This is a genomic window from Kroppenstedtia guangzhouensis (assembly GCF_014637345.1).
Classification (GTDB): Bacteria; Bacillota; Bacilli; order Thermoactinomycetales; family DSM-45169; genus Kroppenstedtia; species Kroppenstedtia guangzhouensis.
Map to the genome: position 1 here is coordinate 287,159 of NZ_BMEX01000004.1, position 56,817 is coordinate 343,975.

The 56,817-nt window shown below is 53.4% G+C and carries 58 protein-coding genes and 3 pseudogenes (2 of these 61 only partly in view); 47 read left to right on the plus strand and 14 right to left on the minus strand.

Annotated features, from left to right (window positions below):
* The 4 genes from IEV46_RS07965 to IEV46_RS07980 form a co-directional block, all read left to right on the plus strand.
* Positions 1-186, plus strand: the final stretch of a protein-coding gene (locus IEV46_RS07965) for a hypothetical protein (protein WP_188431724.1). It extends 378 nt beyond the left edge of the window; only the last 186 of its 564 coding nucleotides appear in the window; its start codon lies beyond the left edge, outside the window; its stop codon occupies positions 184-186.
* A gap of 276 nt (positions 187-462) precedes the next feature.
* On the plus strand, positions 463-1,191 hold the full coding sequence (locus IEV46_RS07970; protein WP_188431726.1) for a class I SAM-dependent methyltransferase: 729 nt from the start codon (positions 463-465) through the stop codon (positions 1,189-1,191).
* On the plus strand, positions 1,188-1,955 hold the full coding sequence (locus tag IEV46_RS07975; RefSeq protein ID WP_373284584.1) for a TIGR01457 family HAD-type hydrolase: 768 nt from the start codon (positions 1,188-1,190) through the stop codon (positions 1,953-1,955). Before IEV46_RS07970 ends, IEV46_RS07975 begins: the two co-directional genes overlap by 4 nt.
* A gap of 11 nt (positions 1,956-1,966) precedes the next feature.
* Positions 1,967-2,929 (plus strand): MBL fold metallo-hydrolase, encoded by a 963-nt coding sequence (locus IEV46_RS07980; protein WP_188431730.1) that lies wholly within the window; start codon positions 1,967-1,969, stop codon positions 2,927-2,929.
* Positions 2,930-2,959: 30 nt separating this feature from the next.
* Here IEV46_RS07980 and IEV46_RS07985 read toward each other — a convergent pair whose 3' ends face one another.
* Positions 2,960-3,490: a phosphatidylglycerophosphatase A family protein gene (locus IEV46_RS07985; RefSeq protein ID WP_188431732.1), complete on the minus strand. Its 531-nt coding sequence runs from the start codon at positions 3,488-3,490 to the stop codon at positions 2,960-2,962.
* Between the two features lie 124 nt (positions 3,491-3,614).
* On the opposite strand from IEV46_RS07985, the gene IEV46_RS07990 reads away from it, so the two are divergent.
* The 7 genes from IEV46_RS07990 to IEV46_RS08020 all read left to right on the plus strand — a co-directional run bounded on the left by IEV46_RS07990 (position 3,615) and on the right by IEV46_RS08020 (position 12,102).
* Positions 3,615-4,394: an SDR family oxidoreductase gene (locus IEV46_RS07990; RefSeq protein WP_188431734.1), complete on the plus strand. Its 780-nt coding sequence runs from the start codon at positions 3,615-3,617 to the stop codon at positions 4,392-4,394.
* A 75-nt stretch (positions 4,395-4,469) separates the two neighbouring features.
* The gene (locus IEV46_RS07995; RefSeq protein ID WP_188431736.1) at positions 4,470-5,564 is read left to right on the plus strand and encodes a YutH/CotS family kinase-like spore coat protein; all 1,095 of its coding nucleotides are present in this window, start codon (positions 4,470-4,472) and stop codon (positions 5,562-5,564) included.
* 55 nt (positions 5,565-5,619) lie between these two features.
* Positions 5,620-6,663, plus strand: a complete 1,044-nt coding sequence (locus IEV46_RS08000; RefSeq protein ID WP_308420294.1) for a S66 family peptidase — start codon at positions 5,620-5,622, stop codon at positions 6,661-6,663.
* Between the two features lie 232 nt (positions 6,664-6,895).
* Positions 6,896-8,545, plus strand: a complete 1,650-nt coding sequence (locus IEV46_RS08005) for a GAF domain-containing sensor histidine kinase (RefSeq protein WP_188431740.1) — start codon at positions 6,896-6,898, stop codon at positions 8,543-8,545.
* On the plus strand, positions 8,517-9,164 hold the full coding sequence (locus tag IEV46_RS08010) for a response regulator (RefSeq protein ID WP_188431742.1): 648 nt from the start codon (positions 8,517-8,519) through the stop codon (positions 9,162-9,164). Before IEV46_RS08005 ends, IEV46_RS08010 begins: the two co-directional genes overlap by 29 nt.
* 29 nt (positions 9,165-9,193) lie before the next feature.
* The gene (locus tag IEV46_RS08015) at positions 9,194-10,468 is read left to right on the plus strand and encodes a purine/pyrimidine permease (protein ID WP_188431744.1); all 1,275 of its coding nucleotides are present in this window, start codon (positions 9,194-9,196) and stop codon (positions 10,466-10,468) included.
* A gap of 410 nt (positions 10,469-10,878) precedes the next feature.
* Positions 10,879-12,102 (plus strand): MFS transporter, encoded by a 1,224-nt coding sequence (locus IEV46_RS08020; protein ID WP_188431746.1) that lies wholly within the window; start codon positions 10,879-10,881, stop codon positions 12,100-12,102.
* A gap of 105 nt (positions 12,103-12,207) precedes the next feature.
* On the opposite strand, the gene IEV46_RS08025 is transcribed toward IEV46_RS08020, so the two are convergent.
* Positions 12,208-12,912: a Crp/Fnr family transcriptional regulator gene (locus IEV46_RS08025; protein WP_188431748.1), complete on the minus strand. Its 705-nt coding sequence runs from the start codon at positions 12,910-12,912 to the stop codon at positions 12,208-12,210.
* 739 nt (positions 12,913-13,651) lie between these two features.
* Here IEV46_RS08025 and IEV46_RS18045 point away from each other — a divergent pair.
* From IEV46_RS18045 to IEV46_RS08045, 5 genes are all read left to right on the plus strand, one after another.
* On the plus strand, positions 13,652-13,813 hold the full coding sequence (locus IEV46_RS18045) for a hypothetical protein (RefSeq protein ID WP_229735978.1): 162 nt from the start codon (positions 13,652-13,654) through the stop codon (positions 13,811-13,813).
* A gap of 86 nt (positions 13,814-13,899) precedes the next feature.
* Positions 13,900-14,118, plus strand: coding sequence for a tripartite tricarboxylate transporter permease (locus tag IEV46_RS18050; RefSeq protein ID WP_229735996.1), 219 nt, complete (start codon positions 13,900-13,902; stop codon positions 14,116-14,118).
* 232 nt (positions 14,119-14,350) lie between these two features.
* Positions 14,351-14,605: a spore coat associated protein CotJA gene (locus tag IEV46_RS08035; RefSeq protein ID WP_188431750.1), complete on the plus strand. Its 255-nt coding sequence runs from the start codon at positions 14,351-14,353 to the stop codon at positions 14,603-14,605.
* On the plus strand, positions 14,580-14,858 hold the full coding sequence (locus IEV46_RS08040; protein ID WP_188431752.1) for a spore coat protein CotJB: 279 nt from the start codon (positions 14,580-14,582) through the stop codon (positions 14,856-14,858). Before IEV46_RS08035 ends, IEV46_RS08040 begins: the two co-directional genes overlap by 26 nt.
* A gap of 147 nt (positions 14,859-15,005) precedes the next feature.
* Positions 15,006-15,575, plus strand: coding sequence for a manganese catalase family protein (locus tag IEV46_RS08045; protein WP_009711645.1), 570 nt, complete (start codon positions 15,006-15,008; stop codon positions 15,573-15,575).
* A 274-nt stretch (positions 15,576-15,849) separates the two neighbouring features.
* Here IEV46_RS08045 and IEV46_RS08050 read toward each other — a convergent pair whose 3' ends face one another.
* Positions 15,850-16,938 carry an acyl-CoA dehydrogenase family protein gene (locus tag IEV46_RS08050; protein WP_188431754.1) on the minus strand — a complete coding sequence of 363 codons (1,089 nt, stop codon included), beginning with the start codon at positions 16,936-16,938 and terminating at the stop codon, positions 15,850-15,852.
* Positions 16,939-17,006: 68 nt separating this feature from the next.
* The gene (gene recQ / locus IEV46_RS08055) at positions 17,007-19,145 is read right to left on the minus strand and encodes a DNA helicase RecQ (RefSeq protein ID WP_188431756.1); all 2,139 of its coding nucleotides are present in this window, start codon (positions 19,143-19,145) and stop codon (positions 17,007-17,009) included.
* 465 nt (positions 19,146-19,610) lie between these two features.
* Between recQ and IEV46_RS08060 the strand changes: the two genes are divergently transcribed.
* The 10 genes from IEV46_RS08060 (at position 19,611) to sfsA (ending at position 26,202) form a co-directional block, all read left to right on the plus strand.
* A complete protein-coding gene (locus IEV46_RS08060) occupies positions 19,611-19,769 on the plus strand; it encodes a hypothetical protein (protein WP_188431758.1) in 159 nt (52 codons plus the stop codon).
* A complete protein-coding gene (locus IEV46_RS08065; protein WP_188431760.1) occupies positions 19,766-20,053 on the plus strand; it encodes a hypothetical protein in 288 nt (95 codons plus the stop codon). The genes IEV46_RS08060 and IEV46_RS08065 overlap by 4 nt, the downstream gene beginning before the upstream one ends.
* Before the next feature lie 138 nt (positions 20,054-20,191).
* On the plus strand, positions 20,192-20,362 hold the full coding sequence (locus IEV46_RS08070; RefSeq protein WP_188431763.1) for an MBL fold metallo-hydrolase: 171 nt from the start codon (positions 20,192-20,194) through the stop codon (positions 20,360-20,362).
* Positions 20,359-20,571 (plus strand): hypothetical protein, encoded by a 213-nt coding sequence (locus tag IEV46_RS08075; RefSeq protein WP_188431765.1) that lies wholly within the window; start codon positions 20,359-20,361, stop codon positions 20,569-20,571. The genes IEV46_RS08070 and IEV46_RS08075 overlap by 4 nt, the downstream gene beginning before the upstream one ends.
* A gap of 131 nt (positions 20,572-20,702) precedes the next feature.
* Complete coding sequence (locus IEV46_RS08080) at positions 20,703-21,161, plus strand: VOC family protein (RefSeq protein ID WP_188431767.1); 459 nt, start codon at positions 20,703-20,705, stop codon at positions 21,159-21,161.
* A complete protein-coding gene (locus tag IEV46_RS08085) occupies positions 21,161-22,906 on the plus strand; it encodes a Rieske (2Fe-2S) protein (RefSeq protein ID WP_188431769.1) in 1,746 nt (581 codons plus the stop codon). Before IEV46_RS08080 ends, IEV46_RS08085 begins: the two co-directional genes overlap by 1 nt.
* Complete coding sequence (locus IEV46_RS08090) at positions 22,890-23,063, plus strand: VOC family protein (RefSeq protein ID WP_188431771.1); 174 nt, start codon at positions 22,890-22,892, stop codon at positions 23,061-23,063. The genes IEV46_RS08085 and IEV46_RS08090 overlap by 17 nt, the downstream gene beginning before the upstream one ends.
* Before the next feature lie 27 nt (positions 23,064-23,090).
* The gene (locus tag IEV46_RS08095; RefSeq protein WP_188431773.1) at positions 23,091-23,384 is read left to right on the plus strand and encodes a glyoxalase/bleomycin resistance/dioxygenase family protein; all 294 of its coding nucleotides are present in this window, start codon (positions 23,091-23,093) and stop codon (positions 23,382-23,384) included.
* 158 nt (positions 23,385-23,542) lie between these two features.
* A complete protein-coding gene (locus IEV46_RS08100) occupies positions 23,543-25,198 on the plus strand; it encodes an RNA polymerase sigma factor (RefSeq protein WP_188431775.1) in 1,656 nt (551 codons plus the stop codon).
* Positions 25,199-25,440: 242 nt separating this feature from the next.
* Positions 25,441-26,202: a DNA/RNA nuclease SfsA gene (gene sfsA / locus IEV46_RS08105; RefSeq protein WP_188431777.1), complete on the plus strand. Its 762-nt coding sequence runs from the start codon at positions 25,441-25,443 to the stop codon at positions 26,200-26,202.
* Between the two features lie 373 nt (positions 26,203-26,575).
* On the opposite strand, the pseudogene IEV46_RS18055 reads toward sfsA, so the two are convergent.
* Together IEV46_RS18055 and IEV46_RS18340 are read right to left on the minus strand one after the other, a co-directional pair.
* Positions 26,576-26,689: pseudogene (locus tag IEV46_RS18055) on the minus strand (DivIVA domain-containing protein); the annotation flags it as partial.
* A 63-nt stretch (positions 26,690-26,752) separates the two neighbouring features.
* A pseudogene (locus IEV46_RS18340) lies at positions 26,753-26,875 on the minus strand (DivIVA domain-containing protein); the annotation flags it as partial.
* 438 nt (positions 26,876-27,313) lie between these two features.
* Here IEV46_RS18340 and abc-f point away from each other — a divergent pair.
* The 3 genes from abc-f (at position 27,314) to IEV46_RS08125 (ending at position 32,075) form a co-directional block, all read left to right on the plus strand.
* The gene (abc-f, locus tag IEV46_RS08115; protein ID WP_188431781.1) at positions 27,314-28,954 is read left to right on the plus strand and encodes a ribosomal protection-like ABC-F family protein; all 1,641 of its coding nucleotides are present in this window, start codon (positions 27,314-27,316) and stop codon (positions 28,952-28,954) included.
* Positions 28,955-29,464: 510 nt separating this feature from the next.
* Positions 29,465-30,553: a PQQ-dependent sugar dehydrogenase gene (locus IEV46_RS08120; RefSeq protein ID WP_188431783.1), complete on the plus strand. Its 1,089-nt coding sequence runs from the start codon at positions 29,465-29,467 to the stop codon at positions 30,551-30,553.
* 76 nt (positions 30,554-30,629) lie between these two features.
* Positions 30,630-32,075 carry an NAD-dependent succinate-semialdehyde dehydrogenase gene (locus IEV46_RS08125; protein WP_188431785.1) on the plus strand — a complete coding sequence of 482 codons (1,446 nt, stop codon included), beginning with the start codon at positions 30,630-30,632 and terminating at the stop codon, positions 32,073-32,075.
* A gap of 39 nt (positions 32,076-32,114) precedes the next feature.
* Here IEV46_RS08125 and IEV46_RS08130 read toward each other — a convergent pair whose 3' ends face one another.
* Both IEV46_RS08130 and IEV46_RS08135 read right to left on the minus strand, forming a co-directional pair.
* Positions 32,115-33,503, minus strand: a complete 1,389-nt coding sequence (locus tag IEV46_RS08130; protein WP_188431787.1) for a (Fe-S)-binding protein — start codon at positions 33,501-33,503, stop codon at positions 32,115-32,117.
* Entirely contained in the window at positions 33,503-34,912 is a 1,410-nt protein-coding gene (locus tag IEV46_RS08135; RefSeq protein ID WP_188431789.1) for an FAD-binding oxidoreductase, read from the minus strand. The genes IEV46_RS08130 and IEV46_RS08135 overlap by 1 nt, the downstream gene beginning before the upstream one ends.
* 788 nt (positions 34,913-35,700) lie before the next feature.
* Between IEV46_RS08135 and IEV46_RS08140 the strand changes: the two are divergent.
* The 4 genes and pseudogenes from IEV46_RS08140 to IEV46_RS08155 form a co-directional block, all read left to right on the plus strand.
* Positions 35,701-36,072: pseudogene (locus IEV46_RS08140) on the plus strand (IS607 family transposase); the annotation flags it as partial.
* A 47-nt stretch (positions 36,073-36,119) separates the two neighbouring features.
* Positions 36,120-36,563 carry an RNA-guided endonuclease InsQ/TnpB family protein gene (locus tag IEV46_RS08145; protein ID WP_229735981.1) on the plus strand — a complete coding sequence of 148 codons (444 nt, stop codon included), beginning with the start codon at positions 36,120-36,122 and terminating at the stop codon, positions 36,561-36,563.
* A 438-nt stretch (positions 36,564-37,001) separates the two neighbouring features.
* Positions 37,002-38,897, plus strand: a complete 1,896-nt coding sequence (locus tag IEV46_RS08150) for an OPT family oligopeptide transporter (protein ID WP_188431791.1) — start codon at positions 37,002-37,004, stop codon at positions 38,895-38,897.
* A 13-nt stretch (positions 38,898-38,910) separates the two neighbouring features.
* The gene (locus IEV46_RS08155) at positions 38,911-39,282 is read left to right on the plus strand and encodes a PqqD family protein (RefSeq protein ID WP_188431793.1); all 372 of its coding nucleotides are present in this window, start codon (positions 38,911-38,913) and stop codon (positions 39,280-39,282) included.
* A 142-nt stretch (positions 39,283-39,424) separates the two neighbouring features.
* Here the strand turns inward: IEV46_RS08155 and IEV46_RS08160 are convergent, their stop codons facing one another.
* Positions 39,425-39,796 (minus strand): DUF3899 domain-containing protein, encoded by a 372-nt coding sequence (locus IEV46_RS08160; RefSeq protein ID WP_188431795.1) that lies wholly within the window; start codon positions 39,794-39,796, stop codon positions 39,425-39,427.
* 232 nt (positions 39,797-40,028) lie between these two features.
* On the opposite strand from IEV46_RS08160, the gene IEV46_RS08165 reads away from it, so the two are divergent.
* From IEV46_RS08165 to IEV46_RS08190, 6 genes are all read left to right on the plus strand, one after another.
* Positions 40,029-41,669, plus strand: coding sequence for a peptide ABC transporter substrate-binding protein (locus IEV46_RS08165; RefSeq protein WP_229735982.1), 1,641 nt, complete (start codon positions 40,029-40,031; stop codon positions 41,667-41,669).
* 428 nt (positions 41,670-42,097) lie between these two features.
* Positions 42,098-43,717 (plus strand): peptide ABC transporter substrate-binding protein, encoded by a 1,620-nt coding sequence (locus IEV46_RS08170; RefSeq protein ID WP_188431799.1) that lies wholly within the window; start codon positions 42,098-42,100, stop codon positions 43,715-43,717.
* A gap of 129 nt (positions 43,718-43,846) precedes the next feature.
* A complete protein-coding gene (locus tag IEV46_RS08175; RefSeq protein WP_188431801.1) occupies positions 43,847-44,776 on the plus strand; it encodes an ABC transporter permease in 930 nt (309 codons plus the stop codon).
* Positions 44,777-44,781: 5 nt separating this feature from the next.
* Positions 44,782-45,708 (plus strand): ABC transporter permease, encoded by a 927-nt coding sequence (locus IEV46_RS08180; RefSeq protein WP_188431803.1) that lies wholly within the window; start codon positions 44,782-44,784, stop codon positions 45,706-45,708.
* A gap of 19 nt (positions 45,709-45,727) precedes the next feature.
* A complete protein-coding gene (locus IEV46_RS08185) occupies positions 45,728-46,762 on the plus strand; it encodes an ABC transporter ATP-binding protein (protein ID WP_188431805.1) in 1,035 nt (344 codons plus the stop codon).
* Entirely contained in the window at positions 46,759-47,772 is a 1,014-nt protein-coding gene (locus IEV46_RS08190; protein ID WP_188431807.1) for an ABC transporter ATP-binding protein, read from the plus strand. Before IEV46_RS08185 ends, IEV46_RS08190 begins: the two co-directional genes overlap by 4 nt.
* 288 nt (positions 47,773-48,060) lie before the next feature.
* On the opposite strand, the gene IEV46_RS08195 is transcribed toward IEV46_RS08190, so the two are convergent.
* Complete coding sequence (locus IEV46_RS08195) at positions 48,061-48,282, minus strand: NifU family protein (RefSeq protein WP_188431809.1); 222 nt, start codon at positions 48,280-48,282, stop codon at positions 48,061-48,063.
* 237 nt (positions 48,283-48,519) lie between these two features.
* Here IEV46_RS08195 and IEV46_RS08200 point away from each other — a divergent pair, with 237 nt between their 5' ends.
* The 3 genes from IEV46_RS08200 to IEV46_RS08210 are packed head-to-tail and all read left to right on the plus strand — an operon-like array spanning position 48,520 to position 50,936.
* Complete coding sequence (locus tag IEV46_RS08200; protein WP_188431811.1) at positions 48,520-49,446, plus strand: PLP-dependent cysteine synthase family protein; 927 nt, start codon at positions 48,520-48,522, stop codon at positions 49,444-49,446.
* Between the two features lie 3 nt (positions 49,447-49,449).
* Positions 49,450-50,583: a bifunctional cystathionine gamma-lyase/homocysteine desulfhydrase gene (locus IEV46_RS08205; protein WP_188431813.1), complete on the plus strand. Its 1,134-nt coding sequence runs from the start codon at positions 49,450-49,452 to the stop codon at positions 50,581-50,583.
* A gap of 20 nt (positions 50,584-50,603) precedes the next feature.
* The gene (locus IEV46_RS08210; protein ID WP_188431815.1) at positions 50,604-50,936 is read left to right on the plus strand and encodes a YuzD family protein; all 333 of its coding nucleotides are present in this window, start codon (positions 50,604-50,606) and stop codon (positions 50,934-50,936) included.
* Between the two features lie 82 nt (positions 50,937-51,018).
* Here IEV46_RS08210 and srtD read toward each other — a convergent pair whose 3' ends face one another.
* Positions 51,019-51,627, minus strand: a complete 609-nt coding sequence (srtD, locus tag IEV46_RS08215) for a class D sortase, LPxTATN-specific (RefSeq protein ID WP_188431817.1) — start codon at positions 51,625-51,627, stop codon at positions 51,019-51,021.
* Between the two features lie 171 nt (positions 51,628-51,798).
* Between srtD and IEV46_RS08220 the strand changes: the two genes are divergently transcribed.
* The 4 genes from IEV46_RS08220 to IEV46_RS08235 all read left to right on the plus strand — a co-directional run bounded on the left by IEV46_RS08220 (position 51,799) and on the right by IEV46_RS08235 (position 53,918).
* The gene (locus IEV46_RS08220) at positions 51,799-52,059 is read left to right on the plus strand and encodes a YuzB family protein (protein ID WP_188431819.1); all 261 of its coding nucleotides are present in this window, start codon (positions 51,799-51,801) and stop codon (positions 52,057-52,059) included.
* A gap of 255 nt (positions 52,060-52,314) precedes the next feature.
* Entirely contained in the window at positions 52,315-52,554 is a 240-nt protein-coding gene (locus IEV46_RS08225; RefSeq protein WP_188431821.1) for an aspartyl-phosphate phosphatase Spo0E family protein, read from the plus strand.
* Positions 52,555-52,672: 118 nt separating this feature from the next.
* Positions 52,673-53,029, plus strand: a complete 357-nt coding sequence (locus IEV46_RS08230) for a HesB/IscA family protein (protein ID WP_188431823.1) — start codon at positions 52,673-52,675, stop codon at positions 53,027-53,029.
* A gap of 637 nt (positions 53,030-53,666) precedes the next feature.
* A complete protein-coding gene (locus IEV46_RS08235; protein ID WP_308420293.1) occupies positions 53,667-53,918 on the plus strand; it encodes a hypothetical protein in 252 nt (83 codons plus the stop codon).
* A 248-nt stretch (positions 53,919-54,166) separates the two neighbouring features.
* Here IEV46_RS08235 and IEV46_RS08240 read toward each other — a convergent pair whose 3' ends face one another.
* From IEV46_RS08240 to IEV46_RS08250, 3 genes are all read right to left on the minus strand, one after another.
* Positions 54,167-54,421 carry a hypothetical protein gene (locus IEV46_RS08240; RefSeq protein WP_188431825.1) on the minus strand — a complete coding sequence of 85 codons (255 nt, stop codon included), beginning with the start codon at positions 54,419-54,421 and terminating at the stop codon, positions 54,167-54,169.
* 3 nt (positions 54,422-54,424) lie between these two features.
* Positions 54,425-54,619 carry a hypothetical protein gene (locus IEV46_RS08245; protein WP_188431827.1) on the minus strand — a complete coding sequence of 65 codons (195 nt, stop codon included), beginning with the start codon at positions 54,617-54,619 and terminating at the stop codon, positions 54,425-54,427.
* Between the two features lie 107 nt (positions 54,620-54,726).
* On the minus strand, positions 54,727-55,731 hold the full coding sequence (locus tag IEV46_RS08250) for an NAD(P)/FAD-dependent oxidoreductase (RefSeq protein WP_188431829.1): 1,005 nt from the start codon (positions 55,729-55,731) through the stop codon (positions 54,727-54,729).
* 438 nt (positions 55,732-56,169) lie between these two features.
* Here IEV46_RS08250 and IEV46_RS08255 point away from each other — a divergent pair, with 438 nt between their 5' ends.
* Positions 56,170-56,817, plus strand: the 5' portion of a protein-coding gene (locus tag IEV46_RS08255) for an NAD(P)/FAD-dependent oxidoreductase (RefSeq protein ID WP_188431831.1). The gene runs 546 nt beyond the window's last position; 648 of the gene's 1,194 nt are visible here — the first part of the coding sequence; its start codon is at positions 56,170-56,172; its stop codon lies beyond the right edge, outside the window.

Below are 56,817 nucleotides of genomic sequence, written 5' to 3' on the forward strand. Positions count from 1 at the left end.
GCCAAGGTGAGTGACACCCTGATCGCCGCCCTTCACCTGAGGACTGTCTTGATCGGTTCTTGGCACATCGCTGGTTTCAATGCCAAAAGTTTTGGTTGGGATCCCCCATTGCCCTTTGATTGGGAGACCGAACTGGAACGAACAGACAGCATCTTGCAAATGGTGTATTCATCGGTGCAGGACTGAAACTGAGAGGTTGCTGGCAGTTGGAAAATCAATCGTTACGACAAAGCGGGATGTCGTTCCTTTAGGGGGTCTGGTAATTCAAGTTTTTGCGATGTGCCGGGAGCCGATGTGACCGGCGGAGAGCCTTTGCACTCAAGGGAGCTGAAGTCTCCTCCCGGATTGCTTCCGCTCCCAGGTCTGATTGCGCTTTCTGCAAGAGAGCAAAGATGGTCACATCGGTCCGCCCCCGCAATATATCAGACACGCCCTAATGAAAAAATTCAGGGGGATCAGTTCATGCCGTGGTATGAGGAGAGTTTCGGAGAGGATTATCTTTTGGTCTACCGTCATCGCAATCGGGCTCGTGCAGGTCGGGAAGTGCAAGCGGCAGCGGGATGGTTGGATTTAGAACAAGGTGAGTCCGTACTGGATTTGTGCTGCGGAACAGGGCGCCATTCCATTGCCTTGGATGATTTGGGGTTGAAGGTGACCGGCATGGATCTCTCTTCTGTATTGCTTCAGGTGGCAAGGGAATCCTCCCGGGGACGCAAAATCGAATATGTACAAGGGGATATGAGGAAGCTTCCTTTTACGGACGGGGTCTTCGATGCGGTACTCAATCTGTTCACATCCTTTGGTTATTTTACTGAGGATGACGAAAATGAGAAAGTACTGTCGGAGATGGCCCGGGTCACCCGAAACGGAGGACGTTTCCTGGTGGATTTCCTCAATCGAAAGGCTGTGGAAAGCAATCTTGTCCCCCGAAGCGAACGGGAGCAGGAGGGAAACCGTATTCTGGAAGAGCGTTGGATTGACGGTGATTTTGTTCGCAAAAAAATCACCGTCACGGATCATAAGGGGGAACGTCACTACCAGGAGCGGGTCAAGATGTACGATCGGGATCGGATGTTGGCGATGATGGAGGCGGCAGGTCTCACCGTGGATCAGGTCCGGGGCGACTTTAATGGATCCACGTATTCCGAGGACAGCCCCCGGATGATTATCACTGGGAGGGTGGAGCGCTGATGGGGTACAGGGGTTACCTGATCGATCTCGATGGCACCCTTTTCAGGGGTGATCACGTGATTTCAGGCGGTCTCGCCTTTGTGAAAGAACTGGAGAGGCGAGGCCTGCCCTATCTCTATCTGACCAACAATTCATCCCGCCTTCCGGAGCAGACTGTACAAAAGCTGAGAAGCTTCGGTTATCCGGCAGAGGTGGAGCAGGTGGTCAGTTCCGCCCAAGCGACGGCAGCTCATCTGAAAAAAAAACTGGGCACCCCGGCTGTTATGGTCTTTGGTCAGGAAGGGCTGAAGCATGCGCTCAGGGAGGCAGGGTTACCTTTTCGCGAGAAGAATCCGGAGGCGGTGGTGATCGGCATCGACCCGGCATTCAATTATGATAAGCTGAAATCAGCCGCCCTGGCCATCCGAAAAGGGGCCAAATTCTACGGAACCAACGGAGACCGGGTTCTCCCCACGGATGAAGGCCTGGTACCGGGAAACGGGTCTCTGTGTGCAGCTGTGGCGGCTGCCGCCGGTGTCGAACCCATCTTCATCGGGAAGCCGGAGCGGCCTATTTTGGAGTATGCGTTGGAGCGCTTGGGCACCCGGCCGGCTGAAACGCTGATCGTGGGAGACAACCTGATGACGGACATTCAGGCTGGAAACAACAGTGGGATGGATACTTTACTGGTGTTCACTGGGGTGACCACGGCAGAGGAATACCGGGAAGGTTCCATCCGGGCGACATATACAGTGCAGGATCTGACGGAATGGGATTTCAGTTGAGGAGGGTACCTATGAACCGTTGGGATGATGTATGGGAAGTCCCTCTTCCGTTGCCTTTTGCCCTTAGAATCATCAAGTCTTATCTTATAAAAGGGTCCAATGGGTATACGGTGATCGACACGGGCCTTCACTATGATGGAGATCTGGAGGCCTGGGAGAGAACGAGGCAATCGATCGGTTTTGAGTGGAAGGACGTGGAGCAAATCGTTCTGACCCATTACCATCCGGACCACTACGGATTGGCTGGCTGGATGCAGGAGAAGACGGGGGCGCCGGTAAGAATGTCCCGGACGGACTTTGAGCAGGCGCAACTCTTCTTCAGCAAATCTTCCGAACAGCCGGAAGAGATGGCCCGTTTCTATGCTGAACACGGATTGGAAGCGGAATGGAGGAAGAAAATCCCGCCTCATCTGCGCAGTTTCCAAAAGTGGGTGGATCCTCACCCCGAACCGGACTTTATCGAAGCGGGGGGAACCATTCGTCTGGGTGACCGAGAGTACCGAATCCTGCATACCCCGGGGCATGCCGACGGCCATCTCAGTTTCTATGATGAAGAGCGGGGTTGGCTGATCGGGGGAGATTTTCTGTTGCCACGGATCACTCCCAACATCAGTCTGTGGCCGGGATGTGATCCGGATCCCCTGGGCACCTATCTGACCACTCTGGATCAAATGGATACTCTGCCGGTGAAGAGAGTGTTCCCCGCCCACGGTTCTGTCTTTGAAAACTACCACGGACGGATTAGGGAATTGAGGGAACATCATCGGGAGCGTCTGGAAGAGATGGCGGGCTGGGCGGAGACAGCGAGTGTGACTGCAGTGGAGGCTTGCTTCCGGACCTTTGGCACGGACTTATCCATTCATAACCTGCGATTCGCCCTCTCCGAAACCTTGGCTCATCTAGAGTATCTTCGCCTCCGCGGGAAGCTGGCCCGAGGGAAGGAAGAGGGAATCTGGAGATACCGGAAAGCATGAGAAAAGACCCGGGGTGCCGGGTCCTTTTCTTCATGAGTCTTTTCGATCTGTTTCCAATCGGCGTTTTCGATGGTGGGTGAGTCGGGCGGCGGCGGCGGAAGCCACAGCCCCGGCCAGATCGTCCAGAAAGGTGTGGATCCTCCCGCCGGTATGATCGTTCAGATCTTTCAGGATTCCCGGCTTTACCCGGTCGACGAATCCGTAATTGGTCATCCCGATGCTTCCGTAAACGTTAAGGATGGAGGTGGCCAGGATTTCATCAATCCCATACAGGCTTTCATCCCGGCGGAGCATGTCGAGGAGGGGTTCCTCCAATCGTCCTTTCTCCGCCAATACATCCAGTTGGATCCCGGTTAGAATGGCATTTTGAACTTCGCGTTTGGTCAACACTTGCTCCACGTGATGCTTGCATTCCTCCAAGGTGAGATGTTCATGGAAATCCTTCTGCAAATAAAAGACCAGTTCGGCAATCCGTCCCAATTCCATCCCCCGTTCGCTTAGCCAGGACAGGGTTGCCTGGTGGATCTCATCCTTTGTGACCGGTGTCATGTCAGATTCCATCTTGGTTCCTCCCTCCACACAAAACATAAAATTAATATGTCATTCAACAGGGAGGAGTATGACCCGGAGGATTGAACAAACCTTTCTATGGATTGGATTCATTCCGAAACAGGAGGGAAACTCATTGCAACCAAATCAGAAACCTGTGGCTCTGGTGACAGGAAGCTCCGGGGGACTTGGACGGGTGGCCGCGGAAGTGCTGGCTGAAGCAGGTTGGAGCTTGGCAGCCCACTTCCGGAAGAATCAGGAGTCGGCCCGGGAGATGGTGGATCAGTTGGCTGCAAAGGGGAGGCAGGCTCACTTGTTTCAGGCGGATGTCAGTCGGCGGGATGAGGCCCTTCAGCTCGTTCGGGGTGTGGAGGAACGTTTGGGCCGCCTGGATGCACTGATTCACGCTGTCGGTCCTTTTGTCCGGGAACGCCGTCGGTTTGCGGATTATTCCTTGGGTGACGTGGACGACATGGTGGATGGAAACCTGAAAAGTGCCCTCTATATGGCCCATGCCAGCCTCCCCCTGCTTCGCCGTTCCGGTTGTGGCAGGATCATCTTATTTGGTTTTGGACGGGCGGGGGAGGCCCCGGCTTGGCCGGATCGGGCTGCCTATGCCGCTGCCAAGACAGGGTTGGTCTCTTTTGTCAAAACCCTGTCAGTGGAAGAGGCTCCCTTCGGCGTGACGGTGAACATGGTGTGTCCCGGAGACATCGTTGGGGAAAACAAGCTGAAGCGAATCGTTGAAGTGGAAGGGTTGAGAGATGAGGAGACCCCCTTGGGTCGTCCCGGATCCGGGGAGGATGTGGCTCGGGTAATTCGTTTCCTGTGTGAACAAAAGTCCGGTTTTGTGACTGGGAATATTATACAAGTCACCGGAGGTCTGGATGTGATTCACCCCCGTTCCAAGGTGTGAGAGAGAACCAGGCATAGGAGAAAAGCCTCCCGCCTATATATGAGTAGGAGAAAATAGGGATAGGGGGAGAAGCCGATGTCCGATCTGGCCGGGAAGTTGAAGGAGTGGACGGGGGAGGCTCGACTGCCGGAGTTGATCCAACACCATTACGGGATCCGGCTGAAGGAGGCCCGGCCTGTGGGCGGCATCCTCCGTCTGGACAGCGATCAGGGGGTCTTCGTGCTGAAGCGGGTTCCGGTGAGGGAGGACCTCCGTTGGAATTTGCTCAGAGAATTGGCGGATTATCTTCCGCAGTCCGGTGAGGGATTGTTGACGGGGCCGATTCGATCCAAAAGGGGCGGGGTGACGGTGTCGGGACATCATCATCGTTATGTTCTCCTGCCATGGATTCGGGGGGAGATCCGGGATCTGCGGGAGGGTGGAAGGTGGGAAGCGACCGCCCGCTCCCTGGCTGGTTTCCATGTCGCCACCCAAGGATTTTCCCCTTCCCGTTCCGCGGCGTCAGGGTTGGTTCACACCGGGCATTGGAGAAGGATCTGGCGGGATCTGAGCCGTCAGGTCCATATGTTCAAGTTGACCGCCAATCTGAGTGATGAGCCTTCTCCTGTCGATCAATTGTGGTTGAGACAGTGTGCATATGCGGAAGGGATGTTGGAAACGGCAGATCGCTATTTTGAAAAGCTGGGTGGTGACCGGACTGTGGTGGCCACCCGCAAGGGAGGCGAGGTCTGTCACTGTAACATTCATCGTCGCAATCTGATATGGGGTCCGGAGGGGAGAGTCCGACTGATCGATTGGAACCGGGCGGTCCTCGATGTGCGCAGCCGGGATTTGGCCCGGTTGATCCTCTACGCATACGGACGGACCGGTTTATACGAACCGACGACGGCGATTCTGAAAGCTTATCAGGAACGAGCTCCCTTGGAAGAAGCGGAGTATGCTCTGATCTATGCTCAGTTGCTCTTTCCTCATCGCATTCTGCGCTCCCTGCAACGCATTTATCAGGAGCAGAAAATTCCACCTCATCTGGCCAAGGGCCATCTCTCCTCTGTAATGGAAACGGAGGACCGAAAAGAAGGACTGCTTCGGGAATTCCCCCAACTGATCCATAGGGATTTCAATGTCTCCATCCCTCGGGTCGACTGGTTGGAGAAAAGGCTGTCGATATAGGTTAAAAGGATACCGATCGGATATGGAGATCAAACAAGAACCATTTGAGCAAGGAGTGACACCATTGACGAAGATTCGCTATCCCCAACCTCTCAGAAAGGGAGACACGATCGCTGTTACAGCTCCATCCAGCGGTGTGCCTTCCGAACTTCACTTTCTCCTCGACTTGGCCCAAAAGTCAGTTATACAAGCTGGCTACCGGGTGATGGAAGGGGATACAGTACGCACCCAGAAAAAAGCGGTCAGCGCACCCCGGGAACGGCGGGCACAGGAACTGACCCAGTTTCTGTTGGATCCGGTCAATCGGGCGGTGATTCCTCCCTGGGGAGGGGAGTTCCTGATGGAGATCCTGCCCCTGATGGATTGGGAGGCGTTGCGAACAGCTCCCCCAAAATGGGTGTTGGGCTATTCAGATATCAGTACTTTTACCTTTTCCTACACCTTGCTGACGGGAACAGCCTCCGCCCATGGAACCAATTACATCGATCTGGGGAGCCGTGAATGGGATCCCCTCACCCGTCGGTGGGCCGATGTGCTGTCGATGACGGAGGGCGAACAGATTAAGCAAGTCAGTTCCCCGATGTATCAGTCTTCCTGGGAACGTCGGCGCCAACAGCCGGAAATGGGTTTTGACCTGGATACACCCACCCGGTGGCGTGTTCTGGGGGATGATGATGCCGCTGTTCATTTGTCGGGACGCTTGCTCGGTGGATGCATAGAGACGCTCTCTTCCCTGGTGGGAACTTCCTTCGCACCTGTGGAGCCCTTTGCCGCCAGCCAGGATGAGGGGATCCTCTGGTTTTTGGAAAGCGCCGAATCATCTGCTGCTGAAATTTACCGTCGCCTGTGGCAGATGAAAGAAGGGGGTTGGTTCCGCCACGCGACGGGAGTGTTGATCGGCCGGCCGGGACAATATCGCGATGCGCAGGATTTTGGCCTGGTGGATGCGTTGGGTGGAGTATTTGGGGATTTAAATATCCCCGTAGTTTATGATGTGGACATCGGCCACGTACCGCCCCAGCTGACCCTCGTCAACGGCGCCCGGGGGAAAGTGAAGGTGGAGGCAGGCAAAGGGGAGGTCTGGATGGAGTTGAAATAATGGCCGACCAGGGACGGTAACTGTTTGTGACTGCGAGGGTGTGGACATCGTCGCAGTCACTCTTTTTGTGGGCTTGTTTTTCGACGGATCAAAGGCACGAGTGATTCGCCTGATTCCCGGCTACTGTTTTATTAAAGCCCGTATCAGCAAAGGGTTTGATGACTGACTGCCATTCCCGCCCTCCTTCCCTTCGTGTTATATTTATTGAAGTGATGATTGTGGGGGTGAAGGGATGGCTGGAGGGATTCGGGAACGGCAGTGGGAAACCTTGCGAACGATCGCCGAGACGCTTAATCAGTCGACGGAAGTGCGGCCGATGTTGCAATCGGTGCTAGAGGAGTTGCTTGAGGTGACAGGGCTGGCTACCGGTTGGATCTTCTTGGCGGGGGACCGGATGGAATTTGAGCCGGTGGCGGTCCATCGGTTGCCCCCCGGACTCTCCGTGGACGACTATCGTCCGATGTGTCAGGGTTCTTGCTGGTGTCTCAACAGATTTTGGGAAGGAAGGCTGAAGGAAGCGGCCAATATCATCGAGTGCAAGCGGCTGGAAGATGCGGTGAAGCATGGTTGGGGGGACACCCAAGGGATCACCCATCATGCTACGGTGCCCCTGATCACCGGTGAAGAGCGGATTGGCCTTTTAAATGTGGCTTCTCCGGGGAAAGAGAGTTTTTCCGGGGATGAGCTGGCCTTGTTGGAAGCTGTCGCTTACCAGATCGGAACTGCTGTCCAGAAGACCCGGCTGATCCAGGTGCAGAGACAACGGGCGGAGCAGTATGCGCGGCTGGATGAGGTGAGCCGTTTCCTCTGGACGGTGGGGGACCTGGAGACACTTTCTTGGCAGGTGGTTAGGGAAGTGGGTCGCCAGTTCCGGTGGCCTTGGGTGGGGATGTGGACCTGTGAAGGAGAACGGTTGAAACTGGCTTTTCTTTATTCCCGGGGAAATTGTTCCGAGCCGGGGGTTTCCATCCCCGTGGACAAGTTGGGGCCGATCGGGGAGGCTTTTTCCGGACAACGGGCGGTGACCGGAGAAAAGGGGTTGGAGGTGATCCGCATTTTGTGGTCTGATTGTGAGAAAGTGGCTGCAGTGCCCATCTCCACCCAGAACAGACGCATTGGCGTGTTATCTGTGGGAATCTCCTGTTCCAATGACTTGGGGGGAGGAGATCTGCCGGTTATGACCGCATTGGGAGAGCATCTTTCTTTGGCTATGGAGAAGGCCATGTTGGAAGAGGAACGGAAGCGGCTCACCCTGGTGGAGGAGCGAAACCGGCTGGCCCGGGATTTGCACGATTCCGTCAATCAAAAGCTGTTTTCCCTCTCCCTGAGTGCCCATGCGGCGAAAGACCTCCCTTCGGGGGAGCTTCTTCGGGAAACCCTGGAGGATATCCACCATTTATCCCATGATGCATTAAAAGAGATGCGTTCCTTGATCTGGCAGTTACGACCGGCGGGATTGGAAGAAGGAGTGGTGACTGCACTTCGCAAGTACGGAAGGGAACAAGGACTGATCGTGGAAGATGAGGTGGAGGGGGTTCGGGAATTACCCCGAAGAGTGGAAGAAGCCCTCTGGCGTATCGGCCAAGAAGCTCTGAACAATATCAGTCGCCATGCCGGTACAGACCGGGCCCATCTTTCCCTGAAGGTGGGAAAGCGGGAGATCCGGCTGGAGATCACCGATCACGGTTGCGGATTCTCCCGTGAATCGGTTCGCCGTAAAAAGCGCTCCCTCGGTTTGAGCAGCATGAAAGAGCGGGCGGAACTCCTGGGAGGTACCTTCACACTGGAGAGCCGACCCGCTCAGGGGACAGTCTGCCGGGCAGTCATACCCATCGAGGAAAGGAGGGGGAGGGATGCCGATCCGGATTCTGCTCGTGGATGATCATCCGATGGTGTTGAAAGGACTCTCTCTCTTCCTTGGCACCCGGGAGGAGATGGAGATCGTGGGTGAGGCCAACAACGGGGCAGAAGCCTTGGAAAAGGTGGAACGGTTTCGTCCTGACGTGGTGTTGATGGATTTGATGATGCCGGTGATGGACGGCGTGGAGGCCACCCGAAGGATCAAACAGGCTCATCCGGAGGTAAAGGTGGTGGTCCTGACCAGCTTTTCCGATCAGGACCATGTTTTGCCCGCGATCCGAGCCGGGGCGGAAGGGTATCAGCTGAAGGAGATTGAAGCGGACGAGCTGGTGGCGACCATCCGGGCGGCCCACCAAGGCGAGACCCGACTTCACCCCCAGGCGGCGGGTCACCTGGTTCATCAGTTCACCTCTGAATCTACCGGTTTCCGGAAGAAAGGCGGCCTGGAGGTGTTAACTCCCCGGGAACGGGAAGTGTTGCGATTGATTACAGAGGGGATGAGCAACAAGGAGATCGCCGCCGAACTGATGATTGCCGAAAAAACAGTGAAAACCCATGTGAGCGGGATCTTAAACAAATTGGATCTGCAGGATCGGACCCAGGCCGCGATCCACGCGATGAAGCAAGGTTGGTTTACTTGATCAGTCCATGTGAAATCTGGTGATTCTTTGTGCAAAGGTTGAAAGGACAGACGGCCTTGGGCTCGTTGCAATGGTTTGTATTTCTTCTTTCCAGTTCACTGGCTATCCCCATCGTCATCGGTCAGACCTTCCATTTATCCGCCCAGGAAACGGGGGAGCTGATGCAGCGAACCTTCTTTGTGGTCGGTATTGCCTCTTTTCTCCAGGGATGGTTGGGCCATCGTCTTCCCATCGCCGACGGACCGGCGGGAGTTTGGCTGGGTATTTTTGTGATTCTGGGGGAGACCGCCGGGACAGAACCCGGGGCCATGCTTCAATCCCTGGAAGGAGGTATGTTGGTTGCGGGATTGGTGCTTCTCCTGATGGGAATCACCCGCTTCATCCGACGGATGATGGTTCTGTTCACTCCCCTGGTGACCGGGATCTATCTTTTGTTACTTGTCTTTCAATTGAGCGGGGTGTTTCTCAAGGGAATGCTCGGACTGGATGCCGAAGGTCTGGACCCGGTGAGTGCTCTGCTCTCTTTCGGGGTGTTGATCCTGATCATTCTGATCTCGGTAAAAGGAAAGGGCAGTCTGAAAAATTACTCCGTCCTGTTGGGAATCCTGGTGGGGTGGATCGCTTTTGCCTGGACGGGGCTGGCTCCGGGGTCTTCCCATTCCGGAGAATGGATCCGGTTGCCGGAACTTTTCGCCTGGGGTGCTCCCCGACTGGAGGGTGGAATGGTCATCACCGGTATCCTCATCGCTCTTGTCCTGATGTCCAATCTGGTGGCCACTGTGGCGGCGGGGGAACAGGTCACCGGACGGCGGGGAGAGAAGAGGCGGGGAACACTGGACCGGGGCGGGATCTGGAACGGTGTGGCCAATGGATTGGCCGCCCTTTTCTCTGCCGTGGGGACGATTCCTCTGTCCAGTTCCGCCGGTTTTGTCCGGTTGACCGGTTTAAAGCAGTTACGTCCCTTCCTCATCGGCTGCCTGGTGATGGTGGGTGCCTCCCTGTTTCCGCCCTTGATGGGATTTCTGGCGGGTTTACCGGAGCCGGTGGCAGATGCAGCGCTGCTGGCCACCTTTGTTCAGATCGTCTCCATCGCGGTGGGCAGCATCACTCGGGAGCCCCTGGATGACCGGCGCAACACCATCCTCGGAATTTCACTCATGGTCGGGGTGGGAATCATGTTTGTCCCCTCCACCGCTTTTGCTTCCCTCCCCTCGATTCTCCGGTTCACCCTCGGCAACGGCCTCCTCACCGGTACCTTCACCGCCATACTGATGGAGAGGCTGTGGTCACCGAAAAAGGAATAAACACCGTCACCCGGTCCATTCATGGCCGGGTGAAGTTGTAGTCGACGTCTCTGAACGACTATGCTATCATACAATTGTCAGGCATGGTTGAAGATGCCGAAATGAGGGGATTTTCGATGCCAACAGTGATCTTGAACTGACGAAATTGTAAAAAGGGCATGTTGCACTCCACTGGGGATGCGTTTAAAAAACCTGCAATGACAGGTTTTTTGATGGTGCCCAAATTTCGGTCTGGTTTGAGAACACTGGTGGCATTCCCATCCTGTGAAACCGGAATTCAACCGGAGAGGGTTGTTCTTTGGATACATCTCAGGACAGGAATGGTCACGGGCCCGTTCCTGTCCTTTTTTGCGTGGAATGGGATGCCCCCTGTGTTCACCTTCAATATGGACATAAGGGGTTATGTGAATATGCAATCATCCATTGCTTATCGGATGTACCTTCTCTATATGGGAGTTACCGCCGCTTTGTTTGCGCTCTATTCCACAGTCGCCTCCGTGTATCGGATCCGGGAGGTGGGATTGGATGCCGTTGAACTTTTATGGGTGGGATTTGCTCTGGAGATCAGTTGCTTCCTGTTTGAGATTCCCACGGGAGTAGTGGCGGATCTCCACAGCCGCAAGCGTTCCCTGGTGATAGGTCTGGTGCTGATCGGAACGGGCTTTCTGCTGGAGGGGAGTGTTCCCGTGTTTTTCGCAGTAATCGGTGCCCAAGTGTTGTGGGGGATCGGTTACACCTTTCTCAGCGGTGCGGACCAGGCATGGATCGCTGATGAATTGCAGACGAATCGTCTGGAAGGGGTGTATCTGCGGGGAGCCCAAGTGGCTCAGCTGTTCACCTTGGTCGGGATGCTGGCAGGCACTTTTCTGGCGGTGTTCTCTCTCCCGTTGCCGCTCATGGTGTCAGGTGGACTCTACATCAGTTTTGCTTTGATTGTCGCTCTTTTCTTTCCTGAAACCCATTTCACCCCGTCTTTTGATCGGAGCGGGAACACCTGGAAAGGGATGTGGATCACCTTTTTTGCAGGTCTGAAGGTGGTTCGCAGAAGCCCTGTCTTGTTTACGGTTCTGGGCATCGGGCTTTTCCACGGACTGTACAGTGAAGGATTTGACCGTCTGTACACTCTCCACTTTCTGGAGAACTTCCAGTTCCCCCAATGGGTGGAGGCTCCGGAAGTGGTCTGGATCGGAGTGATTGACGCCTGTGCGATGGTGATCAATATTCTGGTGGTGGAATGGATCCGGCGGCGGTTGGAGTCGACCGGGCGGCTGGAGAAGGTGGGGCTGTTATTGGGAATCAACGTTCTGTTGGTGGCCGCCATCTTCGCCTTCGCTGTGGCAGGAGCCTTTTGGATGGCCCTGGCCGCTTACTGGCTCACCTATATCCTTCGGGGTACCAACCAGCCGATCTACAACGCCTGGATCAATGAACAGATCCGGGAATCCCGTCTTCGGGCCACAATCCTCTCCACACAGGGACAGGTACATGCCCTCGGGGAAATCTTCGGCGGCCCTCTCGTCGGTGCCATCGTCTGGAAAACTTCGGCACTGTGGGGGCTGATCGCCTCCAGCACCATTCTGGCACCGGCGGTGTTCCTGTATCTTTTTCTGTGGAAAAAGGTGACCGAAAAATAAAAGAGGATGAATGGGAAGGCTCCGGAAGAGGGCCTTCTCTTTTTGCCTGACCGCTGTGTAATCCACTACCTGAAGAAAGTGATCATAGACAAACGGGAAAAGGGATCAGATGACACATACCTCTCGGGGGCAGTTTTCGCAATGGGCGATCTCACGCAAGCGATCGGGATCGATGATCACCAGATGTCCGCGTTGAATATGGAGGACCTTCTGTGCTTTCAATTCATTCAACAGGCGATTGACCCGTTCCCGTGATGCGCAGATGAACCGGGCCAGATCCTGGTGGGTCAATCGGGTTCGGATCCGGATTCCTTCATCGGTTTTTTCGCCACAGGAATGGATGAGACGTAGCAAAGTGGAGCAAAGAGCCCCCGTTTTTCCATGCATCATCAAATCCCGCAGTTTGGATTGATAGATTCTTTGTTCCAATGCCATCCACTCCATGAATCGAATGGAGAGGTCGGGGTGTTCATAGAAGAGCTCCTCCAGGCCCGTTTGGGAAAGAATTCCCACGGTGGTGTTTTCATGAGCGATCAAGTGTACGGAATGACCGTATGGACTGAATCCCCCGACAGCTCCTGCCAGCTCGCCGGCCTGTTTGAGGGACAAAATAAAAGGATCGCCGTCTTCTGTGAACTTCACCTCTTTTACACAGCCCTCTTCAATATAAAAGAGATGTCCACCCCATGAATGATCTTCGTTGATACACTCTCCTTCCGGGATCTTTCCCCGGGTCATCCGTTCCCGGATCCATTGAAATTGTTTCGGTGTGAAATATGATGGAAAGCTCTTTTTGGTGACCATGTTCATTTTCCATCCACCTTTCTGTACACCTTTTTCTCCAGTGTACCTGTTTGCGCCCCTGTATGGACGGCCGATTACCAAACGGTTTGTATCATTTTTCATAAATGAATCCACTGTGTTCGTTGTTCTGTTGCAACAAGGACAAACAAAGTTCATATTCCCGGGACTGAATGTGAATTGTTTCATAAATGTCCTTCTCGCGTGGAATCCCTGTTTCTGAGTCGATTTCAGTTTCGGTCACCATCTATCATTTCTTGTTTTGTTCCTTTGATCTTGGCAATCATGGAAATCAGGTCCAAGACTAAGGACCCGTAATACCGAAAGATGGCCGATCTTTAGGGAAAATTATTTGCCATCAACTTTACTCGGAGTGGTCACCGGGATCACCATGGAGGTTCAGTTCAAGGGCAAGCATTCCTATAACATATCGTCGATCCCCGTTGTGCTCCGATTCCGGGGTTTTTCTTATTTTGGCTATTTTCATCTGAACAACGGATGAGCTTTTGCCGGGGTTTGATTCAGGTGAAGATGTTTTTTGGTGAAATTAGCATGAAGATATGAGAGGGGACCACATATCTTATTTCAGATGCGAATTTCGGAGAAATCCCAAAGGCAGATCACCTATATGATTACTTTTGAGGCCGGGGGTCAGTCGGATGTGGAAGCCAGAAGGCAACATCCTCTCTTGGAAAACGAGCTGGGCTAGCCCGTTGTCACCACTTATAAACCGGGTGGGGGCGGCTCAGTGGGATGGACCCCTGTCATCGATCGCGGGGTGGGAGTGCCTGCGGGTACACCGGCTCCCGTGGTCCAACGTTTGGAAGAAGATTTTCTCCAGATCGCTCGCAACGACAAAATCAAAGAACAGATGATCTTCGATGGTTTTTCCCTGACTCAAAAAGGGTAGGCGGAGCAAGCCTTGGTTACCGCAGCTTTCAGCTCGGGGGTCGGCGGCGTGGCGGGGGGATCTCCCTTCTCTTTTTGTCTCTGTTATTGGCGGATCTGGCTTTAAATTTTGGTCCGCCGGAGTTCTTTTGGGTGGCTATCTTCGGTCTCACGGTGATTGCCACCCTGTCCTCCCGTTCCTTGAAGGGATTGACTGTCGGGGCTTTCGGACTGTTGTTGAGCACCGTGGGAATTGCCCTCGTCGGGGGTGATTCCCGCCTGGACATGGCAGGGTACGTCGCTTTGATTCCTTGGCTGTTTTTTTGACTGCCATCATGTTGTTCACAGGTACAGTTACTTGGTTCCTTTCCCGAAGGGAAAGGAATTTCCAGGGTTTCGCAGTGTCCCTTCTGATCGGTGTCTTTTTTTACTCGGTGTTCCGTTGGATCTTTGGGGTGCCTTTTCCTGAGGGATGGTTGATTTGAGCTAGGGTTTTCGTTCTAAGCTGTGGTTCGCCGAATATATAAAGTGAAGAGAGAGTGGAAGGAGGGTGAAGAGTTTGTTCACCTACCGGAAGGCCTACCGACCTTATATCAGCCCCTGGGACCCCTGCCCGCCGCTGCTGGTGAAAACATATGAAACTCCTCCACAGCTGTACATGGGATTTCAACCTATGGGTCTGCCTCAGTTTAATTCCAGAGAGGCTCTGCGACGGGGGACGTTGTGGCCGGCGTTGTTCGCTCCATACACCAACCCGTACAAAGATGCCAAAGGAGGTGTCTGTGACGATGGGGGGACCCCGATGGACGGATGAGCAGAAAAAAGCATATTACAAGCTGATGAAGGAGATTCAAACTGTGGACTTTGTGCTGGTGGAATTGAATCTCTATTTGAATACCCATCCCGATGACCAGCAGGCTGTGCAGCAGTACAACGAATTCGTCCAGCGGAGCGCCGCTTTGAAAAACCGGTTCCAGTCCATGTTTGGACCCTTGTACGGTTTCGGAAACAGTTACGCCACCTGTCCATGGTCTTGGAAAGAGGCTCCCTGGCCCTGGCAGGTTTAGAAGCGTTGTGATTTAGTGCATTCTTGGACGGTCGGGATTGGGTTTCACATTCCGCTCCGGTTGTTCTTACGAGCCAAAGTCACTCCATGTGAAACCCAACCCTCCCTGTAAACGGCTTTTTCACAATGCTTTTAGGAGGTATTCATCTTGTGGGTTTATGAGAAAAAACTGCAGTATCCGGTGCGGGTCAGTAAATGCGATCCCCGGATGGCCAAATTTCTGATCGAGCAATACGGCGGAGCCGACGGGGAACTGGCGGCAGCCCTCCGCTATCTGAACCAACGCTACACCCTGCCTGATCAGGTGATCGGAATCGTCAATGATATCGGTACGGAAGAGCTGGCCCACCTGGAGATGATCGCCACCATGGTCTACAAATTGACCAAGGACGCCACCGCGGAAGAAATGAAGGAGGCGGGCCTCGGTGCCCACTATGCGGACCACGACAAGGCCTTGTTCTTCCACAATGCGGCGGGGGCCCCCTTCACTGCCACCTATTTTCAGGCCAAGGGGGATCCCATCGCGGACCTGTACGAGGATATCGCGGCGGAGGAGAAAGCCCGTTCCACCTACCAATGGCTGATCAACATGACAGATGACCCCGATCTGAAGGACGGCCTCCAATTCCTGCGGGAGCGGGAAGTGGTCCACTCCCAACGGTTCCGGGAAGCGGTGGAGATTCTCAAGGAGGAGCGGGGGGCAAAGAAGATATTCTGAAAGTCCACGGCCACTGCCTGTGGGCTTTTTTGTGTTCCGGATGAACGGATCCGCGTCGGATCCAGAAAAAGGGCCTCTGCCATAGACAGGGCCCTTTGAACGGAGGATTAGGGCGTGTCTGGTAATTCAATTTTTCGTGGAATGTGAGACGTTGTGAGAGTAACAGAGGGAGGGTTGGGTTTCACATGGAGTGATTTTGGATCGTCAGAACAACGAAAACGACATGTGAAACCCAATCCCGACCGACTCGGCCCAGAGATTTATCAGACACACCCTAGTCCTTATTTGTGATGTCTATCTCCCGAAACGGGATCAGCAGGGTGTGCTGGCAGGCGGTTTGCAAATCCCGCCAGGTGCGGTTGACGGGGGCCTCCTCCATCACTGCCTGGATTCCGAGAAAGGGGAAGATGGATCCGGCACATCGCAGGACGGCCTGGGCGGTCTCCTGGCACTTGAGGCTGATCTGTTGTTGCCCCTCTTCAGTGAGGGGTTGTTGACGGAGATGTTGCGCCCAGGAGTCATCCACGATTTTATAAAAGTCGTCCACTCTTCGGTTGAAGAGATGTTCCATCTCCTCTATCTTATCGTTCACAAAAGAGACCCGATCCGGGGAAGAGGTAGCCCAGGTGGCTCTGTTTTTTTCCAGGAGGTGGTTTGCTTCCTCCAGGAAGTGCCGGCCGATCCCGATGGCGGTTGCGGCAAAAGAGGCCTGGGCAAAGGGTACGAAGGGGTAGTGAAAGATCGGATCGTGGAAGTGAAATGGATTTTGCATGAGATCAAAGGTCATCGCCTCCGGCACAAACTCCTTTTCCACGGAGATGGAATGGCTGGCTGTCGCCTTTAGGCCGAAGGCATTCCAATCCTGATGGATCCGTACCTGCTCGGGCAAAAAGATGAAGGAGCGGATGTGGGATGCTGTCGATGTTTCGTTCTCGATAACGGCGTTGGCGGTGAAAATTGTAGCATGGGTGGAGCCGCTGCAATATTTCCACTGTCCGCTCACCACAAACCCGCCCTCCACTTGCTTGGCCCTGCCTGAGGGAAAGCCGCTGCCGGCGATCACCGCCTCTCTGTTCGAAAACAGAGTGTGGGATACCTCAGGTGAAATGGCTGAGGTGAAGAATCCTCCGCCGGAGCCGATACTGACCAGCCAACCCAGACTGCCATCGATCCAGGCGGTCTCCTCAAAGATTCTCAAGGCATCGGGCAGGGGAGTCATCTTTCCACCCAGTTCCCCGGGAACGAACAATTTGAACAGGTCGTGTTCATAGATAAAATCCAGGACTTGGGGAGTCGGTTCTCCGGTTTGTTCCATTTTGTGTGACTGCTCCCGGATCGCTTGTACTGTTTCTTCGTTGAACATGGTGAATCACCCTTTTGTTTTTGGATGTGTGGCTGGGTCATGGACTGGGTTCTTGCGGTACGGGATCCTCAGGATGAATCCGCCATTTTGGCCAATACGGCTTTGATTGCGGTATAGGTGATTTCTTCGGGCAATGATTCCTTGATCGGTTTGAGCAGGGTTCCGCCCACTTTTTCAATGGCCTGTCGGATCAGAGGTTCCTCTCCTTCGGGGATGAGCCGGTCCCAGTCCACCGGGTGGCCTTCCCCGGCGGCACGGATCAGATGTCCTTCCAAGGTGGTGGGAGAGAGTCCCCGTTCCCTGCTGATTTCATCCAGAGTCTTCCCTTCCTGCCATAAGCTCCAAGTAGTCAGGTGACTAGGTTGGGGACCGGATGGTTTCTCCGTTTGGAGGGTGGGGGCGACCTCCCTTTCACCGGAAGCGGGAGTAATTCCATGTTTTTCTACATACTCCCGGATAGTGGCGAGGAATTGGGCCCCGTACTTTTCCAATTTCTTTTCTCCCACCCCTTTGACCGCTCGCATGCTGTCCGGGTCCATGGGAAGTACCCGGGCCAGTTCGGTCAGAGTGCTGTCGGGGAAGATCATATAGGGAGGCACCTGTTCCGCTTCGGAGAGGGATTTCCTCAGTGCACGCAACTCCTCAAAGAGGTCCTTCCGGCGGGGAGTGGTCCGCTCCTTCGGCTTTTTCAACCGGAGCAACACTTGTCGCTCTCCCTTCAGCACTTCGACAGCGGCGGGAGTGAGGGATAAGGTGGGGTACTCGTCCTCGCTGAGGCGAAGATACCCTTCCGCCGCCAAGACCCGGATCCGATGGGTGATCTCCTTTTCGGAGTGGGAGCGGAGGAGACCATAGGTGGGAAGGGAATCGAAACCCAATTCCAACACCCGCTTGGCTTTGGATCCCTTCAGCACTTGGGCGGTCAGAGTGATTCCGAAACGTTCCCGCATGCGGCGGACACAGGAGAAAATCTTTTGCGCTTCCACCGTCACATCGGTCCGCTCCTCTTCAGCGGTACAGTTGCTGCAGGTGCCACAGGGATCTCTCGCTTCCTCCCCGAAGTAGCGAACGAATGTTTGTTGCAGACATTTTTGAGTATGGGCGTATCGGTATATTTCCTGCAGTTTTTGATGTTCCCTGCTTTTCAACTCCGGCGCCAGCTCCGACTGTTCGATCAGGTATTGCTGAGTGCGGATGTCCGCGGGATTGAACAGCAGTATGCAATCACTCTCTTCCCCGTCCCGGCCGGCCCGCCCCGCCTCCTGATAGTAGGATTCCAGGTTGCGGGGAACCTGACAATGGATGACGAAGCGGACGTTGGATTTGTCGATCCCCATTCCGAAGGCATTGGTGGCGACAATGGCTTGCACCCGGTCATAAGCGAAGTCTTCCTGGGCTTGTCGCCGCTCTTCCTCCGACAGACCGGCATGGTAGCGGCCCACTGCAAATCCCCGTTGCGTCAAAAAGCGGTGGAGTTTTTCCACATCCTTGCGTGTGGAGCAGTAGAAGATTCCGGGCTCTCCTGGATGCTCCTTCAGGTGTTTTACAGCAAAATCCCGCACATTTTCCCCGTGAAGGACGGAGAAGGAGAGGTTTTTTCTCTCCAATCCGGCGGCAAAGACGCGGTTGGGAGGAATGGAGAACAGCCGAGCAATATCTTCCCGAACTTCCCGGGTGGCAGTCGCTGTGAAGGCGGCGATCACCGGCCGGTGGGGCAGCTCTTCGAGCCAGTGTGCGATAAAGCGGTAACTGGGTCGGAAATCATGTCCCCACTGGGAGATGCAGTGGGCCTCATCCACAGTGACCAGAGAGAGGGGAACTTCCCGCAGCAGGGTTTGAAAACGGGGAGACTCCAGTCGTTCCGGCGCAACATAGAGAAGCTTGTAGACTCCCCGGGAGGCATCTCGCAGATGCTCTTGCATCTCCTCAAAGGAGAGGGTGCTGTTGATGCAGGCGGCGGGAATGCCCAGCTGGTTCAAATGATCCACCTGGTCTTTCATCAAAGAGATCAAGGGGGAGACCACCAGGGTCAACCCTTCCATCATCAGCGCGGGAATCTGGTAACAGATCGATTTTCCCCCACCGGTGGGCATGATGGCAAAGGTGTTGTGCCCGTCCAGAATGCTCTGGATGATCCACTCCTGTCCCGGGCGGAAAGAGGAGTAGCCGTAGTACCGTTCCAACAACTCCAGGGGTTTCAAAAACATGCTCCTTCCGTCTAAAGATCAGTTAGATCAGTTGTCCGCAGTATGAAACCATTATATCAAGGGGAGGGAAAGAGCGTACAGGAGATGGGGAAGAGGTGGTGGGTGAACGGGGGATTTTGGAAGGATATGATATTACCTCAGCTAAAATATCAACCATGGTCTGTGCATAGGTGATCTCCCACTTTCGGGTCCCGAGACTTTGGTCCCAATCCCGTTCCCCTTGCGGGCGGGGCTTTTTTTGTAGGGGAAGTTCAGCCTTCTTGCCGAAGAGAAAGGGCCTCCACTGCCCTTAGAATAAGGTTGAAGCCGGCGGATGACAAAGAGACGGTGATATTTCCCTCCACATCGATCTTGGAGTGACAAAGGATCGTTCTTCTGTCAATGGTTCTGCTGTTGACCCAAGTGGATTTGTTATCTGGAGATTACGGGATGAACAAGGGGATATAAAGGAGGAATGATCATGATGTGGCCGGACTGGATCTGGAAAGGGATGCAACACCAACAGCATACGAAATGGGCGAATCAGCATGGATGGAAGTTGAAGAGAAGAAAAAGTGTCGGATGCTTTACAAAGAAGAAATCACAGTAAACAGCTTGAGAGAAAAAAGGAGGATGATTCGATGAAATCCAACATCTGCATCACCTGTGGGACCTGCTATCCGCCTTCGGAGCAAGTGCCGAAGAATTGTCCGATCTGTGAAGATGACCGGCAGTATGTGCACCCGGAGGGACAGCAGTGGACCATTTCTGAGGAAATGGAGAAAGCGGGTTATCGAAACCGGTGGAGGGAGGTGGATCCGGGCCTGGAGGAGGTGGTGATGGAATCCGACTTTGCCATCGGAACGGGGGATGCTGTTGGAGACGGAAGCGGGCAATATCCTGTGGGATTGCATCACCCACCTGGATGAGGAAACCGTGAAGAAGATCCGAGAGCAAGGGGGACTGCAGGGGATCGCCATCTCTCACCCCCATTCTACAGCAATATGGATGGATGGGCCCGAACCTTCGATTGCCCCGTCTACATCCATGAGCTGGACCGGGAGTGGGTGCAAGGACCGAAGGAGCGGATCCGGTTCTGGTCCGGCGAGACACTGGAACTGGCGCCGGGGGTGACCATCGTTCGACTGGGAGGCCACTTTCCGGGGAGCGCTTTTCTGCATTGGGCCAAAGGGGCGGGGGGAAAAGGGAGCTCCCGACCGGAGATACCATCCATGTGACGGTGGGGAATGACCGGGTCAGCTTCATGTACAGCTTTCCCAACCTGATTCCCCTGTCGGCGCGGGAGATTCGGCGGATCCGTTCGGTTTTGGAAACTTGGGATTTTGAAAACATCCACGGCGCCTGGTCAGGAAAATCCATCTTCGGCGGGAGCAAGGAGATCGCACTTCAGTCAGCGGATCAATATTTGAAACTGCTGGAGGGCTGATGCACCTCAGACCATAGTCCGAGGAAAGGACCGGGAGGATTTCCGTTGTGAAGGTTCGTCCCTGGTGCCAAGGTGAAAAGGCTTCCTCCGCCGTATGCTAAGGATGGAAGGCCCCAAAAGGAGGGATCATCATGATTCGAGGTTTGTATGAAGCTCATCTGCCGGTGAGGGACCTTAAGCGTTCGATTTCTTTCTATGAAGGTCTTGGATTGGAACTTTACAAACGATATGAGAAAGTGGCTTTTTTCTGGATTGAGAAAGAGGTGAGCTGGCTCGGTCTGTGGGAGGGGGAAGAAGTGGAGACCCCTTACCATCCTTCCCTTCGCCATGTGGCTTTTCGGGTGGAATACGAAGAGCTCAGAAGGGCGAAGGAGTGGTTGGAGGAGAGAGGGATCCGGCCCCGGGAAGCCTTCGGTTTCAGACCATGGGAACCGATCGTCATACCGGATCAGGCCCATGGTATGCTCTACTTTGATGATCCCGATGGAAACAGCCTGGAGCTGATCACCCGGTTGCCGGGTCCGGAAATGGAAAAGCCGAAGATGTATCTGAGTGAATGGGAAAGAATCCGCAGAAGGGAGTCGATTTGATGACTGGTTGGGTACGCGCGGGATCGGTGGCTGAGGTGCAGGAACGTCCCCGGGTGGTGAAAGGAGGGGAAGCGGGAATTGCGGTCTTTTACCACGAGGGGGAGATTTTTGCCGTGGATAACCGTTGTCCCCACATGGGATTTCCCCTCCACACCGGGAGTCTGTGCGACGGGATTCTCACCTGTCATTGGCACCATGCGCGGTTTGATGTGAAGAGCGGGGGAACCTTGGATCCCTGGGCGGATGATGTCCCCACCTATCGGACCCGGGTCAGGGGTGGAGAGGTTTGGGTGGAGCCGATCCCCCGGCAAAACCGGAGTGTGGAGAAATACCGGATGCGCCTCAGGGAAGGATTGGAGCAGAATATCGGTCTGGTGATCGCCAAGGCCATCGTCGGGTTGATGGAGGCGGGGGAAGCGCCAGAGGAGATCGCCCGGATCGGAGTGGAGTTCGGCACCCGGCATCGGGCGGGAGGCTGGAGATCGGGGCTGACCATCCTGACGGCGATGCTAAATATCCTGCCCCGGTTGGATCATCGGGGACAGATCCTGGCTCTGTACCAAGGGTTGCTTCATGTGGCCCGGGAGAGTGCCGGGATGGGAACGCGCTTTTTGCTGGATCCTCTTCCCGCGGAGGAAGTGGATCTGGACCGGTTGGCCCGCTGGTACCGTCAGTCGGTGGAAGTTCGGGATATCCAGGGGGCAGAGCGGGTGTTGTTGACCGCGATTCAGGCCAGGGCGGACGAAAAGCGGTTGGCCGACATGATGCTGGCGGCGGTGACTGACCATTTTTACATGGATACGGGTCACGTGTTGGACTTTCACAACAAAGCCTTGGAGATCCTGGAGCGGATCGGTCCGGAATACCGGCCCCAGGTGCTCACCTCTTTGCTTCCCCAACTGTCCGGTGCGCAACGGAGTGAAGAGCTACACAACTGGCAATCCCCGGTGGATTTGGTGACTCCCTTGTTGGAAGCTTTCGATCGATTGCAGAAGATGAACTTTGGAGAGGAAGAGAATGGGATGGATGAAGGGGCGCTCCTGGAGCTGATGTTGGGGGAGGATCCCGCCCGGACGGTTCAGGAGATGACGGATGCACTGGAAAAGGGAATGTCGCCGGTCCGGCTGGCCCGGTTGGTTGCCCTGGCCGCTGCCAAGCGCATCGAAGAGTTTCATGTGCAAAACGATTTCAATGACTGGATTACTGTTCTCCATACCTTCACCCACGCCCACGCTGTTCACCGGAGTCTCGACCGCTCTTTCTCGGTGGAGTTGCTGAGGGCAGTTTATCACGGGGCGATGAGCGTCTATCTGGACCGATTCCTCAATATCCCCCGGGCCAAGGGGCCCAAGGGTGATCCGGAAGTGAAAGATCGGCCACAGGATCCGGAGGAGCTGCTCACTCTGTTGAACCAACAGCAACAGGTGGCGGAAGCGGCTGAATGGGTGGCCACCTATCTGGACCGGGGCGGGGAGAAGGGGCGGCTCTTCAACGTCCTGGGCCATGCCTTGTTGCGTGAGGATGCCGAATTTCATTCTTTTCAGATGGTGGAGGCGGCTTTCTCCGAACATGACAGCTGGGCACAGGAGAATTCCCCCTTGGCAGCGGAGGCGCAGCGGACGACGCTGTTGGCCACCGTCCGTTATCTGGCCGCCCACGCGCCCACCTCCCGGGAGCTCCCTCAAATCGCCCGGATCGCTTGGCGATTGCATCGGGGAGAGAAACTGTTTGAAGAAGAATATTGAACGGGAAATGGGAGTGGGATTTGATGTCAATCTCAGAGTGATGGAGAAGGGGTGGCCTGCTGAAATTCCTCTTCAAGAAAGGAATTGGGGAATGGCTGATTTTCGGGTGTTGGATCCCGATGGGGATTATTTGCGAATCACTTCACCGAAGTATTAAAAAGGGTTGGATCAGGAGGAATTCATGATGACGGACCGGCACCCCCTTATCCGGGGTCTGCATGCGGTGGTGCTGATTGTGAAGGATCTGGAGGAGCAGAAGATCGCTCTGTTTGCACAGGGGCACCATCGAGAGGGAACACAACGTCTGGAAGGTGCCGCTAAGGGGATCTCCCATCTGGAATTTACCATCGATCCCCAAGATGCACAAGCTTGGGACCGGAGATTGAAACAGGCCGGTTTCCACGCCTATCGAAGCAATTATGAAGATGCTGACGGCAATCTGTTTCACTTTGTGTTTGCAGCGTCCAAGGAGCAGTGAAGGAATGGATGGGTGCCTCTTGGGGGCACCCTTTTTTGTGCTATTCTCACTTTATACAGTTTTGATCTCCAATTTTTTTCGACCGGGTTGTAAGATTTTGATCCCTTCCGGCATCTGAAGAAAGAGACCATGCGACTACCGGACGAGGTGAGGAGTTCGTGAACAACGGGGATGGCAAGATCAGCGAGCAAGAGTGGGTGCGACGGGCCCGCGGAGGGGACCGGGAGGCCTTTGGAGAGTTGGTCCGCCTTCACCGGGCCCGGGCTTTCGGCTGGGCCCGATCCATGGCGGGAGACCCCCATCTGGCGGAGGATGTGGTGCAGGATGCGCTGGTGCGGGCGTTTTTGCAAATGGGATCTTTGCTGGATGAATCCCGGTTCCTCCCTTGGCTGAAGAGGATTGTCCACAACGAAGTGCGGATGAAATTGCGCCGGGGAGGTCCCCACGGCCGGGAACGCCCCTTCGGCGGGATGAAGATGAAAGGGGAGTCCCACGGTCCCGATCCCTCCAACCTGGAAGATATTTTGAACTGGCTCAGTCTGCGCCGGGAAAGGGAAGAGCCGGGCAGTGATCCGGAAGCCCTTTTCCTCAGACGGGAGTTGCTGGAGACGGTCCGATTGGTGCTCCGTTGTCTTAATCGGCGGGAACGGACGATGTTTGAGGCTTTTTTCTTCCGGCAGCTTTCTCCCGGCGAGATCGCGGAACTGTTATCCATGAGCCGGGGCCATGTGTACACCTCTCTTCACCGGATCAAGGAAAAGGTGCGTCGCGAAGGTTTCCGGCTGGAAATCCGGCCGTATCTTCAAACAAGGAAGGAGCAAGGACAGATGAGTAAAAAGAAGCTGCATCCCCCGCAACCGGGAGGCAGTTGGAATTCCTTTGTGGGTGCGTTGGGGGAGGCCTTGCGCTACACGGAGGGAGAGACATACAGCCTGATCGAGCTGATGGGATACACCGGGCAAGCCTTCCGGATTCAGGTTCACCCCGGGGATGTGGATGTGGCGGGGCCGACGGCCTATCTCTGGAAGCGGGTGATGGAGCGGGGGCTGTCCGGGATCGGGGTTCGGATGGGATACTGCGGGCCGGAGATCCCCAGCTATGAACCGCCCTCCGCCTGGGAGACGACGGATGCGCTCCGCCGTATTCACCAAAGTGTGGACCGGGGAGTGCCGGTGATCGGGTGGGATCTGTTCATCCCAGAGTTTGGACTGATCTACGGCTATGATGATGAAAAGGAAGAGCTGGACGCGGTGGATCCCAAAGCCCGGCGGAGTCTTCCCTATGACCGGTTGGGCAGGGGGAAGCTGAAGGAGTTGGCCCTGGTGACCATTGACGGTCGGGAAAGGGTGGAACCGAAAACCGCACTCCGGGGAGCCCTGCAGATGGCACTGGAGCATGGGGAAGGGAAAGAGCCCGCCATGCCTGGATACGTGCAGGGGATTGCCGCTTATTCAGCTTGGATCCAAGCCTTTCAGAAGGGGGGTGTCGATCCCTTCGGCAATGCCTACAACGCAGCAGTCTACGCTGATGCTCGTCAATATGCAACTCAGTTTTTGCTGATGTGGAGTGCCACCTGTCCGGAGCGGCCGACTGCACCCCAAGAGCAACTCCTCCTGGCCCGGGCCGCCACCTGCTATGCCCGGGTGGCTGAGTCCTTGGTGGAACTGCAAACGCTGTTTCCTTTCCCATCCGGAGGCCATCCCACCGGTCCCGAAGAGGCCCGGGTGGCGGTGAAGCTGCTGAAGGCGGCACGGGAGGCGGAGTCGGAGGGATTGCATCTACTCGGGGAGTTGTTGGAGAAGATCACAGACTGATACAGAACATGTGGAGTTACCTTTTCAGACGACGGGGAAGGTGGAGCGTTGCGGTATCGTGATGGACTTTACCAAATTCGGAGATAATAACCTCCGTTAAATGGAAACGGAGGTGTTTTAGATTTTCGACAAGGAAGAGGACGGTTGTATCAAGGTGGTACTGAAGCCCTGAATGCCGGAGGGTGTAGGGTGCGATTGGTTGATTTGCGGAAAAGGGAAGAATCGCGGATAATCGATATGTCATGTCAGAAGGTGGCGTGGCCATCCGGGACGACTGCCTGGTACTGACTCCCGAGATTGTAACAGAGGTGAGCCGATTGTCCGTTCCTTTGCAGGGGGCTCCTGTTCCGGCGGTCTTTGTGGATCGCCCCAACCGTTTTCAGGCAGTGGTTGAAATCGAGGGATGCCGGGAAACTGTTCACGTTCCCAATACGGGACGGATGGATGAGATGCTTTTCCCCGGCACCCCAGTGATGTTGGAGAAGTCGGATAACCCCCGTCGCAAACACCCTTACAGTCTGAAATTTGTCAACAAAAACAACCATTGGATCTGCATCCATTCCGCCTTGGCCAATCGGGTGTTCGAGGACGCCTTTTATGAGGGAAAGGTGGATTGGGTTCGTGGACCCTTGCAGCGGGAGGTCTCCTTCGGAAACAGCCGGATGGACTTTTCGATCGGGGAGGATCCTCCCACTCTGGTGGAAGTGAAATGCGTCACCTATGAAGAGGATGGAATCGCCATGTTTCCCGATGCCCCGACTCTGCGGGGGCAGAAACATGTGGAGGAATTGATCGCGGCTTTGGAAGAGGGGTATCGGACTGCTGTCGTCTTTATCGCCTTTATGGATTTTGTGCATCGGTTCACCCCTCATCGCCGCATCGATCCCTCCCTGGCAGAAAAGCTACGCAAAGCCCGGGATCACGGAGTGTTGATCAAAGCATACGCCTGTTCCATCTCCTTCCGGGAGATCTCGCTGGAGAGGGAACTCTCGGTTCAACTTTGAGAAAGAAGCCCTTCTGCGTGGAACGTGGAAGGGTTTCTTTTGATCTGCGAGGCACAGCGATGATGAAGGAGAGTCCCAAAAAAGGAGAAGAAGGAACTGTAACCGACATAAGAGCTCTCTTCAAGGCCGTAAAAACATACCCATCTAGAAATTTCGTGATTTGGTGCGTTCTTGAACCGTTGGGATGGGGTTTCACATTCTGGGTCCAAGTTCTTACGAATCAAAATCACTCCATGTGAGTTCCAACCCTCCCTGTGAAGGGCTTTTTCACAATGTTCCTGATTGCCGATTGTGTGAAACCTGATCAGGAAACCCCGGCCAAGATCTGCAACGGAACAGCTCCTTACTTGTGGCGGGTATGTAGTTATCACGCCTTCTCTTTTATCAATGGTTCCATGCTCTGAATCACACGGTCGAGGAAAACATTCACCTCATCCATATCATAACCTCTGAACTTGATCTTGAATTCCTGATTGTGAATTTCCATAGGGGAGAGTAACTGCTTGCCCTCTGCGGTCACCGGCACTCCTTGTTCCAATAACCAATCCGCTCTCTGAGTCATCGTTTCGTAAGTTTCGATCACTTGAATCATGTAAGCGTCCACCTCTTCCCGATCATATCCGCGAAAAGTCATACGAAACTCCTTGTTGTGAAGATCTAGTAATGTCAACATGTGATCCTCTCCCAAACATTTTAAGAAGTCGATAAATGAGGTAGTACAAGACTATTATATCAATTTCAGCACTTGGGAGGGGTAATCACCAGCCTCAGGTTTTTGTTGTGTCTGGGGGCAGTTCCGGATCTTGTCACTCCCTTGGATTTGGTTCAATCGATCCCTTGCGGATCCATTGGTGAATCGGGTAAAATAAAATCATCTGTTCACAGGAGGTGAAGGGAACGTGCAATTCGGTCAAATGGCTTGGTTCTGGCAAAAAGCCAATATTACCCATCGGTTTGCTGCACACGGGATTGGTATGCCCTTTTTCAGCCATTTGAATCGAAGGATGTGCACGTAAGGATTCCCTTCATTCGGATTTTGCGGAGGAATGATCAACCGCAGGTGGGGAGACCTTGCCTGCGGTTTTTTGTGTTCAAAAAAGGAGGAAAAATTATGATCTGTGCGGCAAACCAAGTGGGTAAAGTGATGGGCGGTAACCAGGTGTTAAAACGTGTCCGTTTTGAAATATCCTCCGGTGACCGGGTGGGATTGACTGGGCCCAACGGCTGTGGCAAGACCACCCTGCTGCGGCTGTTGGCCGGTGTGGAGAGGGTGGATGAGGGAGAGATTTTCATCAGAAAAGGAGCCCGGGTGGGTTATTTGGAGCAGATCCCCGATGCGGATCCGGCGGCGACCGTCTCCGATGTGTTGCGGCTTTCCTTCCGCGAGCTGTTCCGACTGGAGGAGAAGATGGAGCGATTGACGGAGCAGATGGCCGATCCCGGTTTGGGGGAATCGGAGTTGGAACGGGTGTTGCAACGCTATCAATCCTGTCGGGAGGCGTATGAGAAGCGGGGCGGTTACGAGGTGGAAACCAAGATCCGGAGGGTGGCCCACGGGTTGAACCTGTCAAAATCGATGCTGGCCCGGCCCTTCGGCCAATTGAGCGGCGGAGAAAAGACCAAGGTGGGCTTGGCCCGGATCCTGCTCATGGAGCCGGATCTGCTTTTGTTGGATGAACCGACCAACCATCTTGACCTGACAGCGATCGAATGGTTGGAGGAATATTTGTCCCAATACCGGGGAGCAGTGCTGATCGTTTCCCATGACCGGTATTTTCTGGACCGGGTTGTCACCCGGATGATCGACCTAGAGGGAGGGGAAGCCGTCCTCTATCAGGGAAACTATTCCTGCTTCCTGCAGGAGAAGGAAGAGCGATTGCTGGCGGAGTTTCATGCGTACCAGGAACAGCAGAAGAAGATCAAGAAAATGAAGGAAACCATCAAGCGGCTGCGGGAGTGGGCCAATCAGGCCCATCCGCCCAACGCCGGTCTCCACCGTCGGGCCTCCAGTATGGAGAAAGCCCTGGAACGGATGGAAAAACTGGACCGCCCGATGTTGGAACGGAGGAAGATCGATCTCTCCTTTGAGCAAAATCAACGGAGCGGGCGGGAAGTGTTCCAGTGTGAAGAGGTGTTCAAGGAGTATGGTGAGCAATTGGTCCTGGACGGGGTTCACCTCCAGGTCCGCTCCGGAGAGCGGGTGGCCATCGTCGGAACCAACGGCTCAGGCAAATCCACCTTGCTCCGGATTCTGATGGGGGAAGAATCGGCAGATCTCGGCGAGGTTGTAGTGGGACCGTCGGTAAAGGTGGGGTACCTTTCCCAACAAGGACGGGAGGGGGATCCGGACCAAACCGTTCTGGAAGCCTTTCGGGAAGAGGTGTCGGTGGAGGAGGGGAAGGCCCGTCACTTATTGGCCCGGTTTCTCTTTTACGGACACGGGGTTTTCCGCAAGGTTAGGGACCTGAGCGGTGGGGAGCGGATGCGGCTGCGCCTGGCCCAACTGATGCATCAGGATCTGAACGCTCTCATCCTGGATGAGCCGACCAACCACCTGGATATCGATTCCCGGGAAGCGCTGGAGGACGCTTTGGAGCGCTTCCCGGGAACGATCCTGGCCGTCTCCCACGATCGCTGGTTTCTCAACAAGCTGTTTGCCCCGGTGTATTGGTTGGAAGAGGGCAAACTGACCCGCTATGAAGGAGATTATGATGAAGCCAGGCGGAAGCGGCGGGAACTGAAACAGGATTGATCCTGTGGTGAGATAATGATCAACCCGGCAACCAACCTGAGATGAGTCGCCGGGTTTGTTCTTTGAAGGAGAAGTTAGGGGTGATCAATTCGATATAAGGGAAAGAAATCTCTTATGTTCCTCATCTGTCCACTGATCCACATAAGAACGCAAAACCTTCTCTGAAGGGTGGCTTATTTTTGTTGCAATCTTTAAAACCATTGATTACGGCAGATATATCATTTACGTCACCAAAAACAAAACAAACCAAGAGAAGCCAAAAATGAGGCTTCCTGATATTACGTTTCCGTCTGCAGCCGGGGGGGGGGGGGGGGGGGTTCCATAAATAATCATCGGTAAGCCCCGTGCCTGAATGATTCCCGCACGGGGTTTCCCCGGCAAGTGACAAAAATTCTTGCGGTTCATGATCATCTTATCCGTCGCCACTTTGCTCTTTTCCTGTCTCTGAAAGAGGAATCCAGTTCCCGAAGGGGAAATAACTTGTAAGCTTTGATCGGGAGGGAATTTCTTTTGAAAAAATGGATCCTGTTGATTCTGCTGTTGACGGTTTCCTGCAGTGGTCCTGAATCTTCCGGGAACCCGTCGGAGAAAAAAGAGGAGCCGAAACGTGTAGAGACCCGGAAGGAAAAAGGGGGGACAAGGGAGGTCGTGACCGGATTGCGGGTTCCTTGGTCCTTGGCGGTGACCAAAGAACATTTTTATATCAGCGAACGCGGCGGGGCTATCGTCGAAGTGTCCCGACCGGGGGGGAAACTGACACGGCAAAAGCTCAAGTTGAACAAGCAAGTGCATCATGAGGGAGAAGGGGGGTTTCTCGGAATTGCGCCACATCCCGGTTTTGAGAAGAATGGACTGCTGTATGCCTATCATACATACCGGGACGGGGGAAAGAGGCGAAACCGGGTGATCCTGCTGAAACGGGAGGCAGGAGTTTGGAGGGAAGAGAAAGCATTGTTGGAGAGGATCCCAGGTGGTTTTATCCACAACGGAGGAAGATTGGGAATCGGTCCCGACGGGAAATTGTATATCACAACGGGGGATGCGGGAGTGGAGAAGAACGCCCAGAACCTGGACAGTCTGGGGGGGAAGATTCTGCGCATGAACCTGGATGGCAACGTCCCGGAGGACAATCCCTTTCCCGGCTCCCTCGTCTACAGCTATGGACACCGAAATCCCCAGGGTTTGGCCTGGTCGGAGAAGGGGGATTTGTACAGTGCGGAACATGGTCCCTCCGGAGCCGAATCTGGCCGGGATGAGATCAATCGGATCGAAGCGGGAAAAAATTATGGATGGCCGGTGATCACAGGAAATGAAAAAAAGAAGGGGATGGTCTCGCCCCAGTACCAATCGGGGGGACAGACATGGGCCCCTTCAGGTTTGGCCCACCAGGATGGCAAGCTGTACATTGCTGGACTCCGCGGAGAACAAATACGCTTTTTTGCCACGGACAAAAACCGGACAGGGAAAATTTTCACCGGAAAGGGGCGCCTTCGGGACATCGTTGCTGTGGATGGGAGCTTTTACGTTCTGACCAGCAACACCGATGGAAGGGGAACCCCCCGAACAGGAGATGATCGGCTGTTCAAATGGACGCCGTGATTCTAAGTGGTGGCTCGGCATGGGGGAAGCTGCCGGGTCCTTCATGCAGACGAAGGGAAGAGAGGTTGATTGAAGGGTGAAACGATATGGATTGTTTATCGATGGCGGCTGGTTGGAAGCTTCCTCGGGAGCAACTTTCGATGTTCTGAATCCCGCTGACAGAACCTTGGTGGGTCAGGCAGCGGAGGGAAGTGCCGAGGACGTGAACAAGGCGGTGGATGCTGCGGCTCGTGCGTTTCCCGGCTGGTCCAAGAAAACAGCCCGGGAACGAAGTGAGCTGTTGACCAGGATCTACGACGGGATGATAAAACGAAGGGAAGAAATCGCGCGGCTGATGACGCTGGAACAGGGGAAGCCCCTGGGGGAGGCCCGGGGGGAGGTGCAGTACGCCGCTGATTTCTTCCTGTGGTATGCAGAAGAGGCCAAACGGATTTACGGAGAGACGATTCCGGCCAACTCCCCTGACAAGCGGATCTGGGTTTTGCGACAACCGATCGGTGTGACGGCGGCGATTACGCCCTGGAACTTCCCGGCGGCGATGATCACCCGCAAGGTGGCTCCGGCACTGGCGGCGGGTTGTACAATGGTGGCCAAGCCGGCGGAACAGACGCCGCTCACGGCTGCTCTGCTGGCAGAGATTATGCAGGAGGCGGGCCTTCCTCCCGGGGTTTTCAACCTGGTGACGGGTACCCGGGCGGAGGAGATCGGCGATGCGTTGTTGGCGGATCAACGGGTCCGGAAACTGACCTTCACCGGATCGACGGAAGTGGGCAAAACCCTGATGCGAAAAGCGGCGGACACTGTGAAACGGCTCAGCCTGGAACTGGGGGGACAGGCCCCCTACCTGGTTTTTGCAGATGCAGATCTGGAACAAGCGGCGATCGAGGTGACGGCCAGCAAGTTCCGCAATGCAGGGCAGACTTGTGTCTGTACCAACCGTGTTTACGTCCAGCACAGCATCAAAGAGGAGTTTGCCGCCATCCTCGCCCGTCATGCCCGAGAATTGAAGGTGGGCAACGGATTGAAGGAAGGGGTGCAGGTCGGTCCCCTGATCGATGAACAAGCTCTCGATAAAGTGGAAAGCCATGTCCGTGACGCCGTGGATCAGGGGGCCCGGGTATTGACCGGCGGCCGCAAACTTTGTCTTTCGGAACAAGAGACTGGTTGTTTCTATGAACCTACGGTTCTGCTGGATACGACGGAGCACATGCGGGTGGAACAGGAGGAAACCTTCGGCCCCGTACTGCCCATCCATGCTTTTGATACGGAGGAAGAAGCTCTGGCCCTCGCTAACAATACTCCATTCGGACTGGCCGCTTATCTCTACACCCGGGATCTCTCCCGCGCCGTCCGCGTTTCCGAAGGGTTGGAGTATGGAATCGTCGGCATCAATGACGGGATGCCTTCGACAGCCCAGGCTCCCTTCGGCGGTGTGAAGGAAAGCGGCCTCGGCAGAGAGGGAGGCCGCTGGGGAATCGAAGAGTATCTGGAAGTCAAGTACGTCTCCGTCGGATTGAAGTGACAAGTGGAATGGATCTTGTGAAAAGTGACCCGTGCAGGGTCACTTTTCATTTTGGTCAGAGGGGATCTTCCTCTTCCCCGCCCCCTGGCGGATCGACTCTGCCAAAAAGTCGACGAGGTGGACAGCCTGCATGCGGTCTTCCAGACCGGCCCGTTGGATTCCCAGTTTCATCTGCAGGAGACAGCCGGGGTTGGTAGTGACGAGGAACTCGGCCCTTGACTCCTTTACGTGTTCCATTTTTTCGTCAAGGAGGCTCATCGATGTCACCGGTTGCGTCAGGTTGTAGATGCCGGCGGAGCCGCAGCAGCGGTCCGATTCAACCAGTTCCACGTACCGGGTTCCCGGAATGGCGGAGAGGAGCCGGCGGGGTGCTTCAGAGACCTTCATCCCGTTTCGCAAGTGGCAGGAATCCTGGTAAGTGACGCAGGCATTCACTTCACCCAGGGGTAAGGGGCTGCCTGCAACCAACAGTTGGCTGATATCACGGATCCGATCGGCAAACCAATGCGCCTCTTCTGCGTATTCAGGATCACCTCGCAACAGGTGAGGAATCTCCACCAGCTGAGCACCGCAACCGCCGGCGTTGCTGGCAATCCAATCGACTTCGGCCTCTTTAAAGGTGCGGAGATTGGCCCGGGCCAGCTCTTTGGCATGTTTTTCATCTCCGCCGTGGGCCTGAAGGGCGCCGCAACAGGTCTGTGTTTCAGGGATGACCACCTCGTATCCGGCAGCAGACAGCAATTCAGCGGTGTTACAGTTGGTCTTCGCAAATAACACATCCATGATGCACCCCCGAAACAAGCCGACCCGGCCGCGGGATCCCCCTTTGGAGGGAATGAAGGTGCCGGTGCGTTCCACTACACCTTTGGAACTGGCATAAGGCAACACTTTGTCCATCTGGCGGAGATGTTCGGGAAGAACCACTTCAGCCAGGCCACTGTGATGAAACAGCCTCTGAAGGCCCGATTTCTGATAGAAGGCGATCAGTGCCCCGGCAAGTTGGAGTTTGCTTCGACTGGAAAAGAAATGGCGGAAGAAAAAGTTTTCCATCCATCGAACACCACGGGAGCGGGGGGCGTACTCATGGATGGCTGCCCGGGACTGCTCCAGGAGACGGCCGAACTTCACATCCGCCGGACAGGCGGATTCACAGGCGCGGCAACCGAGACAATATTTCAGCTGATCCGCGAAGGACTCATCAGGGCTCATCAGACCGTCATTCACCGCTTTCATCAGGGCGATCCGCCCTCTGGGAGAAGCAGCCTCTCGTCCTGTCTCCCTGTAGGTGGGGCAGGCGGGCAGGCAAAAACCGCACCGCATACAGTGGGTCAGTTGGTCTTGATCCAGAGTCAACTTCAATTCCTTGCCCACAGCTTCCCAGGGTGATTCGGGCAGGGTCGATGAATTTTTCTTCGGTGCCGTTGCCATCAGTCTCCCACCCTTTCTGTCCGGAGGGTGTCGGCGAAGATCTTGCCAGGGTTGAGGATGCCTTGAGGATCAAAGGCTTTTTTGATCCCTTTCATCACTTCGATGGCGATGCGGCCCGTTTTCCACTCCAGATAAGGAGCCTTGGCCAACCCGACTCCGTGTTCTCCGGTGACGGTGCCGCCGAGGCGGATCGCCGCCGCAAAAATATCTGAGAAGGCCAGTTCTGCCCGCTCGATCTCCTCCGGATCCCGGGCGTCAGTCAACAGGGTGGGGTGGAGGTTGCCGTCACCGGCATGGCCGAAGGTGCAGATATTCAGTTGGTACTTGTCGGCAATCCGGTTGATCTCCCGCACCATGGGTGCAATTTCCGAACGGGGAACGGTGGTATCCTCCAGGATCAAGGTGGGGCGGAGGCGAGCCAAGGCGGCCAGAGCGTTGCGGCGGGCGGCCAACACCCGGGTCCCCTCCGCTTCCGTTTGGGCCATTTCCATATGGGTGGCCCCGGTTTCTTGACAGATCTTCCGGATTTGATGAATGTCGTTTTCCACGACGGCGGGCGGGCCGTCCTGTTCAATCAACAGAATGGCCGCCATCTCTTTGGGGAGTCCGATGTTGGCATACTCCTCCACCACCTGAATCGTTTTCTGATCCATAAATTCAAGGGTGCAAGGGATGATCCCCTCAGAGAGAATGCGGGAGACGGTGCGGGCGGCAGCGTCCAGATCGGTGTAATGGGCAACCATCGCCCGTCGGCTTTCGGGAAGGGGGATCAGCTTCAGTGTGGCTTCCGTGATGATGGCCAGGGTCCCCTCAGATCCCACCAGCAACTTGGTCAGGTCATAGCCGGCCACATCCTTGTAAAGTTTTCCACCGGTCCGGATCACCTCGCCGTTGGCCAAAACTGCTTCCAAACCGAGCACATAATCCTTGGTCGTCCCATACTTGAGGCCTCGCAGTCCACCGGAACACTCGGCAATATTGCCGCCGATGGTGGAGATCGCCATGCTGCTGGGATCCGGGGGATAGAAGAGTCCTTCCTTCTCCACCGTGTCATGAATCGTCTGGGTGTAGACGCCGGGTTGGACCGTGAGAGTGTGGTTATTCCGATCCAACTCCAGGATCCGGTTCATACGGGTCATCACCATCACCAGCCCTCCTTTGGAGGGTACCGTATCCGCACTCAAGTTGCTTCCCGAACCGCGCCCGACCACGGGTATGGAATAGTTGGAAGCAATGCGCAGGATTTTCTGCACCTCGCCTGTGGAAGCAGGATAGATCACACCGTCGGGAAGGGATTGGAACATGGGGGTCGCGTCATAGGAGTGGCTGATTCGACTCTCGGGATCCGTCCGAAACCGCTCCTCTCCCACAATCGCTGTCAGTTCCGCCTGGATTTCAGGAGTTATCATAGTGGGTCCCTCCCATTCGTTCACTAAAAGTTTTGTCATCTAGTGCTGGACAAGTCGGTCGGGATCGACTTTCACATTCCGGCACCAAAGTTCTGACGATCCAAAGACGCTCCATGTGAATCCCAACTCTCCCTGTGACATGTTTTTACCGTACTTCTGGCACTCTATTGTAAGTTATGGGAATCCACCTCAATGTTTGACTCTGGCATGCACGCCATAACGGATTGCTTTTTCCCTGGAATTCCAATCACCTCAAATAACACGTGTGGTGATTGTGGATTGGACCACCCTCGGCGGGACGGGTGAAACTGCGGTTTTTGACGGCACAGAGGAATGCTTCCAGCTGGTTGATCTCCATGGATCCTTCTCCCGGTTCGATTTGTTTTATCGATGGAACCTATCCATTACATTCGTTATATAGATGAATGGTCCTGCTGTAGACTAAAAAGGGGTTCAACATCGGCATTGAGTATGATTTTGTGAGGTAGGACGGGAAGCTTATAAACCGGATCAAGGAGTGACTGGCTGTGATGGAACAAGTAAACTCCTATTTCAGCAGAAAACGGGCACACCTTCTGGAAGAACTGAAAGATTTTATCCGTATTTTATCCGTATTCCCAGTGTCAGTACCAGCCCTGACTTTCGAAAGGAGGGTGGATAACAGTTAGGTTACACATATAAAAGTATAAAAGTTTACAAAAACCTCTTTGCTAATTATAAACTTTAGCTTATACCTAAATAGTAAGGGGATTTTGAAGGTTTATTCTATTGGGTAGTTTGCAAAGAAAATCGGTGTTACGCAACAGACACTGCGTAATTGGCACAAAAAAGGGACACTTATACCGGCGGTGATCACGGATAGTGGGTATCGATACTACAGTGAAAAGCAGTTGAGGGATTACTTGGGGGTAAATCCAAAAAACCAAATAGAGAAGATAACAATTGGATATTGTCGTGTATCCAGTAACAAACAAAAAGATGACTTGGAACGACAAATCGAAAACATGCAAATATATCTTATCGCTCAAGGGAAACCCTTTGAGATCATCTCTGACGTAGGGAGTGGAATCAACTACACAAAAAAGGGACTCCAACAGATCATCAAACGCATAACACAAGGGGAAGTGGATAGGGTTGTAGTTCTTTACAAGGATCGACTGAGAAGCGTTTCAAAAGGTTACAAAGAAGGGCTTCTCGTAAATATCAAATGAATAAGGAGGGAAACCGTTACCGGAAAACACGCAACCTTATAAAACTCGAAAAGAGTATAGCTAAGTTGAGAAGTCACATCAACAACATCCGAAAAGATTACATTCATAAAATGACAACAGAGATCGTGAAAACCAAGCCTTCTCATATTGTCATTGAAGACTTGAATGCAAAAGGGATGATGAAGAATCAACACCTGGCTAAACACATCCAGCAGTGTAACTTCTATGAAATCAGATGGCAACTGGAGTATAAATGTAAGTGGTACAACATTGAGCTAGTTATGGCTGATCGTTGGTATCCTTCAAGCAAAACATGTTCCAGTTGTGGTCAAATCCATAAAGGTCTGAGGTTATCCGACCGTTGGATAAAGTGCGATTGCGGACTCAATCTAGATCGTGACTTAAATGCTTCTATTAACTTAGCTAAATTAGCGTCTTAGTCATTTCAAGACAACGCTAATATGTACCGTGAGTTACACGGGAATTTACGCCTGTGGAGTGTTATACAAACCGTTGTAGGGAGTACGTGCCGAAGCGGGACACGATGAATCAGGAAGAAAACATAGACTCTTTGTAGAGTTTTGTAAGTTTTTCGTAACGGAAAGGATATACTCAAAAGATCATGTGATGGCAATGGACACCGAGTGCGAATGAAAATAATACCAATTTCTCGCATCGTCAACAGAAAACCCGTTCCATACAGGAACGGGTTTTTTGAAGGATGATTATTCCCAATTGCGCCAATGAAAGCATTTTGCCATTTCCCTTGTGTATGAAGGAATTGGGGTGTTATCCTTTTTAATAATCCATTTTTATATTATATATGTATATATATGTAATTATAGGAAAATTTATTGTTTAAAAAGAAGGGGTTACGGATGAGCCGTAATAATAAGGAGTCTTCTGCGGGATTTATCCCTTATATTCCATCTTCCAAATCTTTGCCGGAAATAACCTTACTCGCTGTTCTGTTGGGGATTGTGCTGGCAGTGGTGTTTGGGGCGGCCAACGCCTACTTGGGGTTGAAAGTGGGTCTGACAGTCAGTGCTTCCATTCCGGCCGCAGTGATTTCAATGGCGATCTTGCGTGGAATTTTCCGCCGGGAATCCATCTTGGAGAATAACATTGTCCAGACCATGACCACAGCTGGGGAAGCGGTTGGAGCAGGGGCGGTCTTCACACTTCCAGCTCTGTTCCTGTGGGACTTGGAACCCGGCCAGGCGATGATCGCATTTATTGTGTTGACCGGTGGATTTCTGGGCGTGTTTATGATGGTGCCCCTGCGGCGCCTGTTGATCGTCAAAGAACACCAATACCTGCCTTACCCGGAAGGGACCGCCTGTGCAGAGGTTTTGAAATCCGGAGAAACCGGAGGCCGGAATGCCAGACTGGTCTTTTCCGGCTTTCTGGTGGGAGGATTGGTCAAAGCTCTGGGTGATGGGTTGTTTCTCTTCAAAACGGAGATTGAGACTTCCATCGCCGAGGTGAAGAACGCGGTGGTGGGGATGGATACTCTCCCTTCCCTGTTGGGAGTGGGATATATCATCGGACCCCGGATCGCCGGTCAAATGATCGCCGGTGGATTGCTGGCCTGGATTGTCTTTATTCCGATGATTTCATTCTTTGGAGCGGGGACGACGCAGACTCTCTTCCCTGCGGATCAACCGATTTCCAAATTGGATGCCTGGGGGATTTGGAGTGGATATATCAACTACATCGGTGCGGGTGCAGTGGCCGTTGCCGGTCTGATCACCTTGGTGAAAACCCTTCCCACCCTGGTTCGTTCCATTGGGGATACTGTCCGTGGCCTTCAGGGCTCCTCCATGGAAACGGGGGGGCTGGAGCGGACGGATCGGGATATCCCCCTGACTTGGGTGTTCCTGGGCGTGTTTGCGGTGGTCCTCATCATCGCTTTTACTCCTTTGACCAATGTAGGTGTCATCGGGGCTCTCGCCATCGCTGTCTTCGGCTTTCTCTTTGTTGCGGTGGCCTCCCGTATCGTCGGGATTGTGGGAAGCTCTTCTTCCCCTGTATCAGGTATGACGATTGCGACCATACTGATCGTAACCGTCATCTTCAAGATGACGGGACTGACCGGTACCGACGGAATGATCGCTTCCTTGACCGTGGGGGCGATCATCTGCACGGCGTTGGCCGTTGCCGGTGATATTTCACAGGATTTGAAGACTGGTTATCTGGTGGGGGGGACTCCCTGGAAACAACAAGTTGCTATGATGATCGGTGTTGTTGCTTCCAGTTTGGTCATCGGGTTTGTGCTGGTGGTGATGGATGCTTCCTTCGGGATGGGTTCCAGGGACCTGCCGGCTCCCAAAGGGGTACTCATGAAGATCATCATTGAGGGGCTGATGGCGGGCAACCTGCCTTGGGACCTGATCTTCCTGGGTGCGGCCACCGCAATCGTGATCGAGTTTCTGGGTTTGAACTCTCTGGTGGTGGCTGTGGGTCTATATCTCCCGGTTCACATCAGCGCTCCGGTGATGGTGGGCGGGATTGTCCGTTGGTTGATCGATTGCTTCAGCAAGGAGGAACCCTTGCGCAAAGCGCGGCAAAATACAGGTACTCTGTTCGCTTCCGGGTTGATCGCCGGGGAATCCCTGGTGGGTGTCATCATCGCAGCCTTGATCTTCTTCGGTCTGATGAGTCCGGAAGGTCAAGTGATCCTGGAGAATCAGTTGGTTTCCCTCGCGGTCTTCCTGGGTGTCACGATCCTTCTGTGGGCAGTGTCCCGCCGGGCCAAGACCATGGAATCGTGAATGGGATGATCCCATGTTTTTGAAGAAAAAGCGGAGCAATCTGTTGAAAATGAGGCCGGTGTTAAAAGAACGTTTTACTCTTGAGCCCTTGGGAGGCCACCAAGAGTCCGGCTCTTTCCGCTGTCGTCTGCTCATTTCCCGGGACAGCTGGTTGGAACGTCTGTCTGTGCGCTGGTTGAAACAGCCGCAGACGATCCAGGTGAAGCTGGATCCTCTGGGCAGTTTCGTTCTGTCCCATTGTGACGGGAAGCGGACAGTGGAGGAGATTGCCGAAGGATTGGCCGAAACATTCGGGGAAGAGGCAGAGCCGGTTCTGCCCCGGTTGGTAAAGTATCTTCAAATTGTGGAAGCCAACGGGTGGGTCCGGATGAAAAGGGAATCCTGACAGCAAAATGCCCCGTACATCCAAGTGCGGGGCATTGCTGTTCAGGGGAGTGTTTGGTAATGATTTTGGCAGTTCCGAACAACGAAAAGGTCATGTGAGATCCAATCCCGACCGACCTGGCCGTCACTAATTCACAATGCTTTTAGATCAAAGGAATCAATAGAAACGAAAGGATCGTGTCAATCAGACCTGTCCAAAATCCGACTGTGGCCATCCAACGCTTGATGCGGGCACGTTTTTCCTCTTCTGCTTCACTGCCGGAACCGTCGAGAGGATCTTCAAAGCCATAATCTCTCTGATTACGCTTGGGCAGAAGCATTTTGAATCCCTTGGAGACAAGATTGAAAAAACCGCCGTTCCACACATAGTATCCACCGGCCAGCATCAAGAGCGCCAGCCCTGTCATGAACAGGATGTTGATCATTCCGGTCAGGTCGCCCTGTGCGGCGGCAAAGGAGCCGATCACACTGACTGAGGCAAGGACGCCTGTCCATAGGATCCGGCTTTGGAGCATCTTGGTTCCTCCTTGTGTATTAAAGGGATTTTTTCTTTTGTTTCGGCCATTTATTATAACAAAGGAATGACTCTCCCTGTTCAGCTCCTCCCGGCTGATAAGTAAATGTTCCTATTTTTCAACAACCCTTTTCTGTCCATGTGAATTGATTTATAATGAACGCGTCAAGATGCCCGTTGCAATCATATCCCGGTTATATTGGGCGACAATAAAAACCAAGGGAGGAAGGACATTGAGGAGGAGACGGTTTTTCCCTCTGTTGGCGATGGTCATGACGAGCGCTCTTCTGTTGACGGCTTGTGCGGGAGTGACCGGCGGTGCGGTGGGGACGGGAGAAAAGGCAGGGGATAAGAAACAGGTATTGGATATGACGTTGACAGCGGAGCCGCCTGGGTTGGACAGTGCGGTGACGACAGATGTCGTTTCCTTTGATGTTCTGAACAATGTGATGGAAGGGCTGTATCGTCTGGACAAGGATAATCGTCCCGAGCCGGCGATCGCTGCGGGAGTGGATATTTCCGAAGATAAAAAGACGTATACCTTCCGTTTGCGCGAAGCCAAATGGAGTGACGAGGAACCGGTGAAAGCTCAGGATTTTGAATACGCCTGGAAACGGGCTCTCAATCCGAAAACCAAAGGGGAATACGCCTATATCCTGTATCCGATCAAAAATGCGGAGGCGTATAACACTGGGCAAGTTTCCGCTGACGAGGTGGGAATCAAAGCAGTGGACGAACAAACCCTCCAGGTGGAGCTGGAGTATCCGGTTCCCTATTTTCTCAGTTTGACTACCTTTGCCACCTATATGCCGCAGCGGAAGGATATTGTGGAAAAATTCGGAGAAAAGTATGGGACGGAGCCGGACAAGATGGTTTACAACGGTCCCTTCAATCTGAGTGAATGGCAGCATGAACAAAAGGTTCAGCTCCAAAAGAGCGATACTTATTGGGATCGGAACACTGTTCGTCTGGAGACCGTCAATCAATATATCGTCAAAGATACATCGACAGGGGTCAACCTTTATACTTCCAACCAAACCGACCTCACCTTCCTGGACTCCGAACTGTCAGAGGCTTTCAAAAAAAGCCCCGAATATCTGCCGGTGACCACGTCCACGGTTCAATATTTGCAATTCAATACGAACAATGAGTTTTTGTCCAATGCGAATATCCGAAAAGCGATCAGTTATGCGATTGATCGGGAGGCCATGGTCAAGATTTTGAAGGATGGATCCCAGCCCGCCTATGGTTTTGTTTCGCCGACGATCATCAACAGCAACAACAAAAACTTCCGCAAAGAATCGGGAGACGGGCACCAGTTCAATCCCCCCGAAGCCAAACGCCTCCTCAAAGTGGGAATGGAGGAGCTGGGGATTACCGAAAAACCGGAACTGACCATGCTGATTTATGATGACAACCGCAAAAAAGCTGCGGAAGTGATGCAAGAGCAACTGAGAACCAATCTGGGGCTGGAGGTTCGGCTGGATCCCAGACCGCTGAAACAGAAATTGGATGAAGAGGCCAAGGGGAATTTTGAACTCACTTTTGCCGGTTGGTCCGCAGACTATAACGATCCGATGTCCTATTTGGATATGTTCCTCACCGATGGACCGTTTAATCGCGGCAAGTGGAGCAACAAGACCTATGATCAGCTGATCAAAAAGTCGACCGGTAACCCCGATAACGAGGAGCGGGCCAAAGACCTGATCCAGGCGGAGAAGATCCTGAGTGATCACGCGCCGATCGCCCCGTTGTACTTTGGTGGGGAAGTCTATCTCCAAAAGCAGTACGTGAAAAATCTCGTACGTCACCCGGTCGGCACAGGCATCAGTCTGAAATGGGCGTATATGGACGGTAAAGAAAACAAGAACTGATCCTTCGGATGCAGGGATTGAAGGGAATTCGGCGGAAACGAAAAGGGTGTCCGTCCAAAACGGGCAGATGCCCTTCCTTCCGTCGCACGATTGCCCCCCAGTTTTATCCACTAATTTCTTCGTTGATATCCTGTTCACTTGTACGTTTATTTGGTATGATAGTACTAGTTTCATTTTATTAAACACAATTGTGGGAAAGTTAGTTTCATTTCCGTGGGAAATCCCATGAAATCATCATGGGAAGCGCTCTCCGGGTATATAAATACTTGTGGGAGACGTATGCGGAACCATCGTGCATCTGTCTGCCTGTCGTGGACAGAACAGACGAAAATTGCCGATAATTCCGCGGTTCATTTGTGTTATCGGTCCCAATCGGACCATAACAATAGAATTTTTCTCATATTTTTCAAGGGGGGTAACCTGACAACATGGGCAAAAAGTTTAATGTGGCGCTGGCGCTTTTGCTGGTTGCCAGTCTGGCTCTGACTGCTTGCGGCGGCGTGGATCAAAGCCAGGGGGGCAGCAGCGGGAAGCAAGTGCTCAACCTGACTGAAACTCAGGAGCCGCCGGGGCTGGACAGCTCCAAAACGACCGATACTGTCTCCTTCAGCGTTCTCAACAACGTGATGGAAGGGCTGTACCGCCTCGACAAGAACAATGAGCCGGTGGAGGGCATGGCGGAAAGTGTGGATATCAGCAAAGATAAGAAAACCTACACCTTTAAACTCCGGGATGCCAAGTGGAGTGACGGCGAACCGGTGAAGGCTCAAGACTTTGAATATTCCTGGAAGCGGGCTCTCGATCCGAAAACCAAATCCGAATATGCTTACATGCTGTACCCCATCAAAGGTGCTGAAGCGTATAACAGCAAAAAAGGAAAAGCGGACGATGTAGGCGTGAAGGCCCTCGATGACAAAACCCTGGAAGTGAAACTGGAGCAACCGATTCCCTACTTCCTCGGTCTGACCGCCTTCGCCACCTTTAACCCGCTCCGTCAGGACATCGTTGAGGAGCACGGCGAAAAGTACGCCACCGAGCCGGACAAAATGGTCTACAACGGCCCCTTCGTCCTGTCCGAATGGAATCACAACAAAGACTTCCAGTACAAAAAGAACGACAACTACTGGGACAAAAAGACGGTCAAACTGGATGAGATCAATGTCAGCATCGTAAAAGACATGAACCAGAAGATGAACCTGTATTCCACAGGGAAAGTGGACTTCACCAGCTTGGGTGAAGATTACGTGGATAAGTACCAAGGCAAGCCGGATGTATACCAGCACAATGAGGCCACCAACTTCTACCTGCAATTCAACACCAATAATGAGTTCCTTGATAACGCCAAGATCCGGAAAGCCATCTCCATGGCCATTGACCGGAAGACGCTGACGGATAAGATTTCCAAGAACGGCTCTGTTCCGGCCGGTGCCCTCGTGCCCCCGGCGGTGCAAGGCCCTGAAGGCAAATCCTTCCGGGATCTGGCAGGTAAAGAATATATCAAGCATGATCCCAAGGAAGCCAAGAAACTCCTGGAAGAAGGCATGAAGGAAGCCGGGATCAAGAAGATCCCGAAGCTCGAACTTCTCGGCTATGACTCCAGCGGTGCCAAGAAGGATCAAGAGTTTATCAAAGAACAGCTGAACAAAAATCTGGGGATCGATGTGGATCTGCGCCCGATGTCCTTTGACCAGAAGTTGAAGCTGGAAAGCGCAGGGGACTTCCAAATCAGTTACGCCGGTTGGGGTGCCGACTACAACGACCCGATGACCTTCCTGGATCTGTGGGTGACCGGTGGTTCCTTCAACCGCGGTGATTGGAGCAACAAAGAATATGATAAATTGATCAAGAAGTCCAAGACCAACCCGGACTTCGACGAGCGGATTAAAGATCTGGTCAAAGCGGAGGAGCTCCTGATGGAAGAAGCGGCGATCGCACCTCTCTACTACCGCTCCCAGCTGTTCCTGCGCCAAACCTATGTGAAGGATCTGTACACGCATCCCTTCGGTGCCGACTTCTCCTATAAGTGGGCTCATATCGAAGGTAAATAAACGGATCGACACTGGCAGATCCCATAGACAGCGCGAGAAGGTATATGCCAGCCCTGGCATATACCTTCTGTGCGCTAATCATAACAATTTTGTTTGATTTAAAGTTTTTTGAGAAAGGGGAGTGGAATGATGGGGCGGTATATTCTGCAACGGATGGCCTATATGCTGATCACGCTCTGGGTCATTATCACCTTTACCTTTTTCCTGATGCACTTGATGCCCGGTTCCCCCTTGCAAAACGTGGAAAAAATTCCGGAGGAACTGCAGGAAGCAATCCTGAAAGAATATGGGCTGGATAAACCCCTGCCTGTACAATATGTTCAATTTCTGGGCAACCTCGCCCAAGGAAGCCTGGGCTATTCTTACAAATATGACGGTCGCAGTGTCACGGATCTCTTGATGCAAGGATTTCCGGCTTCCGCTCAATTGGGGATTCAATCCATCATCTTCGGCAGCCTGGTCGGAGTATTGTTGGGATCTATTGCCGCTCTTCGCCGTGGCACTTGGGTGGATAACACCGCCAATGTGATTTCAGTCCTCGGGTACTCGGTGCCCAGCTTTGTGATTGCCACCCTCCTCTCCTATTATGTGGGAGTGAAATGGGGGATCTTGCCCACCGGTTTGTGGGGATCCTTTCAACACACCATTTTACCGACACTCTCCCTCTCCTTCCTGGTGATCGCCACGATTGCCCGCTATATTCGGACAGAGATGTTGGAAGTACTGGGACAGGATTATATGAAGACAGCCAAAGCCAAGGGTTTGAGTCGAACAGCCTCCATTGGACGTCATGCCCTGCGCAATGCGTTGATTCCGGCGGTGACGGTGATGGGACCCTTGGTGATCGGATTGATCACCGGTTCCTTGGTGGTGGAGCAGATCTTCGCCGTGCCGGGCATGGGCTGGATGTTCGTGGAATCGATTCAGGTGAAGGATTATACGGTCATCATGGGGGTTACCATCTTCTACAGCGCCTTGTTGATCATCAGTATTTTCCTGATCGATATACTGTATGGTGTGATTGATCCCCGGATCCGTATTTCGGGAGCGAAGGAGTGATCGGGATGGAGACGACCAAGAATCTGACACCGGATCTGTTTGAACCGGCGGAAACAGATGTGAAGGAACAGGAGCAAATCGCCCGCAAAAAACTCACCTTCTGGGGGGATGTCTGGCGCCGGTTTCGTTCCAATAAAGGAGCGCTGATCGGAGGCATCCTGCTGCTGATTATTGCGGTTATGGCCTTTATTGGACCGGATATGAACCCGTACACCTATCGGGCACAGGACTACAGTGTCATCAATAAGGAAGCCTTCGGGGATCACTGGTTCGGAACCGACGCTCTGGGTCGGGATCTTTGGACACGAACCTGGTACGGGGCGGGAATCTCTCTGCTGATTGCCCTTTTGGCTGCAGCTTTTGACCTGTTTATCGGGGTTCCCTACGGCTGTATCTCCGGCTATTACGGCGGACGGGTGGACAACTGGATGCAGCGCATTATTGAAGTGCTCTATGGGATTCCCAATCTGGTCGTCATCATTCTGTTGTTGTTGTGGCTGGATCCGGGAATTTTCGCTATTGCCCTGGCGATGGGGATTACCGGTTGGATCACCATGGCCCGGGTGGTGCGTGGTGAGATGCTGAAGCTGAAATCCCAGGAGTATGTTTTGGCCGCCCGCACTCTGGGTGCGAGCACCTCCCGGATGCTGGTCAAGCATATGCTGCCCAACGTGATGGGGCCGGTCATTATCACCATTATGTTTTCCATACCGACAGCGATTTTCTTTGAAGCTTTCCTCGCCTTTATCGGGTTGGGGATCCGCCCGCCGGAAGCCAGCCTGGGTGTGCTGATTGAAGAAGGGTATAAGCAGTTGCAATTGTATCCGTATCAGTTGTTTTATCCGGCGGCTGTCTTGTCATTGATCATGTTCGCCTTTAACCTGGTGGGTGATGGACTGCGGGACGCTTTGGATCCGAAATTGCGTCAATAAGAAAGGAGGGACTGATTATATGGAGAAGCAAAATCTGTTGGAAGTACGGGACCTGCACGTATCCTTCAAAACTTACAATGGCGAAGTGCAGGCGGTGCGCGGTGTCAGCTTCGATGTGAAAAAAGGAGAGACTGTGGCGATCGTCGGAGAGTCCGGTTGCGGGAAGAGTGTCACCTCTCAAACTATTATGAGATTGATCCCGCAACCCCCGGGCTGGATTAAATCCGGTGAAATCCTGTTTGACGGACAGGACTTGACCAAGCTGTCAGAGAAACAGATGGAGGCGGTTCGGGGAAAAGAGATCGCCATGATTTTCCAGGATCCGATGACCTCCCTGAATCCGACCATGACGGTGGGTAAACAAATTATGGAGGGTTTGATCAAGCACCAAAATTTAGGGAAAGACCAAGCCCGGGAGCGGGCACTGGAAATGTTGCGGCTGGTCGGAATCCCCAGTCCGGAAAGACGGATCAATCAATATCCTCACCAGTTCAGTGGCGGGATGCGGCAGCGGGCCATGATCGCCATTGCCCTGGCCTGTGCGCCGAAACTGCTGATCGCCGATGAGCCGACGACGGCTTTGGATGTGACGATTCAGGCCCAGATCCTGGACTTGATGAATGATTTGAAGGAGAAGCTGGAAACCTCAACCATTCTGATCACCCACGATTTGGGTGTGGTAGCGGAAACTGCCGATCGTGTGGTGGTCATGTACGCGGGGAAAGTGATTGAAACCGGAACGGTGGATGAAATTTTCTATCGTCCGCGCCATCCTTACACTTGGGGGCTGATGGGGTCGATGCCGCGACTGGATCTCTCCAGGGAAAAGGAACTGACCCCGATTTTGGGAACCCCGCCGGATCTTCTTTCTCCGCCGAAAGGTTGTCCCTTTGCGGGTCGCTGTAAGTATGCAATGAAAATTTGCAAACAGCAGATGCCTGAAACCACTTCCCTTCAGGAGAGTGGATCCCATCAAGTGGCCTGCTGGTTGGAGCACCCGATGGCACCTGCGGTGGAACCGCCAGTTGAAATGGTAGGAGGGGGTTCAAAATGAGCACAGCGGAGCCCAAAGTGGAAAAGATTCTCGAAGTGAAGCAAGTCAAAAAGCACTTCAACATGGGCCGCAATCAGGTGGTTCGGGCGGTGGACAATGTCACCTTTGATGTATACAAAGGGGAGACCTTGGGTCTTGTCGGCGAATCCGGCTGCGGCAAGTCCACCATCGGCCGGACGATTATCCGCCTGTATGAAGCGACCGAGGGGGAGATCCGGTTTAAGGGGGAGACTACCAAGGATCTCAAGGGAAAAAGTCTGAAGAAGTTCAACCGGGAGATGCAGATGATCTTCCAGGATCCTTATGCTTCCTTGAACCCTCGCATGACTGTAAGCGATATTATCGCCGAAGGATTGGATATCCACGGATTGGCTCAAGGGGAAGAACGGCGTCAAAAGGTAGTTGAGCTTCTGAAAACCGTCGGCCTCAATGAAGAGCACGCCGACCGTTTCCCCCATGAGTTCAGTGGCGGACAGCGGCAACGGATCGGTATTGCCCGCGCTCTCGCGGTAGATCCCGACTTTATCATCGCTGACGAGCCCATTTCCGCATTGGATGTGTCCATCCAGGCCCAAGTGGTCAACCTGATGAAAAGATTGCAACGGGAAAAGGGATTGACCTATCTGTTTATCGCTCATGACCTGTCTATGGTGAAATATATCAGTGACCGGGTCGGAGTGATGTATCTCGGGAACTTGGTCGAGTTGGCGGACAGCCAGGAACTGTATGACACCCCCCTTCATCCGTATACGGAAGCATTGCTGTCAGCGGTTCCGATCGCTGATCCCGATGTGGGGAAACAACGGGAACGCATCATCTTGAAGGGAGACGTTCCCAGTCCGATCGATCCTCCCAGCGGTTGTCGTTTCCGGACCCGTTGCCCGAAGGCGATGGATATCTGTGCCCAGGTCGTTCCTAAATGGCAGGAAGTCCGTCCGATGCACTGGGTGGCTTGCCATTTGTATGAGGAAGAATCCCTCAAAAAGGAACAAGCGAAGAAAGAGGATTAATCGATCTCCCCTGAACCGAATCGGTTCAGGGTTTTTTTGATTCATAGGGTCCGAACGTATGTGCCTGTTTATTATACCACAGGCGAAGCCTTTATTCTCCCGATCCGTAAATAAAAACTTTTGAAGGGGTCGGCGATTCACGCCAAGGGGAATTTCGGGCATGGGGATCCACTCGCTCCTGAGCGATTTCGAGGTTACGGCCGGCTGTCGGAAGGACCGTAGTTATTTCATTCAACCAACAACCGCCGGTATGGATTCCGGCGGTTGTTGAGTCAATCCTAAGTTTTTTTACAATACTTGTTCCACTTCCGTGACCTCGGGGATTTCCTCCATCAAGGCCCGCTCGATCCCTGCCTTCAAAGTGATGGTGGAGCTGGGGCAGCTGCCGCAGGCTCCGAGGAGTCGAACTTTTACCACTCCATCCTCGATGTCCACCAATTCCACATCGCCACCGTCCCGTTGAATGAAAGGACGAAGTTTATCCAGGACTTCCTGCACTTGTTCTTTCATATGACATACTCCTTTCCGGAAAGAGAGTCACCCGATCCATCTATTGATTAGGGTTTGACATTAGCTACTTTTGATCCGTTACCCGGTGGGAAACGATCCTCACTTCCATTATACAGGATCACGGAGATTCTGTCTTGGGTGAATCAAGCACAGGGGATGCAGGTGTTTCTCCAATGTTGTTCCTCATGATAAGATGAAAGGGGTAACATGATTGGGAATATGGGAAGAGGGATGTTTATGAAGCATGTATATGAGGATATCAAGGAATTGATCGGCTGGACACCGATCGTGAGAATCAAGAGTTTTTCTGTGCCAAAGGGTGTCGAGCTTTATGCGAAATTAGAGTATCTCAATCCGGGAGGCAGCGTCAAGGACCGCCTTGGTCTGTCCCTGATCAAGGCGGGGGAAGAAACGGGGCAGTTGAAGCCGGGAGGTACAATCATTGAGCCCACTGCCGGAAACACGGGAATTGGACTGGCCTTGGCGGCGGTGGGAACCGGTTATCGGGTGATCTTTGTCGTTCCGGAAAAATTTTCTCAGGAGAAGCAGGAGCTGATGCGCGCCCTGGGGGCGGAAGTGGTGAACACTCCCACTGAAGAGGGTGTGCGCGGAGCGATTGCCAAGGCAAAGGAATTGACCGAGGCCATCGAGGGTGCCTACTGTCCCCAGCAATTTGGCAACCCGGCCAATCCCCAGGCACATTATGAGACCACGGGTCCGGAGATCTGGAAACAGATGGACGGGCAATTGGATGTGTTTGTGGCGGGAGCCGGTTCCGGAGGAACTTTTATGGGCTGCGCCCGTTATCTCAAAGAGCAGAATCCCGGGATCAAAACGGTGATCGTGGAACCGGAAGGATCCATTCTCGGGGGAGGCGAGCCTGGTCCCCATAAAACGGAGGGGATCGGAATGGAGTTCCTGCCGGAGTATATGGACCCTTCTTATTTTGATGCGGTTCATACCGTTTTGGATCGGGATGCGTTCCGGAGAGTGAAAGAACTGGCCCGTCAAGAAGGGATGCTGGTGGCCAGCTCTTCCGGGGCAGCCTTCCATGCAGCTCTGGAAGAAGCGAAACAGGCCGCTCCCGGTTCCCGGATTGTGGTGATTTTTCCCGATGGAAGTGAACGTTATCTCAGCCAACAAATCTATGGAGAAGGAGAGTAAAGGATGCGAATAGATACCAAATTAATCCATGGCGGTATCTTCGGGGATGAGCGAACCGGTGCCGTCAGTGTTCCGATTTATCAGGTTTCCACCTATAAGCAGGATGCGATCGGCCAACATCGGGGCTACGAATATTCCCGTACGGGCAATCCCACCCGGGAGGCCCTGGAGAAATTGATCGCCGATCTGGAAAACGGCTCCCGAGGATTTGCCTTCGCTTCCGGAATGGCGGCCATTTCCACCGTAACTTCCCTGTTTGACCAGGGAGACCATCTGGTGATGGGGGATGACGTTTACGGTGGGACTTACCGGGTGATGAGTAAAGTATTCAACCGGTTGGGAATCTGGAGCGATTTTGTGGATACCAGCTGTCCAGAGGAAGTGGAGGCGGCCATTCGCCCTGAGACAAAAGCCATCTTCATGGAAACTCCCAGCAATCCCCTCCTGAAGGTGACGGATATCGGGAAAATGGCGGAGATCTGCCGCAGTCACGGATTGCTTTTGATCGTGGATAACACCTTCCTCACTCCTTATTGGCAAAACCCTCTCGATCTGGGTGCGGATATCGTTCTTCACAGCGCCACCAAGTATTTGGGAGGGCACAGTGATGTGGTGTCGGGACTGGTGGTAGTGAAGGATGAGGAATTGGGAGAGCGGATTCACTTCCTGCAGAATTCCATGGGAGGAATCCTGCCACCCCATGATTCATGGTTGTTGATCCGGGGCATCAAGACCTTGGGGCTTCGGATGAGGCAACATGAGGCTACCAGCCGGAAACTGGCTGAATGGCTGAAGGGCCGATCCGATATTGAGCAAGTTTTTTATCCCGGTCTGCAAGACCACCCCGGTCATTCCATCGCGGCGAAGCAGGCCCGGGGGTTTGGAGGAATGATCTCCTTTGATGTGGGAGGCGGCTCCCGTGCAGAACAGGTGCTGTCCAAAACCCGCTTTTTCACCCTGGCGGAAAGTTTGGGCGCGGTGGAAAGTTTAATCTCGGTGCCTGCCCGGATGACCCATGCTTCCATTCCTCCGGAACGACGCCGGGAGCTGGGGATCACCGACGGACTGATCCGGATTTCCGTGGGGGTGGAGGATCCGGAAGATCTTTTGGGAGATTTGGATCAGGCGCTCCGCTGACAAGGGAGGAGAGGATTTGAATGAAGGTGGAAGTGTTGGTGTATGGAGCTCGCGAGCTTTGTCCCAGTTGTGTCAACCTTCCGTCCTCGGAAGAGACGGCCTCTTGGCTGTCAGCGGCATTGGGACGAAAATACGGGGATCAGGTGTTGGTCCGCTATGTGGATATTCATCATCCAACGGGGGAGGAGGAAACAGCTTTCTCCCGTCGGGTGGTAAAGGAGGATCTCTGGTACCCGGTGGTAGTCATTGACGGGGAGATTGTTGGAGAAGGAAATCCCCGTCTGAAAGAGATTCAACACAAATTGAAGGAGTTGGGGATTACTCCGGTGGAGACGGATGTGAAAAAGGAATGAGTGAAATTAACGGGCCTCTTCCCATCTGGGAAGGGGCCCGTTGATACCGGATTGAAATCTTTTGAAATTTGTAGGCAGGTTATTATTCATTTTTCTTGCTGTCTATCAGCTCTGCACGGATGATGTAACGCTGGGGTGCGCTGCCCACCAGGTTGAAGGGATAGCAGGTGATCAGGGACATATCGGGCTGATCGTGGGGGACGATGACACTGCGGTCATGCTCATCGACGATGAACATTTTGCGGATCTGATAGGTATAGGTATGATGATTCATTTTAACATAGATTTTGTCCCCTTTTTTCAACTCTCCCGCTCGTCGAAACGTGGTTTCCCGATGTCCGGCGAGAACAGAGTGACCCGTTTCACCGGGGAGTACCGTCCCAAATCCGATATACTGGCCGACTCCTTTGGCGAGCTCCTCATGATCTGTTCCATAGATGATGGGCAGGACGGCGCCAATGCGGGGAATGAACAATTGTCCGATCTGATCTCCTTTTTTCGGTTTGAAATCGGTGTCGATCCCTTTCTTTTTGGAAGGCTTATTCTCCAGGTTATCCCAATCGTCAGCGATGGACATCGCCAGTTTGGGATCCTGGACGACCACGCGGATCTGGTCCCACCACTGGTATCCGTTATAGGCTACGAGGGAAAGACCGGCAACAATCAGGAAGATGGCAATACCTCGGGCCAAGTCGATATTCCTCCTCGTATATAACATCGAATCAGCCAAATTTTATACAAAGACAGTGTATCATGTCGAATGGAGGGAAACAATCATCGACCCATCGCTTTTGCTTCCATGACCAAACCAGTTACAATAAGACAAGGTCCCGATCCGGGAAAAACCAAGGGGTGATTCCCAATGAACCCGATGGTGGAATTTTGCATCAACCGGTTGACACCGGATGTGGAGAAGATCAAGGATGAATTGGAGGCGGATCCGGAAGTGGAAATTCTGGAAACCCCTTGTCTGGGCAACTGTGAAATCTGTGCCCAATCCCCTTATGCTCTGGTGAACGGTGAAATTGTCACGGGAAGAGATGGGGAGGAACTTTTGCAAAATATTCGCCGGGAGATCAAGGAACAACAAAAAAAATGGGATGATCTGCTCGATCTGCTTTGATTATGGCACTTTATCGTGCACTCCATCCTGTCGATAAGATCATGGATTGGATCCCATACGCCATTTGAAAATCAGAGGGCAGTGGGATATAATAAAAACGGATGTTCCCATTTTTTCTCTTTATTACAAAGAACTATTAACATACCCGTTTATCCGTAATTATCAAAGGCAGTTTCCCCGCATGGTCTCATCAGGTATGGCGTCGGTAACATCCTTTGTTTTGACAGATGTGGACAGGTGAAAGGGGTCACGATGATGAACCGATTGGAAGAGGAGATGGAACGGCTGAGAAGGGTGATGCATCAGCAGGCCGCTGAACTGGGCCTCAATCATCCGGCGGTGATCGAGCTCAGCCAGCAGTTGGACGAGTTTCATAATCAATGGAACCGGTGGCAGATTCCTTCCAGCAGCCAACCTGATGTGGATAACCGGGCCGCCTATATCATCAGAAGATACACGTCACAGATCAAGGAGGCGGCCCTCAGTCGTGCCTGATCGGGTAAAACCCTGCTTTTCCATGAGACGGGGGTACTGAGGGGGCCCGGTTGTATCCCTTTTGCCTTCTCTGTATAATTTAAGTGGAGAACCACGCCAAACCAAGGAGGGATTTCACATGATCGAACTTTCCGAACGGGCGTGCCACAAAATCAAGGAAATGTTGAAGGAAGAGGAAAATCCCGAAGAGCAGTTTCTCCGCGTTGGCGTCAAAGGCGGGGGCTGTAGCGGGTTTACCTACAGTATGGGCTTTGATGAGAATAAAACCGATAAAGATACAGAACTGAATCTGAACGGGTTACACGTATTGATCGATCGGGAAAGTGAACCCTTGATTCGCGGTCTTCAGATTGATTACAAAGAATCGATGATGGGCGGGGGCTTCACAATTCACAATCCCAACGCGATCGCCACCTGCGGTTGCGGCACGTCCTTCAGAACTGCGAAGGATCCCGGTGTTCCAGAGAAGTGTTAAGGTGAAAATCACAGGGTTGTTTACGGCTGCAGTGACATATCGGCCGGCAATCCTCCGTTGCCTCCTGAAAAGGAGGTTTTTTTCATGGGTGACAGGTCTGGCAATTTGTGGCGTAAGAGTGGTTTACACAATGAAAGCTGACAGGCGGCATTTTGAAGGCAGTCATCAGAAACATGCTGATGATCGCCTTTATTCTTTGTCATCTCCATCATCGCGGTCATTGGAAAAAAGCACAAAAGAATGAGCCAAGCTGAGTACCGCCTCTGCGGATGTATAGAAAAGCGGCCACCCTAAATAATCCCGGCGGACATGGTTCAGACTAGGGAGTGTCTCATTATTCACTTTGATATGGTGTGAAAGGTCGGTGTGATCGGTGGAGAGCCTTTGCACTCAGGTGAGGGCGACTCTCGCTTGGGTTCGCTTCCAGGTCTCGCGATGCGCTTTTTGCAAAGAGATCGAAGACAGTTACACCGGCCGATCACTAAAAGTGTTGTGAAAAAGCTGACACGGGAGGCTAGGTTCTACATGAAGCGTCTTTGGATCACCAGAACACCTGAAGCGGAATGTGGAATCCCATCCTGACGGACTTGGACAGCACGAAATCACAACGCTTCTAGAGCTACGGAGGTGTTTGGTTATGATACAGCATGATCAGCGTGAATCGACGGACGATCCGTCACCGGTGTCAAAGACGAAGCAGACTGTTGTTCCGGAAGCACAAGAAAAGGATCTCGATTTTGAAGGAAAAGACGAAGCATGGCTCGATGTGGACCGAATGATCAACGAGGGACTCGGGAGTGGCCATGTCGGGGATTGGACCGGTAAAATAGAGGAAAGCCGACCTCTGAAAGATGAGGAACCTACCAGAGAATCTGACGACGGGGCATAACGTTCTCCCCTTCCATAAAAAAACGCCCGATACGGGCGTTTTTTATATTTCCGGTTTTAACTCCCTGTTTGGAAAAGCTGACAGAAGGGATGAGCCGAGTTTGTCAAAGGGATGAAACTCCGGGCATTTATGATTTTCCATGGGCCGACTCCCTTCTATGGCGGGCTCCAGGTCCGTCGGACACGAAAGACCACATTCATAGACCTAAGCGCCGACCGGTACCGGACGGCGCTTCCCATGGAGGAAGGTCACATCAGCTGTTCCGCCACCCACCTCACCTCATGATACCCGCACTGCTGACATTGGAGTTGATGCGGACATTGATGGGTTTGCCGATCGATCCAACCATCGGTCTTTTTCAGATCATCGATTGGGCGGTAAGGACTGTAAGGAGCCAGAGAATCGAAAAATCTCCCCCGGTCCTCCATCCATTCCCCGCAGTCCGGGCAGGAGACATTCAGTGAGCTGAACCCGTTGCAAACCGGGCATCCCGCCTTTGCCATCGGCTATCTCCTCCCCCTCCGATTGGAAATGACCAGGTAGGAGAGCAAGACCACAAAGGCGAAAACAGCGCCGACTGTCCCGTACCCACTCTCCAACCCTTTTCCCCGGGATGCGAGGTAAATCAAGAGGGGGATCAGCAGCGTCAGCAGGACCAGCATGAAATGGTAAGAACCGGCCACCCACCGGGATCGGTTCATCGGGATCCACCATCCTTTTCAGGTTATCCCTATTTTGGCTCCTTCTGCGTGGTTCATTCAAAAAGAAAAGAAGCCGCGTCTTTAAGGGACGGCGGCGTGATATGGGGTCAAAACTTCATATTGGAGCTGTGACCCGGCTGCAAGCGGGCCTTGGGGTCGATAAACTGTTTGGCGTTGTTGACAGCAGTGGGGGCTTCACCGAAACCGACAGCGATCAACTTCACTTTGCCCGGGTAGGTGGTTATATCCCCCGCGGCATAAACCCCGGCAATGTTGGTCTCCATCCGGGAGTTGACCACAATCGACCCCTTCTCAATCTCCAATCCCCAATCCTTGATCGGGCCGAGAGATGAGACAAAACCGAAACTGACGATGACATCATCCACTTCCAACTCTTCAGTCAGAGCTTGTTTCTTGTCGCCTACCACCACTTTTTCAATCCGGCTCTCTCCGTGAATGGCGAGGATTTCCCGGGAGGTCAACACGTGGACGCCGGAATTCCTCATTTTTTGTACGCTGGATTCATGAGCGCGGAACTGGTCGCGACGATGGATGATGGTCACCTTTTCCGCGATGGGTTCCAACATATTGGCCCAGTCCACGGCGGAGTCGCCGCCCCCGGCGATCAATACTTTTTTACCTTTAAACTGTTGCAGGTCCTTAACGAAATAATGAAGGTTTTCCCCTTCATACCGTTGAGCCCCGGGGATTTTCAACTTCCGTGGTTCAAAAGCGCCAACCCCGGCGGTGATGATGACGGAACGGGATAGATGCACTCCGCGATCGGTGGTGATTTCAAAGATCCCTTCCCCGTTTTTCTCCAGGTTGAGCACCTTTTCATTGAGGCAGAAGACCGGATCGAACAACTTGCACTGTTTCACCAGTTGATCCACCAGCTCCTGTGCCAATACTTTGGGAAAGCCGGCCACATCATAGATATATTTCTCCGGGTACAAAGCGGAAAGTTGGCCACCCAGTTGGGGCAGGCTTTCGATCAGTTTGACGGAGGAATTGCGCATGCCGGCATAAAATGCGGCAAAAAGTCCCGTCGGCCCTCCCCCGATGATGGTGATCTCCGTCACTTCGGGGTTTTGTTGAACATCTTCTGGCATGGATGCACCTCCAAGTGATGTAAAAGGATTCTGTGGTGAATCCGGGGGATTCCGCCGGGAGACGGCGGTCGCGGTTCACCCTGCCGGTTCCGGTCGGTTGTATTCTATCATGAAAACCGGTGACTGACCAACGACCCCGGGCCAAAACATGGGAATCATTTTGTTTTTAGGAATAATGATTGACTCTGCTACAGCGTTTTGAATTCTGGGATTTTTCAATGCTTCCGGTGAGGTCATAGGAATAAAAAGGTTATATTGTGATCAAGTTCACCAATTCCATTTTGGATAGGTGGAAGATGTCGGGGAAGACTTTCTGACAAAAGGATCCCCCTTGTCAAATGTGGAGATTCACCTTATTATGGTCTATAGTGTTCGGTGGTCGTAGGGACACCGAATTATTTGTGATGTTTTTAACATGGATAAATGGATGTGGTACTTATGGCTCTTCCTAAAATTGTAGTTCTGGGCGCGGGCTATGGCGGTTTGATGACCACGGTCAGCCTCCAGAAAGAGTTGAACCATCAGGAAGCAGAGGTGACTCTGGTCAACCTGAATCCGTATCATTATGTCACCACCAAACTTCACGAACCGGCTGCTGGCACCCTCGATCCGGATTATGTCCGGGTGGAGATTGCGGGTCTTCTCAAACAGGAGAAGGTCCGTTTTGTACAGGACAAGGTGACTCGGGTGGACCCGGAAAAGAAAGAAGTCCATCTGGCAGAGCGGGAACCCTTAAAATACGATTATCTGGTATTTGGATTGGGGAGCGCCCCGGAAACCTTCGGTATTAAGGGGTTGTTGGAAAACGCTTTCTTTATCCGTAATCTCAACGGTGTTCGCCAGATTCGGGAACATATTGAGTACATGTTCTCACAATACAACAACAATGAGGAAAAGCGGGATGAGCTGTTGACGATTGTTGTCGGGGGTGCCGGTTTTACCGGGATTGAATTTGTGGGTGAGCTGGTGGACCGGATTCCCGAGTTGTGCCGCCAATTTGACATCCCGCGTGAAAAAGTTCGCCTGGTCAATGTGGAAGCCGCCCCGACAGTCTTGCCGGGCTTTGATGAAGAACTGGTGAAGTAT

Bases quoted from the DNA above. Each gene is read 5' to 3' on its own strand.
- IEV46_RS08020 (WP_188431746.1), top strand. From the start codon at position 10,879: ATGCAATCATCCATTGCTTATCGGATGTACCTTCTCTATATGGGAGTT.
- IEV46_RS08005 (WP_188431740.1), top strand. From the start codon at position 6,896: ATGGCTGGAGGGATTCGGGAACGGCAGTGGGAAACCTTGCGAACGATC.
- IEV46_RS08175 (WP_188431801.1), top strand. From the start codon at position 43,847: ATGGGGCGGTATATTCTGCAACGGATGGCCTATATGCTGATCACGCTC.
- IEV46_RS08225 (WP_188431821.1), top strand. From the start codon at position 52,315: ATGAACCGATTGGAAGAGGAGATGGAACGGCTGAGAAGGGTGATGCAT.
- abc-f (WP_188431781.1), top strand. From the start codon at position 27,314: ATGATCTGTGCGGCAAACCAAGTGGGTAAAGTGATGGGCGGTAACCAG.
- IEV46_RS08200 (WP_188431811.1), top strand. From the start codon at position 48,520: ATGAAGCATGTATATGAGGATATCAAGGAATTGATCGGCTGGACACCG.
- IEV46_RS08065 (WP_188431760.1), top strand. From the start codon at position 19,766: ATGAAATCCAACATCTGCATCACCTGTGGGACCTGCTATCCGCCTTCG.
- IEV46_RS08220 (WP_188431819.1), top strand. From the start codon at position 51,799: ATGAACCCGATGGTGGAATTTTGCATCAACCGGTTGACACCGGATGTG.
- IEV46_RS08130 (WP_188431787.1), bottom strand. From the start codon at position 33,503: ATGGCAACGGCACCGAAGAAAAATTCATCGACCCTGCCCGAATCACCC.
- IEV46_RS08245 (WP_188431827.1), bottom strand. From the start codon at position 54,619: ATGAACCGATCCCGGTGGGTGGCCGGTTCTTACCATTTCATGCTGGTC.
- IEV46_RS07970 (WP_188431726.1), top strand. From the start codon at position 463: ATGCCGTGGTATGAGGAGAGTTTCGGAGAGGATTATCTTTTGGTCTAC.
- IEV46_RS08155 (WP_188431793.1), top strand. From the start codon at position 38,911: ATGTTTTTGAAGAAAAAGCGGAGCAATCTGTTGAAAATGAGGCCGGTG.
- IEV46_RS08010 (WP_188431742.1), top strand. From the start codon at position 8,517: ATGCCGATCCGGATTCTGCTCGTGGATGATCATCCGATGGTGTTGAAA.
- IEV46_RS08230 (WP_188431823.1), top strand. From the start codon at position 52,673: ATGATCGAACTTTCCGAACGGGCGTGCCACAAAATCAAGGAAATGTTG.
- IEV46_RS08025 (WP_188431748.1), bottom strand. From the start codon at position 12,912: ATGAACATGGTCACCAAAAAGAGCTTTCCATCATATTTCACACCGAAA.
- sfsA (WP_188431777.1), top strand. From the start codon at position 25,441: ATGTCAGAAGGTGGCGTGGCCATCCGGGACGACTGCCTGGTACTGACT.
- IEV46_RS07995 (WP_188431736.1), top strand. From the start codon at position 4,470: ATGTCCGATCTGGCCGGGAAGTTGAAGGAGTGGACGGGGGAGGCTCGA.
- IEV46_RS08050 (WP_188431754.1), bottom strand. From the start codon at position 16,938: ATGTTCAACGAAGAAACAGTACAAGCGATCCGGGAGCAGTCACACAAA.
- IEV46_RS08095 (WP_188431773.1), top strand. From the start codon at position 23,091: ATGACGGACCGGCACCCCCTTATCCGGGGTCTGCATGCGGTGGTGCTG.
- IEV46_RS08085 (WP_188431769.1), top strand. From the start codon at position 21,161: ATGACTGGTTGGGTACGCGCGGGATCGGTGGCTGAGGTGCAGGAACGT.
- recQ (WP_188431756.1), bottom strand. From the start codon at position 19,145: ATGTTTTTGAAACCCCTGGAGTTGTTGGAACGGTACTACGGCTACTCC.
- IEV46_RS07985 (WP_188431732.1), bottom strand. From the start codon at position 3,490: ATGGAATCTGACATGACACCGGTCACAAAGGATGAGATCCACCAGGCA.
- IEV46_RS08210 (WP_188431815.1), top strand. From the start codon at position 50,604: ATGAAGGTGGAAGTGTTGGTGTATGGAGCTCGCGAGCTTTGTCCCAGT.
- IEV46_RS08150 (WP_188431791.1), top strand. From the start codon at position 37,002: ATGAGCCGTAATAATAAGGAGTCTTCTGCGGGATTTATCCCTTATATT.
- IEV46_RS08250 (WP_188431829.1), bottom strand. From the start codon at position 55,731: ATGCCAGAAGATGTTCAACAAAACCCCGAAGTGACGGAGATCACCATC.
- IEV46_RS08190 (WP_188431807.1), top strand. From the start codon at position 46,759: ATGAGCACAGCGGAGCCCAAAGTGGAAAAGATTCTCGAAGTGAAGCAA.
- IEV46_RS08160 (WP_188431795.1), bottom strand. From the start codon at position 39,796: ATGCTCCAAAGCCGGATCCTATGGACAGGCGTCCTTGCCTCAGTCAGT.
- IEV46_RS08180 (WP_188431803.1), top strand. From the start codon at position 44,782: ATGGAGACGACCAAGAATCTGACACCGGATCTGTTTGAACCGGCGGAA.
- IEV46_RS07980 (WP_188431730.1), top strand. From the start codon at position 1,967: ATGAACCGTTGGGATGATGTATGGGAAGTCCCTCTTCCGTTGCCTTTT.
- IEV46_RS08040 (WP_188431752.1), top strand. From the start codon at position 14,580: ATGGGGGGACCCCGATGGACGGATGAGCAGAAAAAAGCATATTACAAG.
- IEV46_RS08205 (WP_188431813.1), top strand. From the start codon at position 49,450: ATGCGAATAGATACCAAATTAATCCATGGCGGTATCTTCGGGGATGAG.
- IEV46_RS08135 (WP_188431789.1), bottom strand. From the start codon at position 34,912: ATGATAACTCCTGAAATCCAGGCGGAACTGACAGCGATTGTGGGAGAG.
- IEV46_RS08145 (WP_229735981.1), top strand. From the start codon at position 36,120: ATGAATAAGGAGGGAAACCGTTACCGGAAAACACGCAACCTTATAAAA.
- IEV46_RS08185 (WP_188431805.1), top strand. From the start codon at position 45,728: ATGGAGAAGCAAAATCTGTTGGAAGTACGGGACCTGCACGTATCCTTC.
- IEV46_RS08170 (WP_188431799.1), top strand. From the start codon at position 42,098: ATGGGCAAAAAGTTTAATGTGGCGCTGGCGCTTTTGCTGGTTGCCAGT.
- IEV46_RS08195 (WP_188431809.1), bottom strand. From the start codon at position 48,282: ATGAAAGAACAAGTGCAGGAAGTCCTGGATAAACTTCGTCCTTTCATT.
- IEV46_RS08240 (WP_188431825.1), bottom strand. From the start codon at position 54,421: ATGGCAAAGGCGGGATGCCCGGTTTGCAACGGGTTCAGCTCACTGAAT.
- IEV46_RS08235 (WP_308420293.1), top strand. From the start codon at position 53,667: ATGATACAGCATGATCAGCGTGAATCGACGGACGATCCGTCACCGGTG.
- IEV46_RS08080 (WP_188431767.1), top strand. From the start codon at position 20,703: ATGATTCGAGGTTTGTATGAAGCTCATCTGCCGGTGAGGGACCTTAAG.